The sequence below is a fragment of the Dactylosporangium sp. NPDC005555 genome (assembly GCF_040605635.1).
Taxonomy (GTDB): Bacteria; Actinomycetota; Actinomycetes; order Mycobacteriales; family Micromonosporaceae; genus Dactylosporangium.
In genome coordinates this window covers 57,672-100,745 of record NZ_JBEXDG010000036.1, presented here as the reverse complement: position 1 = coordinate 100,745, position 43,074 = coordinate 57,672, and the positions used below count along the sequence as shown (strand labels likewise).

The following is a 43,074-nucleotide window of genomic DNA, read 5'->3' as shown; positions in this document are numbered from 1 at the left end:
GCATTCTCCACCCGCACCACGGCGTTGTCCCGCTCAAGCTCACCGACCCGGGCCTCCAACCGGGCAAGCCGCTCCAGCAGCTGCTCGATCGACGACATCCCAGACACCCGACCATGATCCAGACATCAATCGACCCAAGTCAAACCGACCCGCCGACCAGCACCTGACCAGTCACACCGAATCTTGCCCCAGCCGACGGCGTGGTCGCGCGAGCCTCGCCAGCCGGGTCGGCAGCTCACGCCGACGAGCCACGTCTGCCGGACCGAGACCTCCGCCGCGGTGCGAAGGCCTCCGGAAACGGCGTGGTCAGCTCATGAATCCCCGGCTCATGTAGTCGAACGCTTCAAGCAGATCGATGTACTCACATTTTCCGGTCCGCAGGTCCACCCGAATCGGCGGATTCCCCGCCAACTCCGCGTCCTGATCCCCATGATCGACCAGCGCGACCGAGTTCCACGGAACGAGCAGAAACCCATTCTCCGGGAATGCAGAGTCCTCCATAATCCTCACATCGGGGTACTGCCGCCTCCGACTTTCCTCAACGAGGAAGCAGGAGGCGCCGCAATTCCGGCGGTTTTGCCAGCATCTTCTACCGCGCGGCACTCCAGGTTGCGAATGGCTCCGCATCCGCAAGCGCCGGCCACACCAATTCAAGGGACTCAGCGAACTCTGCGGCCACGGATCTCAACATGAACATGACCTCGGAATAACCGAGTTCCTCCATGTCGAGGTGCTGGGCGGTTCACGCTGTTCCGGCCGATCGAGGACAGCACCACTGACCGGTCAGCCCATGCGCCCCCGGCGCATATAGGTGAACAGGTCGTCGTCATCAACGTAGTCGCACGCTCCCGTCGTCAGATCGACGCGGATCGGTGAGTTTCCTGCCAGCGCCGCCAGTTCGATCCCGTGGTCGACAAGGTCCGCCGAGTTCCAGGAGACGATCAGCGCGCCACCGTCCACGAATGCCGTGTCGGGCATCACCTTGACACGCAGCTCCGGCCATTGCCGGCTTTCCTCGGCCAGGAACGCCGCAGCCGCTTCGATCGCGGCGGATCTGTCCATCATGTTCCGTCCTCAACATCGAACAGCACGGTCCGGTGCGGCCGTCGCCGCCATCCGGTGGGTGGGTGGCGGCGACGGCCGAGGTCACGCCTGGGCGAGCGGTTGGAGTTATCCCATATCTTTCGTCCGCATCAGCGAATAGTGGGTCCACAGGTCCAGGTGATCGGCCCATCCACGCTGAAAGTCGTAGAACTCGACGACGCCACGCCGGTTCACCACGTTGAAGAAGTGGCCCTTGCCGCCGAATCCACCACCGTCCGCCGGCCAGCCCCCGATGATTCCCTTGGCACCGGGACCCCATGACCGTACCTCAGCCAGCGCGGCGTCCAAGCTCCCAAATTCCAAGAACTTGCGACCGCCACCCATGTACTCCTCCATCACACTCCGGCTCATGGGGTGGGCGGCGCCGGGCGCGGACATCGGCGTCCCGCCGAGCGTGGCGTCAGCTGCCTTCGACACGGGGCCGCAGTTCCTCATGCCGCCCTCCGGGTTGACCGCTTTGACCATCCCGGGCCTGTACGGGGTCCGGTAGCCCGCTCCCCCGCTTCCCTGCTGCGACGGATTGCCACCCGGAGCCTTGCCGGGGCCACCGCCGGTGGCTGTGGACTGCGCGCTCGGGGTGTTGGCCTCGGTGGTCGGATTGGCTTCGCCGCGTTTGGCGTTGACGTGTTCGTTGGTCTTCGGCGTGGGTTTGCCGCCGCCGCCCGGAGGCCCGCCGCCGGGGTTGCGCGACGGGCTGCCGCCCAGTCCCGCGGCCAAATCCTCGAGTCCGTTGGCGATGGCGTCGGTGGCCTTGCCGAACACCTTCTGGCCCATGTTGCGGACGAGGCCCGCCGCCCAGGACAGGAAGCTGGCCGCGAGTTCCGCACCCATGCCCATGGCGGCGCCCATGAAGATGCTCATGATGAAGTCGACGCCGTTGAATTTCACTTGGCCCGCGATGACCTGGGCCAGGTACACGGCGGCGCCCGAGACCGCACCGCAGATGGCTGTCTGGAAGGGCAGCAGGAACTGGGCGTAGCTGACCATTCCGGCGACGCAGGACGCGTATGCCAGGCCACCGATGGCAGCCAGCGCCGCGGCGTTCAGGAACTCCATGACAATATTCATGATGCTGGACTTCAGGCCGCTGGGGTCGGACCTGTTGACCGGGTTGTTCTCCGAATAGGCGTAGCCGTGCAGTTGTTGCGGGTCGCCCAGGTCGAGGACCGGGTCGACGCTGATGAAGCGGCCGATCGTCGGGTCGTACTCGCGGGCGCCGAGGTGGACCAGACCGGTCGGGTCGTTGTCGCCGCCGACGAATCCCTTCTCGCTCGGCCAGGGTGTCGGCACGGTGCCGCGGGAGCCGCCGAACGGGGTCTGCCGGCGGATCTTCGCCTGGTTCGTGCCGGCGGTGATCGTGATGTTGCAGGTGCCCTGCTGGTCGGCGGCGGTCCAGTTCAGGCCCGTGCGGGTGCGGACCGCGATCGTGCCGGCGGCGTGACTGTAGAAGCGGGTGCCGCTGGAGGTGGCGGTCGCCTTGTCGTAGCGGACCTCGGTGGCGCCGAGATAGAGCGTGGCACCCTTGGCGTCGCGGCGCAGCAGCCGGTTGCCGTCGGCGTCGTAGAGGAACGTCGTGCTGGAGCCGCCCTCGGTGACCGACGCGAGGTGACCTTCCCGGTCCCAGGCAAGGGTCTGCGTGGCGCCGGCGGTGGTGCCCGGCCGGGTGAGGGTGTTGCCGACCTTGTCGTAGGTGTACTGGGCGGTGCGGGTGCCGGTGTTGTCCGTGGTCGTCGTCGACGTCAGGGCGTGCGCGTGGGGCTGGCCCACGCCGGCGACCGTGTAGTCGACCTTGACGTCGCCCGTGGCGGTGGCGTGCTCGGTGGACGTCGTACGGCTGCCGCTGCGGTCGTACGTGAAGCTGCTCCAGTAGGCCGCCGGGCCACCCAGCGCCGACGCGTTCGGGTTGGCGGCGCAGTCGTTGGACGACGGGGTCCACGCCTCGGCGATCCGGCCGAGCGTGTCCTGCCGGTAGCACTGGGTGTCGACCATGCCGCCGGTCGGCGCGTCGGAGGTCTTGATGATGTTGCCGCTGTCGTCGTACGAGTACGTCACCTTCGACAGTTCGTTCGGGGTGACCGCGGTCCGGGAGACCAGGTTCTGCTGGAGGCGGCCGGTGTCGACCTCGTAGGTGTTGCTGAGGTAGACGGAACCACCGGTGCCGGTGCTGAGCTTCGTCTGGAGCAGCTGCCCGTACTCGGAGAACGTCGTGGCGTCCACGAGGGTGCTGTTGACGCCGTTGTACCGGGTCCGCAGCTTCGTCGGCGCGCCGGTGTTCTGGTCGTAGTCGTAGGTCAGGGTCTCCGCCGCGAGCCCGTTGACGATCGGCAGGGTGACCGTGGCGGGCGAGCCGTCCATCTTGTAGGTGGCGCCGGTGGTGTACGAGTTGCCGAGGCCCGTCTCCGTGGCCGGGATGGTCACGGTCGTGCCGGTCGGCAGGTAGCCGTCGGTGTAGCCGTTGACCGCAACGGTGTAGGTGGCGTTGTTGTCGTACCGCGTCGAGGAGGTCAGCTGGCCTTTGGCGAGGGTGTCGAAGGTCCATGAGGCCAGCAGCGGCCCGGTGAGGGAGTCCGCGTGCCGCTCCACGACGCGACCCAGGTCGTCGTACTTGAGCGCCAGGATCTGGTCGCGGGCGTCCTTGACCGTGGCGACCTGGTTGTCGGCGTTGTAGGTCCGCTTCGTGATGCCGGTGTCCGGGTCCGAGGACTCGATGGCCCGGCCTCGGACGTCGTACGTGCTGGTCCACTGGTTCCCAGCCGGGTCGGTGACGCTCGCCAGGAGGCCCTGGCGGTTGTACGCGTAGGTGGTCTTCTCGGGCGTGCCGGTCAGCGTGCGCCCGGGCCACTGCCACAGCTCGGTGGTGCGGCCCTTGATGTCGGTGACGACGGTGCTCGCGGCGCTGCCCACCGGCGGGATCGTGGAGACCCGGTCACCGCCGTAGACCCGGGTGGTCCGCCACCGCTCCGTTCCACCGGGCTGGAAGACCGCGGCGGTCGGGCGGCCGGCGCCGTCGTACACCTGCCGGGTCTGCTTGAGCACCAGCGCGGCGTTGGCCGGGTTGTACAGCTCGCCGGGGGTGACCGTGGTGCTGTAGTACCCGTCATAGCTGACCGACGCCCGGCCGGCGGAGTCGTAGAACTGGTTGGTCAGGATGTAGCCGGTGCCGATCGGCGACGGCGTCTGGCTCTGCCGCTCCCGCAGCAGCGAGTCGTAGAGCTGGTAGGAGGTGACGTAGTTGCCGGCCGGGTTCAGCGACCGGGTGGTCACGGACGTCGCGCCGTTCTGGCGGATGTCGTAGGAGAACGTCGCGGTCGCCCGGTCGACGACGCCGGGAGACCAGACCTCGACGCTGCGGCCGAGGGCGTCGTACTTGACGGTGGTCCGCTTGCCGTTGAGGTCGACCGCCGCGGCGACCTCGCCCCACGCCGGTTCGGGCTCGACGCTGGCCTCCTGCTCCAGCGGGTTCTTCGTGACGATCTTCGTGACCGGTCCGCCGTTGGTGGACTGGTACTCGGTCGTGGTGCGCCGCCCGAGGCCGTCGAACGTCTCGGACACCCGGCCGTGGTCGTCGAGCGTCCACCGGCGGGTGGTCGCGTACGTCGAGGCGCCGGCCGCCCAGGTGTCGAGGACCTCTTCGGTGGTGACGCCGCCCTTGGTGGGCGCGACACCCCAGGGCTGCTTGTCGAACGACGATCTGGTGTCGCTCATGACGTCGGCGGCCGTGGCCGGCGCCGTGGAGCACGGCAGGGCGTAGGTCTCGGTGCGGGACACGGTGCCCAGCAGCCACACGGGTGGTGTTCCGCGCGTAGGTGAACTTCGTGCAGGTCGTGTCGTTGTTCCTGGTCGCGTCGCCCAGGTTCTCGATGCTGGTCGGCAGGCCGTAGTCGCCGTAGGTGGTGTTGGTGGTGCTGCGCGCGAACCACGGGTTGCGGTCCAGCGCGATCCGCGTGTCCACCCGGCTGACCCCCACATAGCGGGCGTCGACCGTGGTGCTGCCGATCGTCCGCGATGCGGTCGGCGCGGACTGCCACGCCGTGTTCAGCGTCGCGCCGACGACCGACATGTCGGCGGTGTTGTAGTAGAGGTTCTCCCGCAGCATGCCGGCGAATGCCTCGGCGTCGTCGACCGGGTCGGCGCCCTCCGACGACTGCAGCTGCACCTGCCGGCGGGTGCCGTTGGACAGGCGGTCCTCGTCCATGCCGCGGTAGAACTGCGACTCCTGCAACGTCTGCTCGCCGGGTTTGCCGGTGCGCACCTGGACGCGTTCGTAGCCGCGCCACTGCGACCAGGTCTTGCGGTTGGACGGGATCAGTCCGTCGTCGTCGTCGGCGTGCCACGCGGGATCGCCGAGGTAGTCGTAGGTGTGGATCACGTCGTCGCCGGGGCCGCCGGTGGTGTCGTGTTCGACGACGGCTTTCACGACGTACTTGTGGAAGTAGTCGACCCGGTTCGGCTGGCCGGGGAACGAGCCGCGCACCGGGAAGCACCGCAGGGTGTTGCTGTCCGGTGCGGTCGGCACCCGGGTGCCGGCGACGCAGTCCTTGTCGTGGTAGTCGATGATGATCTCGCCGCCGGACTCGCCGCGGATCTTGTTGACCCGCCACCAGTTCATGAGCGGCAGGTTGTCGCTGGTGGAGTCGACCCGGTTCGCCATCTGGACGCCGTAGAACACGACCTCGGGCAGCGTGATCTCGGTGGGACCGGCCAGGCCGGTGTGGGTGAGGCCGGCGAGCCACAGCCCCGCGCGGGTGGTGTCGGCCGGGTCGGGGTAGTAGTGCCGCAGCGTCCAGCGGTCGACGCCGCGGTAGCCGGTGCCGTTCCACACCCGGGTCGTGACCGTCGCCAGCCGCTTCGTCGACCAGAACGTGGGGGTGCCGACGTAGCAGGGGCTACTGGTGCAGTCCAGGTCCCATGGGGTGTCGGACCAGTTCGTGCCGTGGCTGCCGCAGTTGGTCTCGCACCGGTCGGCCGGGGTCAGCTCGACCTGGAACGGCACCGTGGAGAACTCGCTGGCGGTGCGGGTGCCGTAGTCGACGCGGCGCAGGAAACTCGACCGCGTGTAGGTGCCGAGCGTCGTCGCGCTGTTGTGCATCGCGTACTTGCCGGCTTCCACGTCGTACCAGAACGACATGGTGTTGCCGTAGGTGTCCTGGACGTAGTCGAGGTTCCACCGGTACGCCTGGGTGCAGCTCGACGTGTTGAAGCTGCTGGTGTGGCACGGCTCGTTCGGGTCGTTGCCGAAGACCGGCACGGTCTGCACCGACTGCGTCTCGCCGCGGCCGGCGGTCCAGCCGGGCAACCGGTTGAGGCCGAAGTGGTACATGGTGCCGTCCGGCGTGGTGACCAGCCAGTACTCGCCGTTGCGGGCGCCGTTCGTGGCGCCGGGCAGCCGCTGGACACGGGTGCCGTCGTCGTTGCGCAGGTGCCAGTAGCCGTCCGTGCTGTTGTAGATCAGCTCGCCGGCATGACCGGCCATCGACAGCGCCGCGTTGTCGGTCTCCCAGCACAGGTCGCCCGACTTCGTGGTGTTGTTGGCGCCGGCTGACATGTCGTCGGCGCACGACTTGTACCGGCGCTCGATGAATCCGCTCGAGGCGAGGGTGAAACCTTCCCCGACGATGGACGGCTGGTTGTTGCTGGCGTCCGTGCGCCCGTCGACGCTCTGCGACGAGTAGGCAAGGCCCAGGTTCGGGGTCGGTCCGCCGATGCCCGGTGGGACCCGCAGCGGATAGTTCCAGTTGAAGTCGCCGGAGGAGCCACCAGCCTGCCACGTCGCCGACGCCTGCAGCGGGGTCGCGCCGAAGTCGCCGGCGGCGCCGCTCGGGCCGCTGGTCAGGGCGAGGAGCGCCGCACCGCCCGACGCTCCGGCCGACAGCGCCGACGCCGTCGTCGCGGGCACGTCGACCTGGCCGGTGACGGTGCCCTGCCTGGTGTCGTTGACGGAGCTGACCGGCGTCGCCTGGCATTGCGGCAGGTCCGGGGTCTGCAGCGCGCACTCGGGCAGCCGCACCAGGCGCAACCGGTTGACCCAGTCGGCGCCGTGGGCGTTACGGAACCCTGAGTAGTCGACGGTGACGCCGACGCTGCGGGCGGCGCCGGGCCGCTGTGGGGTCAGCCTGACCAGGACGCCGTCGCGCCCGGCCTTCGTGGTGGCATCCCGGTCGAGCACCGCGACGGCGTATGCGCCCCCGCCGGTGTCACCGGCCGCCGGCCGCAGCGTCACCGGCAGTGTGCCGGCCCGCTGGGCGGATCCGGCCGCGAGCCGCTCCTGGGCGGACGCCGTCCGGACGCCGCCGGCCGCGGCGAACTCGACCGCGGCCGACCCGGCCGCCGGCCACACCGCCGCCGGCCTGACCCGTTTCGCCGCTTCGGCGACGGGGTCGGTGCGGGCCGGCTCGGCCTTGACCTTGGTCACCGGCACCGGCGTCACCTTCTGCACCGCCGGTGGCTGGTACTCCTTCGCGGGTGCGGCGAACGCGGGCGTGCCCACCATGGACACGACCAGCGCGACAGCGACGGTGTGGACGGTCAGCGCGAAGCGCCGGGTGACGGCCATCGATGGTCTCCGGATCGCAGCGGGGGAGTCGGAAGGGACGCGCTCGGACCGGCTCACAGCAGCACGACCGCGGCCGCCGGAAGGGCGCCCGGGTAAAGGGCGACCTCGTCGATGGACCCGGCGAACGGCTCCGCCGCCGCGCCGCCACGCACCACCCGGCCGACCGAGACCGGCCCATCGGCGAAGAACGGTGTGGCCGGTGCCGCCACCGTCGTGACCTGGGTGCCGTCGACGTAGAGCGCCATGGTGCGGGTGCTGGCGTTGTGCACCGCCACCAGGTGTGTCCAGGTGTTCAGCGCGGCCGGGGTCGGCGCGCAGGCGTCGGTGCGGGTGGTGGCGCCGGGTGTGGCGAGCATGCCGAAGGTCCAGCCGTGGCAGGTTCCGTCGTACAGCAGCTGGAAGGCGGGCTGTCCGGCACTGGTGCTCTGGCTGAGCACGGTCCGGGAGCCGCCCGCGGCGTCGGTGAGCTTCACCCAGGCCGACAGTGTGTAGGACTGCTCGGTGCGCAGCACCGGTCCGGTGGTGACGCCGTAGGCGCCGGTCCCGGTGAAGACGGCCGCCGCGTTCGGGGTGCCGTCGCGGTTCGGCCCGTACGTGAGCGACGCCGACTGCTGCAACGGGGCCCGTCCGACGATGTCGTCGCCGTTGCCGTCGAACTCCCAGCCGGAGGCCGGGACCCCGCCGGGCGGCCCGATCAGGCTCGCCACCTCGTCAGGGAAGATCGCGCGGTTCCACACCTGCACGTCCGACAGCTGTCCGACGAGCTTCTCCTGCTGGTCGAACATACCGAAGGCGGAGTAGCCGAGGGTCAGTGATCCGGTCGCGTCGGCAGTCATACCGGTGACCGCGACCGTCGCCCGTGCGATGCCGTCGACGTACAGGGTGATCGTCTGCGCGCCCGAGTCGTAGACGCCGGCCAGGTGGGTCCACACGCCGGTCGGGGCGGGCACCTGCGCGCAGGCCAGCGAGATCGCGCCAGCGGCGTTGATGTAGCGGAACGCCCAGCCGCCGCAGGTGTCGGCCTCGTACATCAGGTGGAACGACTTCGACGGGAGGGGCTCACCGCGGACCCGCTGCGGACCGGGGCCCGCGCCGGCAACGACCGAGCTCCTGGATCCCCCGAGATTCACCCAGGCGGCGACGGAGAAGGTGCTGTTGCTGGCGAACGGCCTCGGCACGACGGCGCCGACACGTTCGGTGGGCAGGCCGTTGGGGATCAACGTAGCCGTCCAGCCGTTGATCATTGGGCCGGGCACACCGGTCGTCGCCCGCACGATGGAGCCATGCCGCTCGTAACCGGAGTAGTCGTAGAGCGTCGTGGCACCCGCCGGGTCGTCCAGGCGCCATTGCCCGAGGGCCATCGCGGGATCGTCGACCTTGAACGTGTACTCCAGCGGTGTCTGTACGTTCGACACGTTGCCGGCGGCGTCCAACGCCCAGACCCGGAGCAGGTTCTCTCCGCCCTTGGACGGTGTCGCGTGGATCGTCGCGGCGCGGGTGACCGGGTCTGCGGTCACGGTCCGGGTGCCGTCCGCCGGAAGCCCGGTGGTCGGGGTCAGCGCGTAGGCGTACTTCTGCACGTCGCCCGGGTTCGTCGTGGGTGGCGTGACCGTGAAGGTGCCGGTGACGCCGCGGCCGCCGTGGAACTGGCCGTCGGACGGATATGTCGTGGACGTCACCGCCGCCGGCGTACCAGGCGGGGTGCCGTCAACGAGATATTCACAGATCGCGCTCTGCGGGCCGCTCACGCCGGTGCCGTTGCCGTCCGTGGTCTGTGCCCAGATCCGGTACCGCCCATCGGACTGTGTCCAGGTCACGGTCGCCGCGGCCGTGCCGCTGGACGGCACGTTCTGGACGATGAGGTCAGGGGCCATGCTCGCCCACCCGAGCTGCGGGCTCACGTACCTCTGCTGCTTGAACGTCACGGACAGGAGCGAGTCGGCGTCGACGTCGACCGCCCTGACCCGGAACGTCGGGGTCGCGCGGACGGTGGGCACCGTGCCGGGTGCGCAGGCCAGACCCGGCTCCTGCGCGGTGCTGGCCACCACGAACTGGTCAGGCGCCGAGGGGAACGAGTTGTACTCGACGGTCAGCTTCGGATCGAGCTGGTATCGCCGCCACGCGTAGGGGTCGGTCTCACCCGTCTCGCGCAGGCCGAGGGTCGTCGCCGACGAGCCTGTGTTGATCGCCGACTGCACCGCAGCCGCCGCGTCCCACTCGACCCGGCCCGGCGCGCAGGCGCCGCTGCCGTTGTAGCGACGGGTCTGGCTGTTCGAGGCGAGCTTGGCATTCCACTGCAGCCCGCTGCTCGCGGAGTTCCACGTCATCCCGCTACTGATCGGGCTGGTCCACCACAGCTCCGCGGCACCGGCGGTGCCACCGCACGCCTTGCCCGACCAGGACTGGGTGATGGAGAACGACGCCGACTTCAGCTGCTTGCCGATCAGCCCGCTGGTGTCCATCTCGAACACGGACCGGGCGGTCGTGACGCCGGAGAAGTTCTGGTAGCCGACCCGGACCACGCCGGAGTCCGCCTCGTCGGCGTCGCAGTTGACGCAGGTCCGGTCCCAGTAGGACGTGTCACCGAACTGCTTCCACAGCAGGACCCAGTGATTGCGACCGCCGGGCCAGGTCGGGTCGACGTAGACCGGGTAGACGGTGTCGGGGGCCGGTGAACAGCGACGCGTCCGGCACCACCGCCAGCTCGCCGGGGGTGATCTCGGTGCGCATGGGCCGCTGTTTCGCCGGCAGCGCCTCGGCCGGATCGGCGACCCCGTCCGCCGTCGCCGCGCGACGCGCGCCGGCCTTGACGCCCGAGTCCCACATCGTCGGCGTCGACCCGCCGAACACGACCGCGCCTGAGCCGTCGACGGCCGACACCGCGCCGGTTGTGGAGTCGGTGCGGATGCTCAGGCCCTTCGTCCGGGTCTTGAACGCGAGCCGCTTGAGCGCCGGGTGCTTCGCCGCCACTTGGTCCTTCACGACCAAGACCTCGGAGAACCCCTCGACGTCCGCGGTGAGGCGGAGATCCACGCCGGGCAGGACGTCGGGATACGTGGCGCGCGGGCCGTCGAGGACCGGCACCGGGAGCGTGGCGGTCCAGTCGAGGACGAGTTCCTTGTCGCCTTTGCCGATCCGTGCCACCGGTCCGGTGCCCCCGCCGGAGAACACGACCGGAAGCGCGGCCGCGACCGGGCTGACCGTCCCGTCGGTGTTGCGGCGCAGCGTCGCATCGGCCGTGACCCAGCGGCCGTCCGCGCCGCGGGCCCGCTCGGCCTTGAGTGAGATCTCCGCCGTCATCGTCCCCGACGGGTTCGCGAAGACGAGCGCGGTCTCGGACCGCTCGGCGAGCACCTCCACCCGGCGCTGGCACCGCTTCGCCGTCGCCCGCGCCGTTGCCGCGTCCTGTGCCGTCTCCGTGCACGGCACCGCCGCCGACGCGGGCGCAGCGGGCAGCACCGCCACCGTGCCTGCCGCCATCGCAGCGATCAGCATCGTGCCCAGCCAGTGTTGTCGCATGACCCGCCCCGTCAGTCGTGGAACCGCCGGAACGGATCTTCACGGACGTCGATCTTATATCGCTCTTCGCGCGCTACTCCGCGGCTATCGCTGTCGCTGTGTGACTGGCGTCACAATTGGGTCGTGTCGGATCCGGGCCGGGCCGTTCGAGAGGTCGGTGAAGACGCCAACGAGGAAGGACTTCAGTCATGACCACGACCGCCGCCGCTGTTCCGGCGCACATCCGCGCCAACCGGGTCACCAAGTCGCTGCTCGGGTACGGGGTGCTCGCCGGGCCGTTCTACGTGACCGTCAGCCTCGCGCAGGCGTTGACGCGGGACGGGTTCGACCTGACGCGGCACGCCTGGAGCCTCCTCGCCAACGGGGAACTCGGCTGGATCCAGATCACGAACTTCGTCCTGACGGGGCTGATGGTGGTCGCGGCGGCCGTCGGGCTGCACCGGGCGCTGCCGGGCACCCCCTGGGCGGCCAGGCTCGTCGGGGTCTACGGGGCGAGCCTCGTCGCGGCCGGGATGCTGCGGGCCGACCCGGCGATGGGATTCCCCGCCGGTACCCCTGAAGGACCGGGAACGGTGAGCCGGCACGGCATCGGGCACCTCGCCGCCGGGGGGATCGGGTTCCTGTGCGTGATCGTCGCGTGCTTCGTCGTCGCCCGGCGGTTCGGGCGTGAGGGGCGCAAGGGCTGGGCCGTGTACTCGCGGATCTCGGGTGTGCTGTTCCTGGCCGGGTTCGCCGGCATCGCCTCCGGCAACAGCGCGCCCGCCCTGACGCTCGGCTTCGTCGCCGCCGTCATCGTCATCTGGGCCTGGCTGGCCGCCGTCTCCGTCACCCTCTACCGGGCGCTGCCCGGCAGGTAGGCCCCGGTGGCGGCGGTGCTCGTGGGTGTCGCCACGCAGGACGTGACCGGTGACGTCCGGCGGTAGACTGCGGCCGTGGGGCACCGGACGTGCCGATGAGCGTCGGGCGTCTCGAAGGCGACCGTGTCCCGCGTGCCCAGCGGCGTGAGATCCGCAGGTGACGCCGCCGGCGCGCCTGGTCATCCGCGGCGCGACCGGTCCCCCGGAAGATTCCTGAGCCCCGCTGTCCATACGGGCGGTCCCCGTTCGTGGTCATGGCGTACGACGACCCTCGAAGGAGCCCGGACCATGAAGTACATGCTGCTCATCAACGCCGCCGCGGACGACGCCGAGCCGTGCCCGGACATGTTCGAGGACTGGCAGACCTACGACAAAGAGGTCAAGGCGGCCGGGATCTTCGTCACCGGGGAGTCCCTCGCCGACCTGGTGACCGCCACGACCGTGCGGGTCGACAACGCGGGCGAGCGGACCGTGACCGACGGCCCGTACGCGGAGACCCGGGAGGTGCTCGGCGGCTTCCTCGTCATCGACGTGCCGGACCTCGACGTCGCGCTCGACTGGGCGGCCCGCTGCCCCGGCTCGCGCGGCGGCGGCTCCGTCGTGGTCCGGCCGATCGCCGACTTCGGCAACTGACCCGTGCGGGAGATCGAGGCCGTGTTCCGCGAGGAGCACGGCCGCCTCCTCGCCGCGCTGGTGCGCCGCTTCGGCGACCTGGACCTCGCCGAGGAGGTCGCGTCGGAGGCGGTCGAGGCGGCCCTGGCCCGCTGGCCCGTCGAAGGCGTGCCGCCCAACCCCGGCGGCTGGCTGATGACGACCGCCCGCCGCCGGGCCGTCGACCGGTTGCGCCGGGACCAGGTGTACGCGGCGAAGCTCGCCCTCCTGCAGGTCGACGCCGTCGGTGGCTCGCCTTCCGGCGGCGGGGAACTGCCCGACGAGCGGCTGGAGCTGTTCTTCACCTGCGCCCACCCCGCCCTCGCCGCCGAGGACCGAGGCGCGCTGACGCTGCGGTGTCTCGCCGGGCTGAGCACCCCTGAGGTCGCGCGGGCGTATCTCGTACCGACGGCGACCATGGCGAAACGCATCGTGCGGGCCAAACAGAAGATCCGCGACGCCAGAATCCCCTTCCGGGTGCCCACCCCGGACGAGCTCCCCTCCCGCCTCCCCGGCGTCCTGCAGGTCCTCAACTCGATCTTCACCGAGGGCTACGCCGCGCAGCGCGACGACCTGGCGGCCGAGGCGATCCGCCTGACCCGGATCCTGCGCACCCTGCTGCCCGCCCAGCGCGAGGTCACCGGCCTGCTCGCGCTCATGCTCCTGATCCACGCCCGCCGCGACGCCCGCCGCGGCGGTCTCATGCTCGACGAGCAGGACCGCACCCTGTGGGACGCCCCGATGATCGCCGAGGGCCTCACCCTGGTGCGGGCCGCTCTGACCGGCGGCGCTGGCCCGTTCGCCGTCCAGGCCGCGATCGCCGCTCTGCACGACGAGGCCGCCGATGTGCCTACGACGGACTGGCCGCAGGTGGTCGCCCTCTACGACGTCCTGCTCGCCCTCACCCCGTCGCCGGTCGTCGCCCTGAACCGCGCCGCGGCGGTGGCGATGCGCGATGGACCCGCGGTGGGCCTGGCCCTGCTCGACGAACTCGCCACCGAACCCCGGCTGCGCGGCTACCACCCGCTGCCGGCCGCCCGCGCCGACCTGCTCGCCCGCCTCGGCCGCACCACCGAGGCCGCCGACTCCTACCGCGAGGCGATCGCCCTCGCCGGCACCGACCCCGAACGCGCCATCCTCACCCGCCGCCTGGAGGGTCTCCGCACCGAAAGTTGACCCGGGCGCGGTCGATTGCCTACGATTTCCGCCATATGGCCCTACGTATGGCGAGCGCTATAGTTTTGACTATGGCGAAGACGACGGTCAGCGTGTCGACCGAAGCGCGGGACGTGTTCGCGGCCGTCGCCGCGAGCCGCGACACGACGATGTTCGCCCTGCTCGAAGAGACGGCGCGGCGCCTGGAGCGGGAAGAGGCGATGCGCCAGGCGACGCTCGACTACGAGCGGCTCCAGCAGGACGATCCGGCCGGGTTCGCCGAATACCTCATCGAGGGCCGCCTGTGGGACCAGACCTCCGGCGACGGCCTCGGCGACGCGCGCGCCGAGTTCCCGGAATACAACCCGTGATCCGTCGCGGCGACGTGATGCTCGCCGAGCTCAGCCCCGTCGTGGGTCATGAGCAGGGCGGCCGCAGACCGGTGCTGGTGCTGTCGCCGTCGGCCTACAACGCCTGGCCGATCGGGATGGCGGTCATCGCGCCGATCACCTCACGCGACCGCCGGCTCCGGCACCACATCCCGATCGGCCGCGAGGCCGGACTGCACACGACGCCCAGCTTCGTGATGCCGGAATACGTCCGGGCGATCTCGCAGCAACGGCTGACCGGGCTGATGCTCGGCGCCGTGCGGCCCGCGACCCTCGACGAGGTCGAGCAGTGGGTCTCACAGTTCACGTCGGAGGCCCCCTTCTGACGCGGACCGTTGACGAGCGAGCTGGGCCACAGGGCGGTTGTAGCGTTCCGGACACGCGGTAGGGGCCCGAGGCGCTGTGACCTGGGCAATCGCGGTGGAACCGTTACGTGGCAGCGGCGAACGGGTTGAACGGGCGCCATAGCCTGGGGCGATGTTCGAGCGCAGGGTGGTCGCGGCGTGGGCCGCGTTCGGGGGGATCGCGGCGGTGTCGGCCGCGCTGGTGTGGCGGCGGCCCGAGGCGCAGCGACTGTCGGACCTGCACATCTACTACGGGGCGGCGAAGTTCGACGGGCCGCTCTACGACTACGTCGCCGAGAACGGCGGGCCGTTCACGTATCCGCCGTTCGCGATGGTGCTGTTCCGGCCGCTGAGCATGCTGCCCGAGGCGACCCTCGGCGCGCTGTGGCTGGCGATGACGTGCGTGGCCGTGATCGCCATCGCGCGCACCGTGACCCGCACCGGCCCGGGCACCGCCGACTGCGCCGCACAAAACGGGAACGGCCGGCTGCGCGGGTGGCTCGACGCGCACGGCGGGCGGGGGCTGCTCGTCGCCGGGATCGCCTCGGCGTTGCTGGTGTCGGCGCCGGTGCAGAGCAACCTGCGGTTCGGGCAGGTGAGCATCTTCATCGTGCTGCTGGCGCTGGTCGACGCCGGGCAGGTGGTGCCCGCGCGGTTCCGGGGCGTCCTCGTCGGGGTCGCCGCCGCGATCAAGCTGACGCCGCTGCTGTTCGTCGTGTACTTCCTGGTCGCGCGGCGGTACAAGGACGCGGCGCGGGCCGCCGGTGCGTTCGTCGTCTGCGCCGGGATCGCGGCCGCGGTCATGCCGGGCGCCAGTGTGCGGTACTGGAGCGGCACCATCTTCCAGACCTCGCGCATCGGCGACCTCGCCTCGCTGGGCAACCAATCGGTGCACGGGATGCTGCTGCGCATCGGGCTCGACGCCGGGACGCTGCCGGTCGTCTGGGCGGCGCTGATCGCGGCGATCTGCGGTGCGGCGCTGCTGCGGGCGCGGCGGTTGCACCTGGGGGTTCTCAGCGGCCCGTCCGACCGCGATCGGACCGGAGCCGTCGTCCTGCAGGGTGAGCCGGTGCGGGCCGCGGTCCTCGTCGGCTGTGCCACCGTCGCCGCGTCGCCGGTGTCGTGGACGCACCACCAGGTGTGGACGGTCCTCGCGGCGATGCTGCTGGTCGCCGCCGAGGGCGCGTGGCACCGGGTGGCCGGGGTGACGCTGCTGGTCGTGATGACGGTGTCGCTGGGCGTCGCCCTGCGCGGGATCGCGGTCTACCCGGGCTGGCAGTTCATGCTGGAGAACGCCCGCTCGCTAGGGCTGGTCGCCGTCTGCGTCGCGGGCGTCGGCGGGGTGGTCGTGGCGGGCATGCCCAGGTTCCGCGCCGCCCGGCGGGTCGCCGTGGGGGTCGCGGTGGCCCTGGCGGTGCTCGCGCTCACGCCGCTGCCGGCCGGCGCCGACCCGACGTTCAAGGCGTACCAGGCCGCGGACCTCACCAACCCGCGCTACTTCTACTTCACCGGCGCCCCGGCCGCGGGTGAGCCGGTCGCGTTCGCGGTCCGCCGGGAGAAGACGAAGGTCCGCGTCAACGGCGTCGTCGGGGCCGAGGTGGCGGGGCTGCGCTACACGTCGGCGCCGGGCGGGGCGGCCCGAGTGATCCCGCTGCTGGAGGCGCAGCCGGGCCGGCGCACGTTCTCGTTCCGCAGCGCCAGCCTCACCCACGGCCGCCTCGAAGCGCTCGACGCGGCCGGTCAGGTGAAGGCGACGTTCACGCACCTGCAGTAACCGCCGACGCGGCCGGTCAGGTGACGGCGGCGGTCACGCACCTGGCGTGAACCGCTCGGCCTCAAGGACGCTCTTGAGGCCGCTCAGCACCCGCGACCACGTCTCGTCACGATCAGGATCCGGGTCGCGGTCGACGTCGTCGCAGCGCAGCGCCACCCGGCACAGGCCCGGTTGCACAGCGGTGATCTCCCACGACAGCCAGCAGTGCACCTCCTGTTCCCCGCCGATGCCGGTGTACAGGTTGTGCACGAGCAGCCTGCCCTCCTCGACGTGCACGACGTCGCCGTGCAGTACGTCGGGAACAGGCCCGGCGTCGGCGCGGTAGACGATGGGCGCGCCCGGGGTCCACCACGACTCGACCGCGAGGCCGAGGTAGAAGCGGCGGGTGTACGCGGGTTCGGTGATCGCCCGCCACACCTGGGCCGGGTCGGCGGCGATGTACAGGCTGCACGTCGAAGTCCTCATGCTCGTATCGTGCGCGGGCGACTTGGGAGCCGCTTGCGCCCGGCTTGGGACGCCCGCCGTAGGCTGGCGGCGGACCGACGAGCCGAGGAGCACCCGCATGGAAGACCTGATCGCCGAGCTGGAAGCTCAGGAGGAGCGACTGCGGTTCACGCGCTTCGACAACGACGACGCCTGGACGCTGGGCTCGCTGCTGGTGCGCCTGGGCAAGGAGCGCGGCCTGCCGATCACGATCGACATCCGGCGGCACGGGCATCAGCTGTTCCACGCGGCGCTGCCCGGCACGGCACCCGACAACGACCGCTGGATCGAGCGCAAGATCCGGGTCGTGGAGCGGCTGAACGCCTCGTCGTTCCTCGTCGGCCGCCGGATGGCCGCGCAGGGCAAGGCGATGGACGCGGCCTACGGGGTCGACCCGGCCGACTTCGCCACGCACGGCGGCGCGTTCCCGATCCGGGTCGTGGACGTCGGCGTCGTCGGGGTCGTCACCGTGTCGGGGCTGCCGCAGGCCGACGACCACGCGCTCGTCGTCGAGGCGGTAGGGCTGTTCCTCGACAGATAGAGGGTTGTCGCAGGGTGCGGCCGACCTGGAGGATTCCGCCTGTGATGAAGCGACTTGCCGTGTGCGTCGCCGCGACCGCGGCCCTCGCACTGACCGGATGCTCCGACGACGCGGCGAAGGACAACGCCGCCGTCGCGACGCCGACCCCGCAGGAGTCCCTGACCCCGCAGACCGGCCCGGCGCCCACGAAGCCCGGCGCGAGCCCGCAGGCGGGGTGCCCGGTCGACGCGGCGACCCTGGAGAAGGCGTTCGTGGCGAACCTCGACGTGTCCAACGCCGTCGACATCGGCAAGGGCCTCACCGACATCAGCTGCGCCGACGACTGGGCGACCGGGCGCACCACGCCGGAGGTCAACGACAAGGCGACCGTGCTGTTCCAGTACGACACCGCCAAGAAGCAGTGGCTCGCCATCTCCGGTGGCACCGACGGTGTCTGCACGGGGCACGTTCCGGCCGCGGTGGTGAAGAAGCTCAAGAACTGCTGATCATAGGGGCTGCCCAAAAGTCCTGTTTTATGGTCACATAGGTCATGGAGCGTGAAGTACTGCTCCGGCTCCTCGACGAGGCGCCGGGGGAAGCGTTCGTGGCCTGCAAGGACGCGATCAGGGCCGGCGCGGACTACGTCGTGTGGGACGACACCGTGCCGGCCGACCAGCTCGCGCGCAGCTATTCGCGGCGGGCACAGCACATGGCGAAGATCGGCACCCCGATGCTCGGCGGCGACGACGCGATCGCCGAGCTGCGGGTCTCCGGCGACCGGCCGCTACGCATCGGCGAGGCGAAGGTCGAGGACCCGCCGACGCACTTCCAGCTCTTCCTCAGCGCCGACGCGACCCGCGTCGTGGCCTGTTTAGGCATCGACCAACGTTGACGTAGCAGGATGTCAGGGTGGATGCACTGCTCGACGCCGACGGTCTCGCCCGACTTCGTGAGGCGCTGACCTCCGCCCGGTACACCTCCCAGGGCATCAAGGACCTGCTGGGTGAGCCGGCAACGGCCGCCCTCGCCCGCAACGACTTCCGCGCCGCGCTCAAGCGCACCGAGGAGCAGCCGGGCCGGCTCGCGACCCTCGTGCGCCTGTTCGTGTGCGGCCAGACCGAGCCGCTCGGCGCGGTCGCCGACGCGCTCGCCCCCCTGCCGCTCGCGGGCGCCCTGCCGTTGCTGGAAGCGGACGGCGACGGCGTGCGGGCCGCGGTCGAGCTGGAGCCGTACGGGGACTGGTGGGTGGTGGCCGACCTGTCCGCCGGCATGCGCCCCGGGCGGCCTCTGCCCGGCGACCACGTGCTCGGCATCGGCGGCGCCTCCACGACCCTCGCCGCCGCCACGCTGCGCGACCCGGTGGCCACGGCGCTCGATCTGGGGACCGGCTGCGGCGTGCAGGCGCTGCACCTGTCGACGCACGCGGCGAAGGTCACCGCGACCGACCTGCTCCCCCGGGCGCTGCGCTTCGCCGCGACGACCGCCGCGCTCAACGGCCTGGACTGGGAGCTGCTGCACGGGGACCTGACCGCGCCGGTCGCCGGGCGCCGCTTCGACCTGGTCGTGAGCAACCCGCCGTTCGTCGCCGGACCGGGGACGACGGACCACACGTACCGCGACTCCGGCCGTCCCGGCGACGCGGTCTGCGCCGAGCTCGTCGCCGCCGCGCCGGGGCTGCTCGCCGACGGCGGGCACATGCAGTTCCTGGCCAACTGGCTGCACGTCACCGGCGAGCCGTGGGAGGACCGGGTCGCCGACTGGCTCGCCGGCACCGGCCTCGACGCGTGGGTGATCCAGCGCGAGGTCTCCGACCCGGTCGCGTACGTCAACCTGTGGCTCAGCGACGCCTCCGAGGACCCCTCGCGCCAGCCGGCGATCGCCGCGGCATGGCTCGACTGGTTCGACGCGCAGAAGGTCGACGCGGTCGGCTTCGGCCTGATCACCCTGCGCGCCGGCGGGCACGACGACCCGACGGTGCGCATCGAGGACCTGCGGCAGACCGTCGACGGGCCGCTCGGGCCGCTGATCGGCGACTGGTTCGCCCGGCAGGACTTCCTGCGCTCCGGCGACCTGCTCGGCTCGCGGTTCGTCGCCGCGCCGGGCCTCACGCTGCGGCAGGAGGCGACCCTCGGCGCCGACGGCTGGGAGGTCGGGCAGCAGGTGCTGAGCCTGCCCGACGGGCTGCGGTGGCAGGAGGAGGTCGACCCGGTGGCCCTGACCCTCGTCGGCGCGTGCGACGGCTCGGTGACCCTGCGCGACCAGGTCGACGTGCTCGCCGCCGCGCATGACGTACCGGCCGAGGTGCTCGCCGACGTGGCCGTGCCCCTCGTCGCCCACCTCGTGGAGCGCGACATCCTCAGGCCTCTCGGTTGAGGGCGCTGGTACAGACGGTGAGTCGCGCCTCGGTCACCGTCGCCGATACCGTCGTCGGCGCGATCGACGGCGGCCTGCTCGTCCTCGTCGGCGTCACGCACACCGACACGGTCGCCGTCGCCCAGACGCTCGCCCGGAAGGTCCACGAGCTGCGCATCCTGCCGTCGGAGAAATCCGCGTCGGACCTGGGTGCGCCGCTGCTCGTGGTCTCGCAGTTCACGTTGTACGGCGACGCGCGCAAGGGCCGGCGCCCCACGTGGATCGCCGCCGCCCGCCCCGAGGCCGCGGAGCCGCTCATCGAGGCGTTCTGTCAGCATCTGCGAGACCGGGGCGCAACAGTGGAAACCGGTCGCTTCCGGACTCACATGCTGGTCGAAAGCGTGAACGTCGGACCGCACACGGTGATGCTCGAAATCTGAGACTCACGGATTCGTGCCACGGCACGGCCGCCTCACCGCCACTTCACGCCCGCTGGGCGAAGCTTCTCCCGTAGGAATGATCGCGCCACTTGTCAAGGCAGCACACGGGAGGCGAGCGAAGTGGCCCAGCCGCTGAGTGACACCACGGAGTTCAACGCAGTCGACGTCGAGACCGACGAGCAGCACGAGCCCCAGATCGACAACACGGGCGTCTCAGCGGACCTCGTTCGCGCATACCTCAACACCATCGGACGCACCAAGCTGCTCACCGCCGAGCAGGAGGTCGACCTCTCCAAGCGGATCGAGGCCGGGCTCTACGCCGAGGAGAAGCTGTCCGCGGGCAACGTCCACCCCGCCTGGATGACCACCTACGAGGTCGTCGTCCGCGAGGGCCGCGCCGCGAAGGCGCACCTCCTCGAGGCCAACCTGCGGCTCGTGGTCAGCATCGCCAAGCGGTACACCGGCCGCGGCATGGCCTTCCTCGACCTCATCCAGGAGGGCAACCTGGGCCTCATCCGCGCCGCGGAGAAGTTCGACTACACCAAGGGCTACAAGTTCTCCACCTACGCGACCTGGTGGATCCGCCAGGCCATCACCCGCGCCATGGCCGACCAGGCCCGCACCATCCGCATCCCGGTCCACATGGTCGAGCAGGTCAACCGCATGGTCCGGGTCCGCCGCGACCTCGCCGCCACCCTCGGCCGCGAGCCGGTCGTGGCCGAGGTCGCCGCCGCGCTCGGCATCGAGGAGTACCAGGTCATCGAGCTGATCTCCTACGACCGCGAGCCCGTCAGCCTCGACCAGGCCGTCGGCGAGGACGGCGAGAGCGCCCTCGGCGACTTCGTGGCCCGCATCGACCCCCGCGAGGAGCCCGCCGACAGCGTCTCCCAGGGCATGCTGAAGTCCGAGGTGGAGATCGTGCTGTCGACCCTCTCCCAGCGCGAGCAGGCCGTGATCAGGCTCCGTTTCGGCCTGGACGACGGCCGCCAGCGCACCCTCGACGAGGTCGGCCGCGAGTTCGGCCTGTCCCGCGAGCGCATCCGGCAGATCGAGAAGGTCACCCTCCTCAAGCTCCGCCACCCCTCCCGCGCCAAGCGCCTCGAGGCCTACGCCAGCTGAGCTGTTTCCCGCCTTTGGCCTTCGGCCATGGCTCGCTGCCCCACGCTTCGCGCGGGTCCCGCCGGGGGGATTCTCACCCCCGGAGCCCCCCAATGCGCCGCAAGCGGCGCACAGCCCGCGTGCCGCGTGACTGGGATTGCGCGTACGCGCCCATCCCGTGGCTGGCCTCCGCCATGATCCGGTAGACCTTGTGCACCCCTGGCAGCACGAAGTCTTCCGGATCACGGGAAAGAGGGCGCCGCGCCCTCAGCCGGTCAGGACGAGACGAGGCGGCGGGGGCCGCTGTCCGGGCGAGGCATCGGGGACGCGAAGGTCGCGGTGGCGTGCAGGACGGCGAGGCCTTCGGGGCGGGCGAGGATCGGGTTCAGGGACAGTGACGACAGTGTGGGTTGGTCGTCGACCAGGCGGCCGATCCGGAGCAGGAGGTCTGCCAGGGCGTCCAGGTCGACCGGGGCGGAGCCGCGGTACCCGGTCAGCAGTGGAGCGGCCCGAGGAGCGCGGACCAGGGCGGCCGCGTCGTGGTCGGTGAGCGGGGCCGGGCGCCAGGCGCGGTCGCCGAGGAGGTCCGCCGCCTCGCCGCCCAGGCCGAAGCCCACCACCGGACCGAAGGCGGGGTCGTCCACGACCTCGACCACGCAGGCGACGCCCGGGGCGACCATCGGCTGGACGAGGACCTCCACGCCGAGGCCGAAGAGGCGTTCCAGCTCCTGGTACGCCTCGGCGACCAGCGGAGGCGAGGTCAGGTTGAGGCGGACGGCGCCCAGGTCGAGGCGGTGCCGCCAGGGTTTCGTGGCGACCTTCAGCGCGACGGGCAGGCCCAGCGACGAGGCCACCTCCACCACCGAAGCGCCGGAGGCCCGCCGGGAAGGGACGACCGGGACGCCGTACGCGGCGAGGAGATCGTCGACGTCTTCCGTGAAAGGCGCGCGTGGGAAGGAAGGCACCGTCCCGACCGGGGAGCGGCGCCAGGCGGCGTAGCGGGCGACCCGGCCCAGGGCGCGCACCGCCTCCTCGACGGCCGGGTAGGTGGGCAGCGCGGCCGGGTCGCCGGGACGGTAGGCGGGCGCGAAGGCGAAGGACGGGTCGGCGGGCAGGACGACCGCGAGGGGGCGGCTGGACTCGAGCGTGGAGGTGCGCAGCAGCTCCGCGACGCCGAACTCGCCGGGCACGGCCAGGGCGGGGGCGTAGGCGGCGATGACCGCGTCGACCGAGTCGTCCGCGAGCGCGACCCGCACGGCCTGGACGAACTCCTCGTCGCTGACCGTGGGGCCGAGGTCGCGGACGGAGGCGACCTGCAGCCCGGCGGCCGGGGCCTTCGCGACGGTCAGGACGCCGAGCGCGGCGGCGTTGGTGACGACGGCGATACGGTCGCCGGTCGGCAGGGGCCGGCCACTGATGAGGAGGCCGACGTCGAAGAGTTCGGCGACGGTGTCGACGCGGATGACGCCGGAGCTGGCGAAGAGGGCGGCGACGCCGCGGGCGTCGGGGCCGGTGGTGACGGCGTCGAGCGCCGGCGGGCGGACGGGGCTCGCGACTGCCGCGACCGGTTTGCGCCGGGCCAGTTCGCGGGCGATGCGGGCGAACTTGCGGGGGTTGCCGAAGGTCTCCAGGTAGAGCAGGACCGCGTCCGTGTGGGGGTCGTCGCGCCAGTACTGGAGTGCGTCGTTGCCCGACACGTCGGCGCGGTTGCCGGCCGACACGAAGGTCGACAGGCCCAGGCCGCGGCGGTCGGCCTCGGCGAGCAGGGCGGTGCCGAGCGCGGCGGACTGGCTGAAGAAGCCGACCCTGCCGCCGCGCGGCAGCAGCGGCGCGAGGGTCGCGTTGAGCGCGACGCCGGGGTCGGTGTTGGCGATGCCGAGGCAGTTGGGGCCGACGAGGCGCATGCCGCGGCTGCGGACCGCGCGCAGCAGCGCCGCCTGCGCCGCGGCGCCGGCCGGGCCGGACTCGGCGAAACCGGCGGAGACGACGACGAGCCCGTGGACACCCGCCGACGCGCAGTCCGCGACCACGGAGGGCACCGCTTCCGCCGGTACCGCCACCACCGCCAGATCAACGGGCGCCGGATGACCGGCGAGGACGGCCACCGCCGGCAGCCCGCCGACCGTGGCCGCCGACGGGTGGACGGGGACGAGCGGGCCGGCGAACCCGGCGGCCTTCAGGTGGGCGAGGATGGCGGCGCCGATGCCGGTGCCGTCGGACCGGGCGCCGTAGACGGCGACGCCGCGCGGGTTGAGCAGGCGGCCGATGGAGCGGGCCTCGGCGTGTTGCTCGCGGGACCACTGCACGCGCATCGAGTCGGGGGTCGCGGCGATCGGGAACCACAGGTGCACGACGCCGTCGGAGAACTTGCGCTCGATGCGGAAGCCGGCGGCCATGAAGACGCGCAGCATCGGCTGGTTGACCGGCAGGACGTCGGCCTCGAACTCGGTGATGCCCTCCTGCGACGCGGCGGCGACGAGGTGTTCGATGAGGACCGAGCCGATGCCGCGGCCCTGGTGCGCGTCCTCGACGACGAACGCGACCTCGGCCTGGTGCGATCCGGCGCCGAGCCGCTCGTAGCGGCCGACGGCGATGAGCTCGCCGCCGTGCTCGATGACGAACGCCTCCCGGTCGTGGTGGTCGACGTTGACGAACCGGTCCAGGTCGCGCTGGGGGATCCGTGGGTACGCGGAGAAGTACCGCAGATACCGGGTCCGCTCGGAGAACCGCGAGTGCAGGGCGACGATCCGGTCCGCGTCGTCGGGGCGGATCGGTCGCAAGTGGACGGTCGTGCCATCGGAGAGCAGGACGTCCGCGGCCCGCTCCGGTGTTTCGGTCACGCCTTCATGGTCCCACCGTCCGGTTTAGTACCGTGTCCGGATGATGCTGACTCCGGCCGACGTGCAAGCCGTCCGGTTCACGAAGGCGGCGTTCGGCAAGCGCGGCTACGACGAGGACGAGGTCGACGCGTTCCTCGACGTGGTGACGCAGGCGCTGACCGCGTTGCAGGACGAGCTGTCGACGCTGCGGGGCGCGCCGTCGCCGGACACCTCGTTCGGCACGTCGACGGCGGCCGAGTCGGCGATGCTGGCCGAGCTCGACCGGATCAAGCTGCGCCTGACCCGCCTCGAAGAAGCGGCGGTCCGCGGCTAGTCGCGCGGGTCGTGGGGGTCCAGGCCGAAGTAGGGAAAGGTCGCCGCGCGGGTCGCCATGACGGCCCGGTCGACGGCGTCCCGGGTCTGGCCCGGCACCCACGGCGACCACTGTCCCGATCCCCCGTCGGTCATCGACGCGGGCACCGGGTGGCCGGGGCGTCTCCTCGCCGCGAGGGACCGCCACGACCCGGGGGTCACGGTCGCCGGGTCGAGCGCCTCGCCGGTGACGATGGCCAGGAGGTGCGTCCAGGCCCGCGGGACGCATTCGACGAGCGCGTATCCCCCGCCGCCGCTGGCGACCCATTTGCCGCCGGCCACCTCGGTCGCGAGGTCGCGCAGCGCGAGGTACGCGGCCCGCTGCCCGTCCACCGTCAGCCGCAGGTTCGCCAGGGGGTCGTGCCGGTATGTGTCGGCGCCGCACTGCGTGAACAGCAGCTGCGGCCGGAACGCGCGCAGCACCCCCGGCACGACGGCGTGGAAGGCGCGCAGCCAGCCGGCGTCGTCGGTGCCGGCCGGAAGCGCGACGTTGACGGCCGAACCCTCCGCTCCCGGCCCGCCGGTCTCCTCGGGGAAACCGGTCCCGGGGAACAGCGACCGCGGCGACTCGTGCAGGCTCACGGTCAGGACCCGCGGGTCGTCGTAGAAGATCTCCTGCACGCCGTCGCCGTGGTGGACGTCGATGTCGACGTACGCGACGCGTTCGGCGCCGAGCTCCAGCACCCGGGCGATCGCGACCGCGGGGTCGTTGTAGACGCAGAAGCCGGCGGCGCGGGCGGGCATCGCGTGGTGCAGCCCACCGGCGACGTTGACCGCCCGGTCGGCCTCGCCGAGCCAGACCGCCTCGGCGGCGGCGCGGGAGGCGCCCGCGATCAGGGCGCTGGCGTCGTGCATGCCGGCGAACGTCGGGTTGTCCGACGTGCCGAGGCCCATGATGTTCAGCCGCCGGCCGGTCGACGCGGCCCTGACCACGGCGATGTAGTCGGGGTCGTGCACGGTGCCCAGGACGTCGTCGCCCGCCTGCTCAGGGGCCCGCAGCGTGACCCCGTCCCGGTCGAGGACGCCCAGGTCACGGGCGAGCGCCATGGTCAGCTCCACCCTGACCGGGTCCAGGGGGTGCTCGCCCATGTCGTACCGCAGCAATGCGTCATCCCACATGACCAGCGTGTTCACGTGACCGCCCCCTCGTTTGCAGTGTGCGCAGGGACCCTGCGCGCGCCGGTAGGATTGAGCGAAGCGGAGACCCCCGCTTCCCAAACCAGCTCGGCGACGACGGCACCGTCCAAGATCGCTTGGTTGGCTGTCACGTTCCAATCTTGACGTACGCGACGAGTACCATCGCGTACCGGGAGGGCAAGGCAGTGAACGACCTGGTCGACACCACCGAGATGTACTTGAAGACGATCCTGGAGCTCGAGGAGGAGGGCGTCGTCCCCAAGCGCGCCCGCATCGCCGAGCGGCTCCACCAGAGCGGACCCACCGTCAGCCAGACCGTCGCCCGCATGGAGCGCGACGGGCTGCTGATCGTCGAGGGCGACCGCCACCTCGCACTGACCGACGAGGGCCGCGTCCACGCGGTCGCCGTCATGCGCAAGCACCGCCTCGCCGAGCTGCTGCTGGTCAACGTGATCGGCCTGCCGTATGAGGAGGCGCACGAAGAGGCGTGCCGCTGGGAGCACGTCATGAGCGACGCCGTCGAGCAGCGGGTCTATGAGCTGCTCGGCCGCCCGACCCGTTCGCCGTATGGCAACCCGATCCCGGGACTGGAGGGCCTCGAGGGCAGCGCCACGCCCAAGGACCCGTCCGACCCCGAGCGCAACCTCGCCTTCCCCGGCCTCGCCGGCGCGGTCGTGGTGAGCCGGATCTGCGAGAGCGTCCAGACCGACGCCGACGTGCTGCGCCAGCTCCACACCGCCGGCATCGACCCGGGCGCCACGGTCACCGTCGCCCAGGAGCGTGACGGCGTCAGCATCGACCGGGCCGGCGAGCGCATCCGCCTGCCGCGCGAGGTCGCGTCGCGGGTGTTCGTAGCAGCGCACTGATGCATCCCGGCTGCACCGTCCAGGACCTCGTGGACCGGGTCGCCGGCAAGTGGAGCGTGTGCATCCTGGTGGCCGCCGCCGACGGCCCGATCCGGTTCACCGAGCTGGAGCGGGCCATCAGCGGCATCAGCCGCCGCATGCTGACCCTCACGCTGCGCAACCTGGAGCGTGACGGGATGCTCGTGCGGACCGTCTACCCGACGGTCCCGCCACGGGTCGAATACACCCTCACCCCGATGGCCGCCGAGCTGCACGCCGCCCTGCTCGCCATCACCACCTGGGCGGAACGCCACCGCACCGACGTCGCCGCCGCCCGCGAGCAGTACGACGCCCGCACCTGAGCTTGCATGAGCATATGGCCGCATGTAGCGTCGGACACCATGACGGCCGTGCTGCGCATCCCACCGCGACCACTGACGTTGCTGCTCGGCGGTGAAGTGCCTGACCTGGGCTGAGACGCGGGACACACCGTGTCACGTTCGGCGGGTTGAGCCGTCAGGTAGGCCATGCAGCGAACAGTGCTTGTCACCGGTGCGACCGGGACGCTCGGGCGGGACCTCGTCGCCGTCCTGAAGGAACGCGGGCACGACGTGCGTGGGCTCAGCAGGTCGAAACCCGGCTACGCGCACGCCGACCTGACCACCGGCGAAGGGCTCGCCGAGGCCCTCCGAGGGGTCGACGTGGTCGTACACGCGGCCACCGACGGACGCAGGGACGTCGCCGCCGCCGAGAAGCTGATCGAGGCCCTGGAAACGGCGGAGCACAAGCCGCAGCTGGTGTTCGTGTCGATCGTCGGGGTCGACCGGATCCCGCTCGGCTACTACAGGGACAAGGTCACCATCGAGGGGATGGTCGCCGCGTACGGCGGGACGAGCCTGCGGGCGAGCCAGTTCCACGACCTGGTGCTGACCCTGGCGAAGGCGATGACGAAGCTGCCGCTCGTCGGGTTCTACCCGGCGTTCGACCTGCGGCCCGTCGAGGTGCACGACGTGGCGGTGCGGCTCGCGGAGATCGTCGAGGGCGACCTGCCGGCGCGGCCCGCCGACTTCTCCGGGCCGGAGCGGCGCGGCGCCCGCGACCTGTGGCGGGCGTACCTCGGCAAGGCCGGGAAGCGACGGCTCCTGGTCCCGGTCAGGCTGCCCGGGAAGATGTTCCGCGCGCTGCGGGCCGGTGCGGGCACCGGACCCGGCGGCGGCACCGGCACCTGGGAGCAGTACCTGTCACGAACCCTGTGAATGGCGGATCCGCCGCAGCCCCACCGCGGCGGCGACCCCCGCGGCGGCCACATCGGCGACGGTGAAGAGCAGGCGCGACACGAGCGTCAGTGCCCACGCCGTCGCCCACGGCACGCCCAGGCCGGCCAGGGCGAGCGCCATCAGGAACTCCCGCGCCCCGAGGCCGGACGGCGCGACGATGACGAACGTGCTGATGCTCATGGCGAGGGCCATCGCGAACACGCTGCCGGCGAGGCCGCTCAGGCCGGGCAGGTGCGAGCGGACCAGGAACCACACGTGCACGCCCGCGGCGAGATACCCGGCGACGCACCACGCGGCACTTCCCAGGATCGGCTTCCAGGTGATCGGACGGTCCAGCGGCGGGCGGCGCAGCACCCGCATGGCCCGCCCGACGATCCAGGTGAGCAGCGGCGGGTAGCAGCAGGCGACGGCGAACGGCAGCAGGATGATCGACGCCCACACGGCGAGGGAGCCGAACACCTCGTGCCCCGAGGCCTTGATGCCGTCGAGGGCGGTGCCGAAGCCCGGCGCGGTCAGGATCAGGCCGGACGTGATGCCGAGGCCGCTGACGAGGACGGAGCCGATGAAGACCTTCGACCGGGACACGCCGGCGCGGCGGCCGAGCTCCATCTGCACGACATACGCCCACACGGAGCCCGGCAGATACTTGCCGAGCGAGCCGACGAGCATGATCGGAGCGGCGTCCCGGACCCGCAGCGGATGGTCGATGCTGCCGACCATCGCCCGCCACGCCATCATCGTCGTCCATAGTGAGACGACGGCGGCGAGCAGCGAGACGATCAGCGACGGCCACGACAGGGCACGGAACGTCGCCTGGACCGCGGACCACTGGTCGACGGTGGTGGCGACGATGAAGTAGACGATGCCGGCGGCGGCGAGGACCCGGACGGCGGTGATCAGTCGGGCCCGCCACGGCCTGGCCGGTGCCGCTTCGACGACAGGCTGACCCACGGACGGGAACGCTAGCACGGCTACGATGCGACAGTTGGAGCACAAGGAGGCAGCGTGCGGTACGTGGTCATCGGTGGTGGCATCGTCGGCCTGGCGACGGCGCACCGGATCACCCTCGAACATCCCCACGCCGAGGTCACGGTCGTGGAGAAGGAACAGACCTGGGGGGCGCATCAGACGGGGCACAACTCCGGCGTCATCCACGCGGGCGTCTACTACAAACCCGGCAGCCTCAAGGCGACGCTGTGCAAGGCCGGCAGCGCCTCCATGGTGGACTTCTGCCGGGAGCACGACATCCCGCACAAGGTCACCGGCAAGCTGATCGTGGCGACGGACGCCGCCGAGCTGCCGCGGCTGCGCAGCCTGCACGACCGGGCCGTCGCCAACGGGCTGCCGGCCCGGCTGGTCGACGCCGCCGAGGCCCGCGAGTTCGAGCCCGAGGTCGCCTGCGTGCAGGGCATCCACGTCGCCTCGACGGGCATCGCCGACTTCGGCGCCGTCTGCGTGACCCTCGCGACGCTGCTGGAGAAGGCGGGCGCGACCCTGCGCCTCGGCGCGCGCGTGACCGGCATCTCGACCCTGCACGGCGAGACGGTCGTGCACACGGGAGTCGGCGACATCTTCGCCGACGTCCTCGTCAACTGCGCCGGCCTGCACGCCGACCGGGTCGCGAAGATGGCCGGGATCAGGCCGCCCGCCCGGATCATCCCGTTCCGCGGCGAATACTTCGAGCTGCGCCCCGACCGGCGGCACCTGGTCAACGGGCTGATCTACCCGGTCCCGGACCCGCAGTTCCCGTTCCTCGGCGTGCACCTGACGCGCATGGTCGACGGCAGCGTCCACGCCGGCCCCAACGCGGTCCTCGCCACCGCCCGCGAGGGCTACTCGTGGTCGCGGATCCGCCCCGGCGACGTCGCCGACACGATCGCCTACCCCGGCATGTGGCAGCTGGCCCGCCGGCACCTGCGGTACGGCCTCACCGAGGTCCGCCGCTCCCTGTCCAAGAAGCGCTTCGCCGACAGCCTGGCCCGCCTGGTGCCCGCGGTGACCGCCGCCGACCTGGTTCCGGCATCGGCAGGTGTACGAGCACAGGCCATCACCCCGGACGGGGCGCTCGTCGACGACTTCCTCATCGTCGCCGAAGGCAGGCAGGTCCACGTGCTCAACGCCCCGTCACCGGCCGCGACCAGCTCGCTCGAGATCGCCAGGTACATCGTCGACCGCCTGCCCTCATAGCCGGCGGCAGGCGGTAGGGTGCGCGCGTGCGAACGGTGGTCACCGCGCTGACGGTGCTGATCCTGCTCACGGGCTGCGACGACGCGGGCGCGAGCCCGGCTGCCGCCACCCCGTCGGCCGCCCCGGCCGCCGCCGCGGGGGGCGCGTGCCAGCTGCTCGACTTCCCGGTCGTCAACGCGAAGCTCGGCCTCGACCTGGGTGTCGCCGCGGCCGCGGCGCAGGAGAACACGTTCACCTGCGTGCTGCAGCCGCTCAGGTCCGCCGCGCCCGACCTGATCCTGTCGGTCAGCGCCACCACGATCAGCGCGGACATCTACACCGCGGCCGTCCAGCCCAAGGGCGCCGGCTCGATCGAGGGCCTCGGCGCCGCCGCGTACCAGCGCCCGCTCCCCGCCACCGACGACACCGGCCCCGGCGCCGAGATCGGCTGGCTGGCCGGCAACAAGCGCATCATCCAGCTGACGGTCCGCCTCCCCGCCGGCACCGGCGACGAAAAGGCGTCCGAGATCCTGCCGAAACTCGTCGACCTCGCGAAACTCATCGACCTCAGCAGCCTCTGACCGAGTTCGCGCCGGTCGGCGAGGACCCGCCCTGGGCGAGGTCGCGGACGATGGTCAGGAAGTCGGCGACCGGTGGGGGCAGGGTGCGGCCGGGGAGGGTCGCGGCGAGGACCGTGCGGGGTGGGACCTCCCGCGGGTCGAGGGGCAGGAGGCGGACGTCGGCGGGGGCGGTGCGGGCGGCCAGGGCCGGCACGAGGGTGACGCCGAGGCCGGCGGCGACGAAGCCGAGCTTCGCGGTCCACTCGGCGGCGACGAAGTCGATGCGGGGGCGGAAGCCGAGGCGCACGCTCGGCCCCAGCAGGGTCTCCTCCGGTGACGCCGAGCCCGCGATCCACGCCTCGTCCGTGAGGGCCGCCAGCCGTACCGGCGACGCTGACGCCAAACGGTGGTCCTGTGGCACGGCGAGGAGGACGGGCTCGTCGAGGACGTGGTGGACGCGGAAGCGCGGGTCGTCGAACGGGCGGTCGGCGCTGGTCGTCACGAGGACCACGTCGGCGTCGCCGGCGAGGAGCGCGGCGAGGAGGCGGCCGGTGACGCCCTCGATGAGCGAGAGGCGGACGCCGGGTCGGGTGGCGCGGAAGCGGGCCAGGGCGCGCGGGACGAGCGCGGCGTCGGCGGTCGCGAACGCGCCCACGCGCAGCCGGCCGGCGGTGCCGGCGTGGACGGCGGCGACGTCGCGGCGGGCGAGGGCGAGCCGGTCGAGGATCGCGGTCGCGTGCTCGAGCAGGCAGCGGCCCTCCTCGGTGAGGGCGACGCCGCGGGGCAGCCGGTCGAACAGGCGCGCGCCGACCGCCAGCTCCAGGGCGGCGATCTGGCGGGACACGGCCGACTGGGTGTAGCGCAGGGTCGTGGCGGCTCCGGTGATCGACCGCTGCCGGGCGACCTCCCGGAACACGTCCAGCATCTCCGTCTGCATGACCTCGACATTCGCACAGCGCATGGCAGCGATGCCAGACATTCGTTGGTGGCATCGCAGCGCCGGGCCTACGGTCGACGGCATGCAGAAGATCGCCGTGCTCGGGCTCGGGCACATGGGGGCGCCGATCGCCCGGCGGCTGGCGGCGCACGGGTTCGCCGTCGCGGGCTGGAGCCGCACCCCACGTCAGGTCGAGGGGGTCATCATGGCGGGGAGCGCGCGGGAGGCCGTCCGCTCCGCCGACCTCGTCATCACGATGCTCACCGACGGGCCGGCCGTCCTGTCCGTCGCCGCCGGAGCGGACATTCCGGGCACCGCGACGCTGGTCGACATGTCGACGATCGGGCCCGACGCGGTCCGCGACCTCGCCGGCGCGCTGCCCGCGGGCGTGGACCTGGTCGACGCCCCGGTCGCCGGGAGCACCGGGGCCGCCGAGGGTGGCACGTTGCGGATCTTCGCCGGTGGTACACCGGCCGCCGTCGACCGGGTCGCGCCGGTCCTCGCCACGCTCGGGGAGGTCCTGCGGTGCGGCCCGCCGGGCAGCGGGGCGGCGATGAAGGTGGTGCTCAACACCGCGCTGGTGACCGCGCTCGCGTCCCTGGCCGACGTGCTGCGGGTCGCGGACGCGGTCGGGGTGCCCCGCGCGGACGCGCTCGAGGCGCTGCGCGCGGGGCCGCTGGGCAACGCGGTCGCGCGCCTGTCCAGCGGGCAGGTCGCGTATTTCCCGGTCCGGCTGGCGGCCAAGGACCTGGCACTCGGTGTCACCGGTCGCGACCTGCCGGTGGCCGTTGCCGCCGGGCTGCGGCTCGCCGCCGCGGATCCGGAGGCGGATCTCACTTCGATCGTTCTGGGAGGAACCTGATGCTCGTCATCGACAACCCCGCCGGCGTGGCGGCGCCCGTCGGCGCGTATTCGCAGGTCGCCCGCGTCGACGTCGGCACCGGGGCGCTGCTGTTCCTGTCCGGGCAGATCGCGTTGTCCGACGACGGCGAGCTCGTCGGCGCCGGTGACATGGCCGCCCAGGCCACCCGCGTCTTCGAGCTGATCGGCGCGCTCCTGGCGGCGCACGGCGCGGCGTTCGGCGACGTGGTCAACATCCGGACGTTCCTCACCGACATGTCGATGCTGCCGATGTACGGCCAGGTCCGCCGCACCGTCTTCACCGGCGCCCCGCCGACCAGCACCACCGTCGAGGTGTCGAAGCTCTTCCGCGACGGGGCGCTGCTGGAGGTCGAGGTGGTGGCGGCGGTCGCCTCCTGACCAGTCCTGACCAGTCCTGACCTGATCCTTACGTTGTCCCGCGGGGTGCGCTTACCCGCGGGACGCACCATGTCCGCCATGAGACGAACCATCGCCGTCGCGCTCGCGATCGGGCTGCTGTTCGCCGGCGGCTGCTCCCGTCAGGACCGCCGCGACCGCGGCCGTGCCGCTGTTTCCACCCCGTCCGCCGTCGCCGTGCCGTCGTCCACCGGTCCTGTGCCGTCGTCCGCTGGTCCTGTGCCGTCGTCCGCGACCGGCGCCGGCTCCGGTTCCGTGGACGAGCTGCTCGATCAGGTCGACGCGCAGCTGTCCGGTGACGCCCAGCCCGCCGACGACGAAGACTGAGAGGGACCGACACCGTGAAGCGCACCCTGATCGCCCTGACCCTGCTCCTCACCGCCGTGCTCGTCCCGGGCACCGCCTCGGCCGAGCCGTCCGCGCGGCCTCTGGACACCGCCAAGAACGCGGTCGTCACCCGGATCGACAAGCGGCTCGACGCGCTGAAGAAGTTCGAGACGACCCTGGCCGCCGCGAAGCAGGTCCAGCCCGCGCACCGGGACAAGCTCGCGAAGCTCATCAGCGACCAGCGCGCCGGCCTGACCACCCTGAAGACGAAGGTCCAGGGCGAGACGACCGCCGCCGCCGTGAAGGACGACGCCCAGTCGATGGTGTTCGACTACCGCGTCTTCGTCCTCACCGGTCCGAAGGTCCGCCTCACCGCCGCCATCGACACCGAGCTCGCCGTCATCACCGAGTTGCGCGGCCGGCCGGGCGCCGACACCGCCAAGCTGGACACGATCGAGGCCGGCCTCAAGGGCAAGGTCGACGCCCTTCTGGCCGTCTCCCCGTCCCGCGACGGCGACGCGCTGCGCGCCCAGGTCCAGCCGGTCCGCGCCGCGGCCAGGTCCGCGCACGCCGAGCTGAAGGCTCTGCGCAAGGCCACGAAGTAGACGCCGCCGGCCGGTCGGGTGCCCGTGCCACTCGCCCGGCCAGGCGTCGCCACACCCCGGCCGGGCGCCCGGCCGGGGTCGAAGACGCCGGTACACCGCTTCCGAACGCGTCGCGATCCCCGGATGTCCGCTCAGACACGCGCGGACGTGTGCGCGTCGACGGAGCCCGCGCGGTCAGCGGTTTCGTGTCGCGAGGTGAGGGACGCCGGGACGAACGGCGGAGTCCAGTGTTTGAAGGTCAGGACGGGCCGCTCCACGAGGTGCCACGACGCGGCGGCAAGCGCCGTCGTGACCAGCGCGGACACGGCGATGTACGCAGGCGGCCCCCAGTGGTGCACGCCGAGGGTGGCGAGGGTCTGCTGGGCCGGGAACGCGTAGATGTAGATGCCGTACGAGTAGTCGTGGGTCCGGCCGATCCGGTGCGTCCACGGCGGCAGGGAACAGGCCAGCCACAGCAGCAGGTAGGCGAACGCCGGGTAGCCGAGCACGTGGAAGGCGCCGAACCGCAGCGTGGTCAGCAGCACCACGACAGCGGTCAGCGCGAGGATCCCGTTCGCCGGGATCCGGTGTCGGTACAGCTGAGCCGACGCACCCAGAAGAAACAGGAAACCGAGGTAGACGAGGGTCTGGGTGTCGAGTGCGCCGAAGAAAGGGATCGGGCCGAAGGCGCCGCGGGGCTGCGGGACGGTGCGGGCGGTCTGCCGCAACTGGTGGAGGAAGTCGCTGAGCAGGACCGTGTACGCGCCGGCGGTGAGCAGCAGGATCAGGCGCGGTGAGCGGCGGATCACGCCGCAGGCGGTGAGCGCCGTGAACACCCCGTACCAGCAGAGCTCGAACGACAGGCTCCACAGCGAACCGTTGACGACGGACCCGCCGCCGGTCAGCCTGCCGTAGGGGGTGTCGCTGAACAGCGTGCCGATGCCCCACCGGTGGGGCTGCCCGAGCGCGTTGTTCCAGGCGAACGAGAACGCCTCATGAAATGTCGTGAAGAATCCGGCGAAGGCGGCGGTGAGCAGCAGGCAGGCCCAGAGGCCGGGGAAGATCCGCAGGCAGCGGTGCCACGCGAAGCGGACCGCGCCCAGCCGCGCCGCGCTGGCCGTGACGAGGAACCCGGACAGGACGAAGAACCCGTCCACCGCCAGGGCTCCGACGTCCGCCTGACCGCGGGACAACCCCAGCCCCGGCGTCGCCCGTCCCGCACCCAGCGGCCAGGAGTGGCCGGCCAGGACCGCGAGGGCGAGACACAACCGCAGGAACCCGAGAGCGTTCGCGCGGGGCGAGTACCGGTCAACCAACACATCCTGACAAACGACCAGATGACCGACTTCGTCGTTAAGTGAGTTGTGTCAGTATCCGCGCCCCCCAAGACGGACACCCTGAAGACGGACACCTCGACGACGAACGCCGCGAAGGCGGACGCCCCACCCGAGCAACTGGTCACCGCCGCCCTGGTCGCGGCCGCGTGGCTGGTCATCGCCCTGCTGTACCTCGCCGGGGTCGCGTACCTCGTGCCGCCGCTGCTCCTGGTCGCCACCGCCGCGCTCCTGCGGGGCGGCAGGACCGTCCTCGACCGGCTGATGCTCGCCACCGGCCTGCTGCTCGGGCTCACCTGCCTCGTCGCGCTCGCGTTCGCCGTCTGGCCGTGGGGCCTGCACCCGGTGACCGCCGGCGGCGCGGGCGCCACCGCCCTGATCGTCGCCGCCGCGCGGACCGGGCGCCGGCCCCGGCTGCCGCGCCCCCGCATCACCGACGGGATCGCCCTGCTCGCGGTCGCCGCCGTCGGCACCGTGGTCGCCTGGCCGCTGCTGCGCGGCGGCCGCGCCGGACGGCTCGCGCTCGTCATGGACGGCGAGGACCTCGCCCGGCACGCGGCGCTGTTCGACGCGATCCGCCGCGTGGGTGGGTACATCTTCCAGCGCCCGGACGAAGGAAAGACCCTCATCTACGAGGGCATGGTGTCCTACCCGCAGGGCGAGCACATGACGGCCGCGCTGCTCGACGGATTCGTCAGGTCCTCCGCCGCGGCCCAGGGCACCGGCGCCGGCATGTTCGAGCACTACCTGGCGTTCGTCGCGGCCGGCTACCTGCTGCTCGCCGCCACCCTCGTCTGGGCGGCGCAGTGGATCGGCGCGGGCGGCCTCACCCCGGCGCGCACCGCGGTCGTCGCGTTCGGGATCGCGGGGCTGTGCGCGTTCGGCGAGCTGCTGGACCTCGTCCGGTTCGGCTACCCGAGCCAGGTCCTGGGCCTCGCCGAGGCGCTCATGCTCCTCACCGTCCTCGTCCGGCCGGTGCCCCGCCGGCGCCAGCAGCTGCTGCTCGTCGCGTCCCTCCTGGCGGCCGTCGGGTTCACGTACTACCTGTACCTGCCGCCGGTCGGCCTCGCCGCGATCCTGTGGCTGATGCGGGAACGCCGGCGGCACCGCGCCCGTGCGATCCCCGCCCTCGCGCTCGCCATCGCCGTCACCAGCGCCGTGCCCCTGGCCATCGGCGTCCTCGTCGCCGGCCAGGCGGGCGCGCTGCTCAGCGTCGGCTCCCTGAAGGTCGGCCGCGAGGGCCTCGTCGTGCTGCTCTGCCTCGTCGCGTCGGGCATGCTGACCAGGCGCGGCCGCAAGAGCCGGATCTGGCGCTCGTACGCCCTGATCTTCGTCCCCGTGGCCGGCTTCGCCGTCGGCATGCTGGCCGTGCAGCGGCTCTTCGGCTCCGGCAGCGGGTATTACGCCAACAAGGCCCTGTTCCTCGTCCTGGCACTGCTCCTGGCGGGCACCGGCGCCCTCGCCCTGCACCTGCCCCGCCACCGGCTGACCCCGTCCCACCTGCGGACCGCGTCGGTCCTCATGGCGATCGTCGCCCTCATCGGCGGCGAACGCGCCGGCGACCAGCGCGAGCACCTCGACACCGGTTCCACCTGGCTGGCCGGAGCGGGCCCGGACCAGCTCCTCTACGCCAGAGCCGCCCTCGCCCTCCCGCCCGGCCCCCCGACCGTCGTCATCGGCGACGACCCCGGCTACGACTCGTACCGGCTGACCCTCTTCATCTCGACCCTGCACCGCACCTCGGGCGAGATGGCCGCCGCCACCTACCACGTCGGCCCGATCAACTCCCCGGACCGCCTCGACGCCGTGGTCGCGAGAATGCCCGGCCCGATGCGCCTGCTCGTCCTCTCCGACGACGCCCACTCCCGTGCCGAGTCCCTCCGCCACCGCCACCCCACCGCGAGGATCGAGATCCTCCGCGCCTGACGCCCGATGAGGCTGCCTACTGCCGCCGGTCAGGCCGACGCCACACCCCTGCCGACCCGCGGCGTGGTCGTGCGCTCATCGAACGGGGAGTGCCTCCCGCCGGAATTCAGCGGGAGGCACTCTTCGTATTGCCGCGTCAGGGGTTTGTCACCATCGTCTCCAGGTCACGAAGGTGTAGCAGGAGACATGGAGCAACTGCCCGGATTCAGCTGCAGCCGCTGGTGGAGCCGCAGCCCTCGCAGACGTAGCAGCTGCCGGCGGGGCGCATCTTCGTGCCGCAGGTGAAGCACAGCGGCGCGTCGGCGGCCTTGCCCTGGACCAGTTCGAGCAGCTCGGTCGACGAGCCGACCTTGCGCGGCGCGGCGACCTCGACCGGCTTCGCCGCCGGCTTCGTGGCCGTCTCCACCGGGGCGGAGTTGCGCATCTCGGTCAGGTCGACGTCGGGCTCGCCGGCCTCGGCACGCAGCTGGGCGGCCCGCTCCGCGGACGTGAGGACCCCCAGCTCCGACCGGGTGTCGAAGTCCAGGAAGTCCAGGGCGAGGCGCCGGAAGATGTAGTCCATGACGGACGACGCCAGGCGGATGTCCGGGTCGTCGGTCATGCCGGCCGGCTCGAAGCGCATGTTGACGAACTTGCTGACGTAGGTCTCCAGCGGCACGCCGTACTGCAGGCCGATGGAGATCGCCACGGAGAAGGCGTCCATGACGCCGGCCAGGGTGGAGCCCTGCTTCGACATCTTGAGGAAGACCTCGCCGAGGCCGTCGTCCGGGTACGACGACGCGGTCAGGTACCCCTCGGCGCCGGCGACGGAGAACGACACGGTCGTGCTCGGCCGCTTCTTCGGCAGCCGCTTGCGGACCGGGCGGTACTCGATGACTTTCTCGGTCTTCACGATCTCCTGGACCACGGGCTCGACGGCCTCGGCCGACTTCTTCGCGGAGGACGAGGACACCGCGGACAGCGGCTGGCCGACCTTGCAGTTGTCGCGGTAGATGGCCAGGGCCTTGAGGCCGAGCTTCCAGCCCTGGAAGTAGATCTCCTCGACGTCCTCGACGGTGGCCGCCTCCGGCATGTTGACCGTCTTGGAGATGGCGCCGGAGATGAAGGGCTGGATCGCCGACATCATCCGGACGTGGCCCATCGGGGCGATGGTGCGCTCGCCCATGGCGCAGTCGAACACGCTGTAGTGCTCGGCGCGCAGCCCGGGAGCGTCCACCACGTGGCCGTGCTCGGAGATGTGCTCGATGATCGCCTCGACCTGCTCCTCCTGGTACCCCAGGTTGCGCAGGGCGCGCGGGACGGTCTGGTTGACGATCTGCATCGAGCCGCCGCCGACGAGCTTCTTGAACTTGACCAGGGCCAGGTCCGGCTCGACGCCGGTCGTGTCGCAGTCCATCATCAGGCCGATGGTGCCGGTCGGGGCGAGGACGCTGGCCTGCGAGTTGCGCCAGCCGTTCCTGGCGCCGATCTCGTTGCCCCGGGCCCATTCCGCCGTCGCCGCGGTCTTGATCGCGACGTCGACGCCGCCGACAGTGCTGATCGCGTCGTTGGCGGTGGCGTGCTGGCGCATGACCCGCTGGTGCGGCACGGCGTTGCGGGCGTAGCCGTCGTACGCGCCGACGATGCCGGCGAGCTCGGCCGAACGGCGGTACGCGGTGCCGGACATGAGGCTGCTGATCGTCGCGGCGACCGCGCGGCCACCCTCGGAGTCGTACGCGAGGCCACTCGCCATGAGCAGGGCGCCGAGGTTGGCGTAGCCGATGCCGAGCTGCCGGTACGCGCGGGTGGTGTCGCCGATCTTCTCGGTCGGGAAGTCGGCGAAGCAGATCGAGATGTCCATCGCGGTGATGACGAACTCGACCGACTGCACGAACTTCTCCACCGCGAACGTGCCGTCGGCGTTGAGGTACTTCATCAGGTTGAGCGACGCGAGGTTGCAGCTGGAGTTGTCCAGGTGCATGTACTCGCTGCACGGGTTGGACGCGGTGATCCGCCCGGTCTCCGGGCAGGTGTGCCACTCGTTGATCGTGTCGTCGTACTGGATGCCGGGGTCGGCGCACTCCCACGCGGCCAGGGCGAGCTTGCGGAACAGCTCGCGGCCCTTGACGGTCGACACGACGCTGCCGTCGAGGCGGGAGCGCAGCGCGAACTCGGCGTCGTCCTCGATGGACCGCATGAACTCGGCGGAGACCCGGATCGAGTTGTTGGCGTTCTGGTACTGGACGCTGACGATGTCCTTGCCGCCGAGGTCCATGTCGAAGCCGGCGTCGCGCAGCGCGCGGATCTTGTCCTCTTCGCGGGCCTTGGTCTCGATGAACTCCTCGACGTCGGGGTGGTCGACGTCCAGGATCACCATCTTGGCCGCGCGGCGGGTCGCGCCGCCGCTCTTGATCGTCCCGGCGGACGCGTCGGCGCCGCGCATGAAGCTGACCGGGCCGCTGGCGGTGCCGCCGCTGCTGAGCAGCTCCTTCGAGGAGCGGATGCGGGACAGGTTGACGCCCGAGCCCGAGCCGCCCTTGAAGATCAGCCCCTCTTCCTTGTACCAGTCGAGGATGCTGTCCATCGAGTCGTCGACGGCGAGGATGAAACAGGCGCTGACCTGCTGCGGCGACTGGGTGCCGACGTTGAACCAGACGGGCGAGTTGAAGCTGAACACCTGGTGCAGCAGCATCCACGTCAGCTCGTGGGCGAACACCTCGGCGTCGCCGGGCGTGGCGAAGTATCCGTTGTCCTCGCCGGCCCGGCGGTAGACGGTCACGACGCGGTCGATCAGCTGCTTGAGCGACCACTCGCGGGCGTCGGTGCCGACCGCGCCGCGGAAGTACTTGGTGGTGACGATGTTCGCCGCGTTCACGGACCAGGAGTCCGGGTACTCGACGCCGCGCTGCTCGAAGTTGATCGAGCCGTCACGCCAGTTGGTCATGACGATGTCGCGACGCTCCCACGTCACCTCGTCGTAGGGGTGGACCCCCTCGGTCGTCCACACCCGCTCGACGCGCAGGCCCTGTGCCTCTTTGCGCGACGCTGCCTTGGTCTTCGTCTCCCCCGCCATCCGCGGCCCCCTCAGTGTCTTCACTTTTGTGTTGTCGTTTTCGGCGTTTGTACGACCTGCGCTCAGCCGACCGGTTCGGCGGCGCGCTCCCCCTGTGACGGTGCTGCCTGATGCTGCGTGGCGCTGGCCGGCCGGTTCGACGCGGCCCGCAGCGACGCGATCTCGCGCTCGAAGTCCTGCAGCGAGTCGAACGATCGGTAGACGCTCGCGAAGCGGAGGTAGGCCACCTCGTCGAGCTCCCGCAGCGGCGCGAGGATGGCCAGGCCGACCTCGTGGCTCGGCAGCTCGGCGGCGCCGCGGGCGCGGACGGTCTCCTCGACCTTCTGCGCGAGCACGGCGATCGCGTCCTCGTCGACCGGGCGGCCCTGGCACGCCTTGCGGACCCCCGCAATGATCTTGGTGCGGCTGAACGGCTCCGTCACGCCGCTGCGCTTGACGACGGCGAGGACGGCTTCCTCAACGGTGGTGAACCTGCGGCTGCATTCGGGACAGGACCGACGCCGGCGGATGATCTGGCCGTCCTCGGCCTCCCGGGAGTCGACCACCCGAGAGTCGGCGTGGCGGCAGTACGGGCAGCGCATGCGGTGGCCTTCCAGTCTACGTCGGATATGTCCGGATAAAACGCACGCGAACGCCCAACGGGCGGCCATTGATCCTGGCCTCCGCTGGTTGTCACCGTTGGTAAGGGTGATTGCCGAATCCACAACCTGTGGACGACTTACAACCCCGTAACTACTACATCTAGGGGTAGACGCTATGCCGACGCATACGCGGACGCAAGTTGATCCGCGAATTCCACCCCACGCGTGTCACGCGCCACATCATCTGGTGTTGGTGTGATGTTCGTTTGCCCTGATCAGCGTTGCCGTGGCAGGGCAAGCCGCTGCCCGGCGTCGACACTGTAGCCGTCCAAGTGGTTGAGACGGCGGATCTCCTCCATCGTCGCGTCACGCCCACGGGCCCCCGAGTGCCGGGTCGCGATGTCCCACAGCGTGTCGCCCGGCTGCACGACGACGACCGGCGCCGACCCCGGCGGGTCCGCCGCCTGCCCCGGCACCGCGACGAACGTGAAGATCCCGCCCACGACGGCGAGCAGCAGGCAGAAGAGCATGACGCGCCCCCTGCGGGTGAGCCGGACGGGTGGGTTTCGCGGGTGTCGTCGCATCTCAGCCCTCGATTCCGTACAGCCGTTCGATCGAACGGACGTACGATGGTCTACCAGAGCGGGAAGACCCGAGTCCAGCAACACGCCGAAAAATCGGCGCGCCACGTAGTACAGATGTTTGAAACTGTCACACCTCGGCGATACGGTGATCCACACACGATCGAGACGATTGATCGGGATACCCGAAATTTGCGACAGCCGGTGCCGTCACATCCGGTGACGGACGAGGTGGCGGGCCGCCCCAACGGCCCGTCCGCACCAGCGGCCTTCCCACCGCTGGTGCCAACAAGAGGGAGGACGACGTGTCAGCCGACGACCGCACCGACGATTCCGCCGAGGTCACCGCGATCGGCAGCGGCACCAGCCGCCGGGCCGGCACCCGCCGCCGCGGAGGCGAGCCGGAGATGCGCGCGGTCACCGCGGTGGTCAGCGCCTTCCCCGACCTGTTCGCCGCCGACCTGACCGTCCGCCAGCGGCGCATCCTCGAGTTCATCCGCAGCGCCGTGGAGCGCAACGGCTATCCGCCGAGCGTCCGCGAGATCGGCGAGGCCGTCGGCCTGGTCTCCCCCTCCAGCGTCGCCTATCAGCTCAAGGAGCTGGAGCGGAAGGGCTACCTGCGCCGCGACCCCAACCGGCCCCGCGCCGTCGACGTCCGCCCCCCGAGCGAGCTCGTCTCCGTCGACGAGGAGGCCGAGCGCGCCGCCCGCCCCGCCCCCGCGTATGTGCCCGTCCTGGGCCGCATCGCCGCCGGTGGCCCGATCCTCGCCGAGCAGGCCGTCGAGGACGTCTTCCCCCTCCCCCGCGAGCTCGTCGGCGAGGGCACCCTCTTCATGCTCCAGGTCAAGGGCTCCTCCATGATCGAGGCCGCCATCTGCGACGGCGACTGGGTCGTCGTCCGCCAGCAACCCAACGCCAACAACGGCGACATCGTCGCGGCCATGATCGACGGCGAAGCCACCGTCAAGACCTACCGCAACCGCGACGGCCACGTCTGGCTCATGCCGCAGAACCCGGCCTTCGACCCCATCGCCGGCGACCACGCCACCATCCTCGGCAGGGTCGTCACCGTCGTCCGCCGCATCTGACCCACTCCCCGGCCACCAGCCCCATCGGCTGCCACCTCAGCACCGCACCTCCGCCGTTCCGGGCCGTCGCCCGGGAGCCGGCGGTCGCCGGGACCGTTGTCGGACCGGTCCCGGATCGAGAATGGCCCGCCCGGCCTCCCCAGGCCGAGGCGGGCCTTCGTGTCCCACCCGCGGCCGACAACCCGCACCGCCTCGGCCCGCGCGCTTTTCGCATGATCCGGAAGAGTTGTTGTCGCTGGAGAGCCTGTTGCGTTTTGGCGGAAAACTGTCTCGTCGACGGTCGTCGCGACCCTCGACGGCTACCGATCGGCCGCGACCGGCTCGCACAGCCGTGTTTTTCTCAGCACGGAACGTGAGACGGCCATTTCGCAACAGGCTCTGGAGCGACGACAAGTCTTCCGGATCACGGAGAAGGGGCCGGCCGCGGGGTTTGGGGCGGAAAACGACGTTGACCACTACACGCCGCGGCGTGTAGTGGTCAACTTTTCTATGTCGGACGGGCTCGGGGGCCCGCCACTGGAGAAGTCGTGGGTGGGTCAGCCGGTGTGCTCGGCCATGGCGAGGAACTTGCGCTTCGACTCGAGGGCCTTCTCGGCCTCCTTGATGCGGCGCTGGTCGCCGGCGGCCTGAGCGGACGCGAGCTGCTGCTCGGCCCGGGCCACCTGCTCCCGCATCTGGGCGAGCAGGGGGCTCGCCTCCGGCGGGGTGCGGCGCCAAGCGGCGTCCATCGCGGTCTTGACCTTGTCCTCGACGACGCGGAGGCGGCGGTCCAGGCCGGTCTGGGCCTCACGGGGGACGCGGCCGACCTCGTGCCATGCGGCCTGGATGTCGCGGAACTTGGCCTGGGCGCCCTTCGGGTCGCCGTCGACGTCGAGGGCCTCGGCCTGCACGAGGAGCGCCTGCTTGGCGTCCAGGTTGCCCTTGAACTCTGCGTCGCGGGCGGTGAAGACCTCGCTGCGGCGCTTGAAGAA

General features: G+C 71.5%; 40 protein-coding genes (1 of these 40 cut by a window edge). 24 read left to right on the top strand and 16 right to left on the bottom strand.

The annotated features are described in order from the left end of the window. Positions 1–306 precede the first annotated feature (306 nt). The 6 genes from ABZS58_RS32910 to ABZS58_RS32885 form a co-directional block, all read right to left on the bottom strand. A complete protein-coding gene (locus ABZS58_RS32910) occupies positions 307–501 on the bottom strand; it encodes a hypothetical protein (RefSeq protein ID WP_354787138.1) in 195 nt (64 codons plus the stop codon). Positions 502–783: 282 nt separating this feature from the next. After that, a complete protein-coding gene (locus ABZS58_RS32905; RefSeq protein WP_354787137.1) occupies positions 784–1,065 on the bottom strand; it encodes a hypothetical protein in 282 nt (93 codons plus the stop codon). A gap of 105 nt (positions 1,066–1,170) precedes the next feature. After that, positions 1,171–4,008, bottom strand: coding sequence for an RHS repeat-associated core domain-containing protein (locus ABZS58_RS32900; RefSeq protein ID WP_354787146.1), 2,838 nt, complete (start codon positions 4,006–4,008; stop codon positions 1,171–1,173). A gap of 193 nt (positions 4,009–4,201) precedes the next feature. Continuing rightward, the gene (locus ABZS58_RS32895; RefSeq protein WP_354787136.1) at positions 4,202–7,657 is read right to left on the bottom strand and encodes a hypothetical protein; all 3,456 of its coding nucleotides are present in this window, start codon (positions 7,655–7,657) and stop codon (positions 4,202–4,204) included. Between the two features lie 53 nt (positions 7,658–7,710). Then, on the bottom strand, positions 7,711–10,179 hold the full coding sequence (locus ABZS58_RS32890) for a LamG-like jellyroll fold domain-containing protein (RefSeq protein ID WP_354787135.1): 2,469 nt from the start codon (positions 10,177–10,179) through the stop codon (positions 7,711–7,713). Between the two features lie 58 nt (positions 10,180–10,237). Then, complete coding sequence (locus ABZS58_RS32885) at positions 10,238–11,176, bottom strand: hypothetical protein (RefSeq protein WP_354787134.1); 939 nt, start codon at positions 11,174–11,176, stop codon at positions 10,238–10,240. A gap of 188 nt (positions 11,177–11,364) precedes the next feature. Here ABZS58_RS32885 and ABZS58_RS32880 point away from each other — a divergent pair, with 188 nt between their 5' ends. From ABZS58_RS32880 to ABZS58_RS32855, 6 genes are all read left to right on the top strand, one after another. Next, the gene (locus ABZS58_RS32880) at positions 11,365–12,033 is read left to right on the top strand and encodes a DUF998 domain-containing protein (RefSeq protein ID WP_354787133.1); all 669 of its coding nucleotides are present in this window, start codon (positions 11,365–11,367) and stop codon (positions 12,031–12,033) included. A 288-nt stretch (positions 12,034–12,321) separates the two neighbouring features. Next, on the top strand, positions 12,322–12,666 hold the full coding sequence (locus ABZS58_RS32875) for a YciI family protein (RefSeq protein WP_354787132.1): 345 nt from the start codon (positions 12,322–12,324) through the stop codon (positions 12,664–12,666). A gap of 12 nt (positions 12,667–12,678) precedes the next feature. Then, positions 12,679–13,860, top strand: coding sequence for a DUF6596 domain-containing protein (locus ABZS58_RS32870; protein WP_354787145.1), 1,182 nt, complete (start codon positions 12,679–12,681; stop codon positions 13,858–13,860). A gap of 71 nt (positions 13,861–13,931) precedes the next feature. Next, complete coding sequence (locus ABZS58_RS32865) at positions 13,932–14,210, top strand: hypothetical protein (RefSeq protein ID WP_354787131.1); 279 nt, start codon at positions 13,932–13,934, stop codon at positions 14,208–14,210. Continuing rightward, on the top strand, positions 14,207–14,554 hold the full coding sequence (locus ABZS58_RS32860) for a type II toxin-antitoxin system PemK/MazF family toxin (protein ID WP_354787130.1): 348 nt from the start codon (positions 14,207–14,209) through the stop codon (positions 14,552–14,554). The genes ABZS58_RS32865 and ABZS58_RS32860 overlap by 4 nt, the downstream gene beginning before the upstream one ends. A gap of 151 nt (positions 14,555–14,705) precedes the next feature. Continuing rightward, complete coding sequence (locus tag ABZS58_RS32855) at positions 14,706–16,346, top strand: glycosyltransferase 87 family protein (RefSeq protein ID WP_354787129.1); 1,641 nt, start codon at positions 14,706–14,708, stop codon at positions 16,344–16,346. A gap of 33 nt (positions 16,347–16,379) precedes the next feature. On the opposite strand, the gene ABZS58_RS32850 is transcribed toward ABZS58_RS32855, so the two are convergent. Further along, positions 16,380–16,811 (bottom strand): SRPBCC domain-containing protein, encoded by a 432-nt coding sequence (locus tag ABZS58_RS32850; protein WP_354787128.1) that lies wholly within the window; start codon positions 16,809–16,811, stop codon positions 16,380–16,382. Positions 16,812–16,908: 97 nt separating this feature from the next. On the opposite strand from ABZS58_RS32850, the gene ABZS58_RS32845 reads away from it, so the two are divergent. The 6 genes from ABZS58_RS32845 (at position 16,909) to sigB (ending at position 21,260) form a co-directional block, all read left to right on the top strand. Then, positions 16,909–17,370: a heme-degrading domain-containing protein gene (locus ABZS58_RS32845; protein ID WP_354787127.1), complete on the top strand. Its 462-nt coding sequence runs from the start codon at positions 16,909–16,911 to the stop codon at positions 17,368–17,370. Between the two features lie 44 nt (positions 17,371–17,414). Continuing rightward, entirely contained in the window at positions 17,415–17,855 is a 441-nt protein-coding gene (locus ABZS58_RS32840) for a hypothetical protein (RefSeq protein WP_354787126.1), read from the top strand. 44 nt (positions 17,856–17,899) lie between these two features. Further along, entirely contained in the window at positions 17,900–18,241 is a 342-nt protein-coding gene (locus ABZS58_RS32835) for a hypothetical protein (protein ID WP_354787125.1), read from the top strand. Between the two features lie 17 nt (positions 18,242–18,258). Then, the gene (locus ABZS58_RS32830) at positions 18,259–19,722 is read left to right on the top strand and encodes a methyltransferase (protein ID WP_354787124.1); all 1,464 of its coding nucleotides are present in this window, start codon (positions 18,259–18,261) and stop codon (positions 19,720–19,722) included. Then, a complete protein-coding gene (dtd, locus tag ABZS58_RS32825) occupies positions 19,719–20,141 on the top strand; it encodes a D-aminoacyl-tRNA deacylase (protein WP_354787123.1) in 423 nt (140 codons plus the stop codon). Before ABZS58_RS32830 ends, dtd begins: the two co-directional genes overlap by 4 nt. 120 nt (positions 20,142–20,261) lie before the next feature. After that, positions 20,262–21,260, top strand: coding sequence for an RNA polymerase sigma factor SigB (gene sigB, locus ABZS58_RS32820; RefSeq protein ID WP_354787122.1), 999 nt, complete (start codon positions 20,262–20,264; stop codon positions 21,258–21,260). Between the two features lie 254 nt (positions 21,261–21,514). Here sigB and ABZS58_RS32815 read toward each other — a convergent pair whose 3' ends face one another. Further along, on the bottom strand, positions 21,515–24,079 hold the full coding sequence (locus ABZS58_RS32815) for a GNAT family N-acetyltransferase (RefSeq protein ID WP_354787121.1): 2,565 nt from the start codon (positions 24,077–24,079) through the stop codon (positions 21,515–21,517). A gap of 40 nt (positions 24,080–24,119) precedes the next feature. Between ABZS58_RS32815 and ABZS58_RS32810 the strand changes: the two genes are divergently transcribed. Continuing rightward, the gene (locus ABZS58_RS32810) at positions 24,120–24,392 is read left to right on the top strand and encodes a DivIVA domain-containing protein (protein WP_354787120.1); all 273 of its coding nucleotides are present in this window, start codon (positions 24,120–24,122) and stop codon (positions 24,390–24,392) included. Here ABZS58_RS32810 and ABZS58_RS32805 read toward each other — a convergent pair. Beyond that, the gene (locus ABZS58_RS32805; protein ID WP_354787144.1) at positions 24,389–25,549 is read right to left on the bottom strand and encodes an acetoin utilization protein AcuC; all 1,161 of its coding nucleotides are present in this window, start codon (positions 25,547–25,549) and stop codon (positions 24,389–24,391) included. The two genes, ABZS58_RS32810 and ABZS58_RS32805, sit on opposite strands and share 4 nt — an antisense overlap. Before the next feature lie 203 nt (positions 25,550–25,752). Here ABZS58_RS32805 and ABZS58_RS32800 point away from each other — a divergent pair, with 203 nt between their 5' ends. The 3 genes from ABZS58_RS32800 to ABZS58_RS32790 all read left to right on the top strand — a co-directional run bounded on the left by ABZS58_RS32800 (position 25,753) and on the right by ABZS58_RS32790 (position 27,668). After that, entirely contained in the window at positions 25,753–26,433 is a 681-nt protein-coding gene (locus tag ABZS58_RS32800; RefSeq protein ID WP_354787143.1) for a metal-dependent transcriptional regulator, read from the top strand. Beyond that, positions 26,433–26,774 carry a helix-turn-helix domain-containing protein gene (locus tag ABZS58_RS32795; protein ID WP_354787119.1) on the top strand — a complete coding sequence of 114 codons (342 nt, stop codon included), beginning with the start codon at positions 26,433–26,435 and terminating at the stop codon, positions 26,772–26,774. Before ABZS58_RS32800 ends, ABZS58_RS32795 begins: the two co-directional genes overlap by 1 nt. Positions 26,775–26,951: 177 nt before the next feature. Continuing rightward, positions 26,952–27,668, top strand: a complete 717-nt coding sequence (locus tag ABZS58_RS32790; protein ID WP_354787118.1) for an NAD(P)H-binding protein — start codon at positions 26,952–26,954, stop codon at positions 27,666–27,668. Here the strand turns inward: ABZS58_RS32790 and ABZS58_RS32785 are convergent. Then, positions 27,654–28,640 carry a lysylphosphatidylglycerol synthase transmembrane domain-containing protein gene (locus ABZS58_RS32785; protein ID WP_354787117.1) on the bottom strand — a complete coding sequence of 329 codons (987 nt, stop codon included), beginning with the start codon at positions 28,638–28,640 and terminating at the stop codon, positions 27,654–27,656. The two genes, ABZS58_RS32790 and ABZS58_RS32785, sit on opposite strands and share 15 nt — an antisense overlap. Positions 28,641–28,694: 54 nt before the next feature. Between ABZS58_RS32785 and lhgO the strand changes: the two genes are divergently transcribed. Together lhgO and ABZS58_RS32775 are read left to right on the top strand one after the other, a co-directional pair. Then, positions 28,695–29,876, top strand: coding sequence for an L-2-hydroxyglutarate oxidase (gene lhgO / locus ABZS58_RS32780; protein WP_354787116.1), 1,182 nt, complete (start codon positions 28,695–28,697; stop codon positions 29,874–29,876). Between the two features lie 26 nt (positions 29,877–29,902). Continuing rightward, entirely contained in the window at positions 29,903–30,436 is a 534-nt protein-coding gene (locus ABZS58_RS32775; protein WP_354787115.1) for a hypothetical protein, read from the top strand. On the opposite strand, the gene ABZS58_RS32770 is transcribed toward ABZS58_RS32775, so the two are convergent. Continuing rightward, a complete protein-coding gene (locus ABZS58_RS32770) occupies positions 30,423–31,376 on the bottom strand; it encodes a LysR substrate-binding domain-containing protein (protein ID WP_354787114.1) in 954 nt (317 codons plus the stop codon). The two genes, ABZS58_RS32775 and ABZS58_RS32770, sit on opposite strands and share 14 nt — an antisense overlap. On the opposite strand from ABZS58_RS32770, the gene ABZS58_RS32765 reads away from it, so the two are divergent. The 4 genes from ABZS58_RS32765 (at position 31,351) to ABZS58_RS32750 (ending at position 33,562) form a co-directional block, all read left to right on the top strand. Then, entirely contained in the window at positions 31,351–32,214 is an 864-nt protein-coding gene (locus tag ABZS58_RS32765; RefSeq protein WP_354787113.1) for an NAD(P)-dependent oxidoreductase, read from the top strand. The genes ABZS58_RS32770 and ABZS58_RS32765 overlap by 26 nt on opposite strands. Continuing rightward, positions 32,214–32,612, top strand: coding sequence for a RidA family protein (locus ABZS58_RS32760; protein WP_354787112.1), 399 nt, complete (start codon positions 32,214–32,216; stop codon positions 32,610–32,612). Before ABZS58_RS32765 ends, ABZS58_RS32760 begins: the two co-directional genes overlap by 1 nt. A 78-nt stretch (positions 32,613–32,690) precedes the next feature. Further along, on the top strand, positions 32,691–32,957 hold the full coding sequence (locus ABZS58_RS32755) for a hypothetical protein (protein ID WP_354787111.1): 267 nt from the start codon (positions 32,691–32,693) through the stop codon (positions 32,955–32,957). 14 nt (positions 32,958–32,971) lie between these two features. Continuing rightward, a complete protein-coding gene (locus ABZS58_RS32750; RefSeq protein WP_354787110.1) occupies positions 32,972–33,562 on the top strand; it encodes a hypothetical protein in 591 nt (196 codons plus the stop codon). A 131-nt stretch (positions 33,563–33,693) separates the two neighbouring features. On the opposite strand, the gene ABZS58_RS32745 is transcribed toward ABZS58_RS32750, so the two are convergent. Then, positions 33,694–34,860 carry an acyltransferase gene (locus ABZS58_RS32745; protein ID WP_354787109.1) on the bottom strand — a complete coding sequence of 389 codons (1,167 nt, stop codon included), beginning with the start codon at positions 34,858–34,860 and terminating at the stop codon, positions 33,694–33,696. 45 nt (positions 34,861–34,905) lie between these two features. Between ABZS58_RS32745 and ABZS58_RS32740 the strand changes: the two genes are divergently transcribed. Beyond that, the gene (locus tag ABZS58_RS32740) at positions 34,906–36,801 is read left to right on the top strand and encodes a hypothetical protein (protein ID WP_354787108.1); all 1,896 of its coding nucleotides are present in this window, start codon (positions 34,906–34,908) and stop codon (positions 36,799–36,801) included. A 205-nt stretch (positions 36,802–37,006) separates the two neighbouring features. On the opposite strand, the gene ABZS58_RS32735 is transcribed toward ABZS58_RS32740, so the two are convergent. The 3 genes from ABZS58_RS32735 to ABZS58_RS32725 form a co-directional block, all read right to left on the bottom strand. Beyond that, positions 37,007–39,853, bottom strand: a complete 2,847-nt coding sequence (locus ABZS58_RS32735; protein ID WP_354787142.1) for a vitamin B12-dependent ribonucleotide reductase — start codon at positions 39,851–39,853, stop codon at positions 37,007–37,009. A gap of 62 nt (positions 39,854–39,915) precedes the next feature. Further along, the gene (gene nrdR / locus ABZS58_RS32730; RefSeq protein ID WP_354787107.1) at positions 39,916–40,434 is read right to left on the bottom strand and encodes a transcriptional regulator NrdR; all 519 of its coding nucleotides are present in this window, start codon (positions 40,432–40,434) and stop codon (positions 39,916–39,918) included. 275 nt (positions 40,435–40,709) lie between these two features. Then, on the bottom strand, positions 40,710–40,964 hold the full coding sequence (locus ABZS58_RS32725; RefSeq protein WP_354787106.1) for a LysM peptidoglycan-binding domain-containing protein: 255 nt from the start codon (positions 40,962–40,964) through the stop codon (positions 40,710–40,712). A gap of 458 nt (positions 40,965–41,422) precedes the next feature. Between ABZS58_RS32725 and lexA the strand changes: the two genes are divergently transcribed. After that, positions 41,423–42,103, top strand: coding sequence for a transcriptional repressor LexA (gene lexA, locus ABZS58_RS32720; protein WP_239135838.1), 681 nt, complete (start codon positions 41,423–41,425; stop codon positions 42,101–42,103). A gap of 536 nt (positions 42,104–42,639) precedes the next feature. Here the strand turns inward: lexA and ABZS58_RS32715 are convergent. Further along, positions 42,640–43,074, bottom strand: the 3' end of a protein-coding gene (locus ABZS58_RS32715; protein WP_354787105.1) for a DUF349 domain-containing protein. The gene runs 774 nt beyond the window's last position; 435 of the gene's 1,209 nt are visible here — the last part of the coding sequence; its start codon lies beyond the right edge, outside the window; the stop codon is at positions 42,640–42,642.

Excerpts from the sequence above, each read along its gene's own strand:
- ABZS58_RS32910 (WP_354787138.1), bottom strand. The coding sequence starts at position 501 with ATGGAGGACTCTGCATTCCCGGAGAATGGGTTTCTGCTCGTTCCGTGG.
- ABZS58_RS32905 (WP_354787137.1), bottom strand. The coding sequence starts at position 1,065 with ATGATGGACAGATCCGCCGCGATCGAAGCGGCTGCGGCGTTCCTGGCC.
- ABZS58_RS32895 (WP_354787136.1), bottom strand. The coding sequence starts at position 7,657 with ATGGCCGTCACCCGGCGCTTCGCGCTGACCGTCCACACCGTCGCTGTC.
- ABZS58_RS32885 (WP_354787134.1), bottom strand. The coding sequence starts at position 11,176 with ATGCGACAACACTGGCTGGGCACGATGCTGATCGCTGCGATGGCGGCA.
- ABZS58_RS32880 (WP_354787133.1), top strand. The coding sequence starts at position 11,365 with ATGACCACGACCGCCGCCGCTGTTCCGGCGCACATCCGCGCCAACCGG.
- ABZS58_RS32875 (WP_354787132.1), top strand. The coding sequence starts at position 12,322 with ATGAAGTACATGCTGCTCATCAACGCCGCCGCGGACGACGCCGAGCCG.
- ABZS58_RS32865 (WP_354787131.1), top strand. The coding sequence starts at position 13,932 with ATGGCGAAGACGACGGTCAGCGTGTCGACCGAAGCGCGGGACGTGTTC.
- ABZS58_RS32855 (WP_354787129.1), top strand. The coding sequence starts at position 14,706 with ATGTTCGAGCGCAGGGTGGTCGCGGCGTGGGCCGCGTTCGGGGGGATC.
- ABZS58_RS32850 (WP_354787128.1), bottom strand. The coding sequence starts at position 16,811 with ATGAGGACTTCGACGTGCAGCCTGTACATCGCCGCCGACCCGGCCCAG.
- ABZS58_RS32845 (WP_354787127.1), top strand. The coding sequence starts at position 16,909 with ATGGAAGACCTGATCGCCGAGCTGGAAGCTCAGGAGGAGCGACTGCGG.
- ABZS58_RS32840 (WP_354787126.1), top strand. The coding sequence starts at position 17,415 with ATGAAGCGACTTGCCGTGTGCGTCGCCGCGACCGCGGCCCTCGCACTG.
- ABZS58_RS32835 (WP_354787125.1), top strand. The coding sequence starts at position 17,900 with ATGGAGCGTGAAGTACTGCTCCGGCTCCTCGACGAGGCGCCGGGGGAA.
- ABZS58_RS32810 (WP_354787120.1), top strand. The coding sequence starts at position 24,120 with ATGATGCTGACTCCGGCCGACGTGCAAGCCGTCCGGTTCACGAAGGCG.
- ABZS58_RS32805 (WP_354787144.1), bottom strand. The coding sequence starts at position 25,549 with ATGTGGGATGACGCATTGCTGCGGTACGACATGGGCGAGCACCCCCTG.
- ABZS58_RS32795 (WP_354787119.1), top strand. The coding sequence starts at position 26,433 with ATGCATCCCGGCTGCACCGTCCAGGACCTCGTGGACCGGGTCGCCGGC.
- ABZS58_RS32765 (WP_354787113.1), top strand. The coding sequence starts at position 31,351 with ATGACCTCGACATTCGCACAGCGCATGGCAGCGATGCCAGACATTCGT.
- ABZS58_RS32770 (WP_354787114.1), bottom strand. The coding sequence starts at position 31,376 with ATGCGCTGTGCGAATGTCGAGGTCATGCAGACGGAGATGCTGGACGTG.
- ABZS58_RS32760 (WP_354787112.1), top strand. The coding sequence starts at position 32,214 with ATGCTCGTCATCGACAACCCCGCCGGCGTGGCGGCGCCCGTCGGCGCG.
- ABZS58_RS32755 (WP_354787111.1), top strand. The coding sequence starts at position 32,691 with ATGAGACGAACCATCGCCGTCGCGCTCGCGATCGGGCTGCTGTTCGCC.
- ABZS58_RS32735 (WP_354787142.1), bottom strand. The coding sequence starts at position 39,853 with ATGGCGGGGGAGACGAAGACCAAGGCAGCGTCGCGCAAAGAGGCACAG.
- nrdR (WP_354787107.1), bottom strand. The coding sequence starts at position 40,434 with ATGCGCTGCCCGTACTGCCGCCACGCCGACTCTCGGGTGGTCGACTCC.
- ABZS58_RS32725 (WP_354787106.1), bottom strand. The coding sequence starts at position 40,964 with ATGCTCTTCTGCCTGCTGCTCGCCGTCGTGGGCGGGATCTTCACGTTC.
- lexA (WP_239135838.1), top strand. The coding sequence starts at position 41,423 with ATGCGCGCGGTCACCGCGGTGGTCAGCGCCTTCCCCGACCTGTTCGCC.